This is a genomic window from Rhizobium indicum (assembly GCF_005862305.2).
Taxonomy (GTDB): domain Bacteria; phylum Pseudomonadota; class Alphaproteobacteria; order Rhizobiales; family Rhizobiaceae; genus Rhizobium; species Rhizobium indicum.
Window position 1 is genome coordinate 3,867,453 of record NZ_CP054021.1, and the last position, 57,671, is coordinate 3,925,123.

General features: G+C 57.6%; 48 protein-coding genes, 1 tRNA gene and 3 pseudogenes (1 of these 52 only partly in view). 20 read left to right on the forward strand and 32 right to left on the reverse strand.

Annotated elements, in window-relative coordinates; genetic code table 11:
* Both FFM53_RS18735 and FFM53_RS18740 read left to right on the forward strand, forming a co-directional pair.
* Positions 1 to 627 carry the final stretch of a polysaccharide biosynthesis tyrosine autokinase gene (locus tag FFM53_RS18735; RefSeq protein WP_062943561.1) on the forward strand. It extends 1,650 nt beyond the left edge of the window, so the window shows 627 of its 2,277 coding nt (coding positions 1,651–2,277); its start codon lies beyond the left edge, outside the window; its stop codon occupies positions 625 to 627.
* Positions 627 to 1,331, forward strand: coding sequence for a hypothetical protein (locus tag FFM53_RS18740; protein ID WP_138330264.1), 705 nt, complete (start codon positions 627 to 629; stop codon positions 1,329 to 1,331). Before FFM53_RS18735 ends, FFM53_RS18740 begins: the two co-directional genes overlap by 1 nt.
* A 145-nt stretch (positions 1,332 to 1,476) precedes the next feature.
* Here the strand turns inward: FFM53_RS18740 and rapA2 are convergent, their stop codons facing one another.
* Entirely contained in the window at positions 1,477 to 2,172 is a 696-nt protein-coding gene (rapA2, locus tag FFM53_RS18745; RefSeq protein ID WP_025395616.1) for a calcium-binding lectin RapA2, read from the reverse strand.
* Positions 2,173 to 2,857: 685 nt separating this feature from the next.
* On the opposite strand from rapA2, the gene FFM53_RS18750 reads away from it, so the two are divergent.
* The 4 genes from FFM53_RS18750 (at position 2,858) to FFM53_RS18765 (ending at position 8,879) form a co-directional block, all read left to right on the forward strand.
* Positions 2,858 to 4,468 carry a right-handed parallel beta-helix repeat-containing protein gene (locus FFM53_RS18750; protein WP_246412998.1) on the forward strand — a complete coding sequence of 537 codons (1,611 nt, stop codon included), beginning with the start codon at positions 2,858 to 2,860 and terminating at the stop codon, positions 4,466 to 4,468.
* A gap of 476 nt (positions 4,469 to 4,944) precedes the next feature.
* Positions 4,945 to 6,711 carry a type I secretion system permease/ATPase gene (locus FFM53_RS18755; protein WP_138330266.1) on the forward strand — a complete coding sequence of 589 codons (1,767 nt, stop codon included), beginning with the start codon at positions 4,945 to 4,947 and terminating at the stop codon, positions 6,709 to 6,711.
* A gap of 15 nt (positions 6,712 to 6,726) precedes the next feature.
* On the forward strand, positions 6,727 to 8,034 hold the full coding sequence (locus tag FFM53_RS18760) for an HlyD family type I secretion periplasmic adaptor subunit (RefSeq protein WP_029872369.1): 1,308 nt from the start codon (positions 6,727 to 6,729) through the stop codon (positions 8,032 to 8,034).
* 149 nt (positions 8,035 to 8,183) lie between these two features.
* Positions 8,184 to 8,879 (forward strand): SGNH/GDSL hydrolase family protein, encoded by a 696-nt coding sequence (locus FFM53_RS18765; RefSeq protein WP_138330677.1) that lies wholly within the window; start codon positions 8,184 to 8,186, stop codon positions 8,877 to 8,879.
* 42 nt (positions 8,880 to 8,921) lie between these two features.
* Here the strand turns inward: FFM53_RS18765 and FFM53_RS18770 are convergent, their stop codons facing one another.
* From FFM53_RS18770 to FFM53_RS18835, 14 genes are all read right to left on the reverse strand, one after another.
* The gene (locus FFM53_RS18770; protein ID WP_017961662.1) at positions 8,922 to 9,398 is read right to left on the reverse strand and encodes a glycosyltransferase; all 477 of its coding nucleotides are present in this window, start codon (positions 9,396 to 9,398) and stop codon (positions 8,922 to 8,924) included.
* Entirely contained in the window at positions 9,395 to 9,853 is a 459-nt protein-coding gene (locus FFM53_RS18775; RefSeq protein ID WP_129421574.1) for a glycosyltransferase family protein, read from the reverse strand. The genes FFM53_RS18770 and FFM53_RS18775 overlap by 4 nt, the downstream gene beginning before the upstream one ends.
* 209 nt (positions 9,854 to 10,062) lie before the next feature.
* Entirely contained in the window at positions 10,063 to 11,043 is a 981-nt protein-coding gene (locus FFM53_RS18780) for a glycosyltransferase family A protein (RefSeq protein WP_138386833.1), read from the reverse strand.
* Complete coding sequence (locus FFM53_RS18785) at positions 11,040 to 11,924, reverse strand: glycosyltransferase family 2 protein (protein WP_138386834.1); 885 nt, start codon at positions 11,922 to 11,924, stop codon at positions 11,040 to 11,042. The genes FFM53_RS18780 and FFM53_RS18785 overlap by 4 nt, the downstream gene beginning before the upstream one ends.
* Positions 11,921 to 12,895: a glycosyltransferase family 2 protein gene (locus FFM53_RS18790; RefSeq protein WP_138330269.1), complete on the reverse strand. Its 975-nt coding sequence runs from the start codon at positions 12,893 to 12,895 to the stop codon at positions 11,921 to 11,923. The genes FFM53_RS18785 and FFM53_RS18790 overlap by 4 nt, the downstream gene beginning before the upstream one ends.
* A gap of 91 nt (positions 12,896 to 12,986) precedes the next feature.
* The gene (locus FFM53_RS18795) at positions 12,987 to 13,955 is read right to left on the reverse strand and encodes a glycosyltransferase (protein WP_138386835.1); all 969 of its coding nucleotides are present in this window, start codon (positions 13,953 to 13,955) and stop codon (positions 12,987 to 12,989) included.
* A gap of 171 nt (positions 13,956 to 14,126) precedes the next feature.
* Positions 14,127 to 15,071, reverse strand: coding sequence for a glycosyltransferase family 2 protein (locus tag FFM53_RS18800; RefSeq protein ID WP_017961657.1), 945 nt, complete (start codon positions 15,069 to 15,071; stop codon positions 14,127 to 14,129).
* A gap of 83 nt (positions 15,072 to 15,154) precedes the next feature.
* Positions 15,155 to 15,976 (reverse strand): galactosyl transferase, encoded by an 822-nt coding sequence (locus tag FFM53_RS18805; RefSeq protein ID WP_138386836.1) that lies wholly within the window; start codon positions 15,974 to 15,976, stop codon positions 15,155 to 15,157.
* Between the two features lie 39 nt (positions 15,977 to 16,015).
* The gene (locus tag FFM53_RS18810) at positions 16,016 to 17,020 is read right to left on the reverse strand and encodes a polysaccharide pyruvyl transferase family protein (protein WP_138387475.1); all 1,005 of its coding nucleotides are present in this window, start codon (positions 17,018 to 17,020) and stop codon (positions 16,016 to 16,018) included.
* 32 nt (positions 17,021 to 17,052) lie between these two features.
* Complete coding sequence (locus FFM53_RS18815) at positions 17,053 to 18,555, reverse strand: lipopolysaccharide biosynthesis protein (RefSeq protein ID WP_138386837.1); 1,503 nt, start codon at positions 18,553 to 18,555, stop codon at positions 17,053 to 17,055.
* 151 nt (positions 18,556 to 18,706) lie between these two features.
* Positions 18,707 to 19,609, reverse strand: coding sequence for an exopolysaccharide glucosyl ketal-pyruvate-transferase (pssM, locus tag FFM53_RS18820; protein ID WP_138386838.1), 903 nt, complete (start codon positions 19,607 to 19,609; stop codon positions 18,707 to 18,709).
* Positions 19,606 to 20,112: an acyltransferase gene (locus FFM53_RS18825; RefSeq protein ID WP_003542119.1), complete on the reverse strand. Its 507-nt coding sequence runs from the start codon at positions 20,110 to 20,112 to the stop codon at positions 19,606 to 19,608. The genes pssM and FFM53_RS18825 overlap by 4 nt, the downstream gene beginning before the upstream one ends.
* Positions 20,112 to 21,263 carry a glycosyltransferase gene (locus FFM53_RS18830; RefSeq protein WP_138386839.1) on the reverse strand — a complete coding sequence of 384 codons (1,152 nt, stop codon included), beginning with the start codon at positions 21,261 to 21,263 and terminating at the stop codon, positions 20,112 to 20,114. The genes FFM53_RS18825 and FFM53_RS18830 overlap by 1 nt, the downstream gene beginning before the upstream one ends.
* Positions 21,264 to 21,294: 31 nt before the next feature.
* A complete protein-coding gene (locus FFM53_RS18835) occupies positions 21,295 to 22,368 on the reverse strand; it encodes an endo-1,4-beta-xylanase (protein ID WP_138330274.1) in 1,074 nt (357 codons plus the stop codon).
* Between the two features lie 136 nt (positions 22,369 to 22,504).
* On the opposite strand from FFM53_RS18835, the gene FFM53_RS18840 reads away from it, so the two are divergent.
* Complete coding sequence (locus tag FFM53_RS18840) at positions 22,505 to 22,945, forward strand: hypothetical protein (protein WP_138386840.1); 441 nt, start codon at positions 22,505 to 22,507, stop codon at positions 22,943 to 22,945.
* A 30-nt stretch (positions 22,946 to 22,975) separates the two neighbouring features.
* On the opposite strand, the gene FFM53_RS18845 is transcribed toward FFM53_RS18840, so the two are convergent.
* Entirely contained in the window at positions 22,976 to 23,866 is an 891-nt protein-coding gene (locus FFM53_RS18845) for a DUF6030 family protein (protein ID WP_138387476.1), read from the reverse strand.
* A gap of 124 nt (positions 23,867 to 23,990) precedes the next feature.
* Between FFM53_RS18845 and FFM53_RS18850 the strand changes: the two are divergent.
* The 7 genes and pseudogenes from FFM53_RS18850 to FFM53_RS18880 all read left to right on the forward strand — a co-directional run.
* Positions 23,991 to 24,191 (forward strand): annotated as a pseudogene (locus FFM53_RS18850) (class I SAM-dependent methyltransferase); the annotation flags it as partial.
* A 171-nt stretch (positions 24,192 to 24,362) separates the two neighbouring features.
* Entirely contained in the window at positions 24,363 to 24,788 is a 426-nt protein-coding gene (locus FFM53_RS18855; RefSeq protein WP_011653108.1) for a helix-turn-helix domain-containing protein, read from the forward strand.
* A 9-nt stretch (positions 24,789 to 24,797) separates the two neighbouring features.
* On the forward strand, positions 24,798 to 26,645 hold the full coding sequence (locus tag FFM53_RS18860) for a peptide antibiotic resistance protein (RefSeq protein ID WP_138386842.1): 1,848 nt from the start codon (positions 24,798 to 24,800) through the stop codon (positions 26,643 to 26,645).
* Positions 26,646 to 26,665: 20 nt separating this feature from the next.
* Complete coding sequence (locus FFM53_RS18865; RefSeq protein ID WP_003561841.1) at positions 26,666 to 26,878, forward strand: hypothetical protein; 213 nt, start codon at positions 26,666 to 26,668, stop codon at positions 26,876 to 26,878.
* 42 nt (positions 26,879 to 26,920) lie between these two features.
* The gene (locus FFM53_RS18870) at positions 26,921 to 28,129 is read left to right on the forward strand and encodes a YcaO-like family protein (protein ID WP_138386843.1); all 1,209 of its coding nucleotides are present in this window, start codon (positions 26,921 to 26,923) and stop codon (positions 28,127 to 28,129) included.
* A complete protein-coding gene (locus FFM53_RS18875; RefSeq protein WP_138386844.1) occupies positions 28,126 to 28,833 on the forward strand; it encodes a TfuA-like protein in 708 nt (235 codons plus the stop codon). The genes FFM53_RS18870 and FFM53_RS18875 overlap by 4 nt, the downstream gene beginning before the upstream one ends.
* Before the next feature lie 103 nt (positions 28,834 to 28,936).
* A complete protein-coding gene (locus FFM53_RS18880) occupies positions 28,937 to 29,185 on the forward strand; it encodes a hypothetical protein (protein WP_003542090.1) in 249 nt (82 codons plus the stop codon).
* Between the two features lie 400 nt (positions 29,186 to 29,585).
* Here FFM53_RS18880 and FFM53_RS18885 read toward each other — a convergent pair whose 3' ends face one another.
* The 7 genes from FFM53_RS18885 to FFM53_RS18915 form a co-directional block, all read right to left on the reverse strand.
* A complete protein-coding gene (locus FFM53_RS18885; protein WP_003542083.1) occupies positions 29,586 to 29,792 on the reverse strand; it encodes a hypothetical protein in 207 nt (68 codons plus the stop codon).
* Positions 29,793 to 31,109: 1,317 nt separating this feature from the next.
* Complete coding sequence (locus FFM53_RS18890) at positions 31,110 to 32,234, reverse strand: glycosyltransferase family 2 protein (RefSeq protein WP_138386845.1); 1,125 nt, start codon at positions 32,232 to 32,234, stop codon at positions 31,110 to 31,112.
* Positions 32,231 to 33,985 (reverse strand): ABC transporter ATP-binding protein, encoded by a 1,755-nt coding sequence (locus FFM53_RS18895; RefSeq protein ID WP_138386846.1) that lies wholly within the window; start codon positions 33,983 to 33,985, stop codon positions 32,231 to 32,233. The genes FFM53_RS18890 and FFM53_RS18895 overlap by 4 nt, the downstream gene beginning before the upstream one ends.
* Positions 33,978 to 35,054: a glycosyltransferase family 2 protein gene (locus tag FFM53_RS18900; RefSeq protein ID WP_138387477.1), complete on the reverse strand. Its 1,077-nt coding sequence runs from the start codon at positions 35,052 to 35,054 to the stop codon at positions 33,978 to 33,980. Before FFM53_RS18900 ends, FFM53_RS18895 begins: the two co-directional genes overlap by 8 nt.
* Before the next feature lie 2 nt (positions 35,055 to 35,056).
* A complete protein-coding gene (locus FFM53_RS18905) occupies positions 35,057 to 38,059 on the reverse strand; it encodes a trifunctional glycosyltransferase/class I SAM-dependent methyltransferase/polysaccharide deacetylase (protein WP_138386847.1) in 3,003 nt (1,000 codons plus the stop codon).
* Positions 38,053 to 39,273 (reverse strand): glycosyltransferase family 2 protein, encoded by a 1,221-nt coding sequence (locus FFM53_RS18910; protein ID WP_138330286.1) that lies wholly within the window; start codon positions 39,271 to 39,273, stop codon positions 38,053 to 38,055. Before FFM53_RS18910 ends, FFM53_RS18905 begins: the two co-directional genes overlap by 7 nt.
* A 31-nt stretch (positions 39,274 to 39,304) precedes the next feature.
* The gene (locus FFM53_RS18915; RefSeq protein ID WP_138330287.1) at positions 39,305 to 40,258 is read right to left on the reverse strand and encodes an NAD-dependent epimerase/dehydratase family protein; all 954 of its coding nucleotides are present in this window, start codon (positions 40,256 to 40,258) and stop codon (positions 39,305 to 39,307) included.
* 919 nt (positions 40,259 to 41,177) lie between these two features.
* Here FFM53_RS18915 and FFM53_RS18920 point away from each other — a divergent pair.
* Complete coding sequence (locus FFM53_RS18920) at positions 41,178 to 43,493, forward strand: rhodanese-like domain-containing protein (RefSeq protein ID WP_138330679.1); 2,316 nt, start codon at positions 41,178 to 41,180, stop codon at positions 43,491 to 43,493.
* Between the two features lie 65 nt (positions 43,494 to 43,558).
* Here the strand turns inward: FFM53_RS18920 and FFM53_RS18925 are convergent, their stop codons facing one another.
* The gene (locus FFM53_RS18925) at positions 43,559 to 44,935 is read right to left on the reverse strand and encodes a peptidoglycan L,D-endopeptidase MepK (protein WP_138330288.1); all 1,377 of its coding nucleotides are present in this window, start codon (positions 44,933 to 44,935) and stop codon (positions 43,559 to 43,561) included.
* A gap of 188 nt (positions 44,936 to 45,123) precedes the next feature.
* Between FFM53_RS18925 and FFM53_RS18930 the strand changes: the two are divergent.
* From FFM53_RS18930 to FFM53_RS18940, 3 genes and pseudogenes are all read left to right on the forward strand, one after another.
* Positions 45,124 to 45,351 (forward strand): annotated as a pseudogene (locus FFM53_RS18930) (IS481 family transposase); the annotation flags it as partial.
* 162 nt (positions 45,352 to 45,513) lie between these two features.
* A complete protein-coding gene (locus FFM53_RS18935) occupies positions 45,514 to 45,963 on the forward strand; it encodes a hypothetical protein (protein ID WP_138387479.1) in 450 nt (149 codons plus the stop codon).
* A gap of 65 nt (positions 45,964 to 46,028) precedes the next feature.
* A pseudogene (locus tag FFM53_RS18940) lies at positions 46,029 to 46,183 on the forward strand (transposase domain-containing protein); the annotation flags it as partial.
* Between the two features lie 957 nt (positions 46,184 to 47,140).
* On the opposite strand, the gene FFM53_RS36365 reads toward FFM53_RS18940, so the two are convergent.
* The 6 genes from FFM53_RS36365 to xylF all read right to left on the reverse strand — a co-directional run bounded on the left by FFM53_RS36365 (position 47,141) and on the right by xylF (position 52,831).
* A complete protein-coding gene (locus tag FFM53_RS36365; protein ID WP_246413002.1) occupies positions 47,141 to 48,052 on the reverse strand; it encodes a hypothetical protein in 912 nt (303 codons plus the stop codon).
* Positions 48,015 to 48,827: an adenylate/guanylate cyclase domain-containing protein gene (locus tag FFM53_RS36370; RefSeq protein ID WP_246413004.1), complete on the reverse strand. Its 813-nt coding sequence runs from the start codon at positions 48,825 to 48,827 to the stop codon at positions 48,015 to 48,017. Before FFM53_RS36370 ends, FFM53_RS36365 begins: the two co-directional genes overlap by 38 nt.
* A 302-nt stretch (positions 48,828 to 49,129) precedes the next feature.
* Positions 49,130 to 49,206 (reverse strand) — tRNA-Arg (locus FFM53_RS18950).
* Between the two features lie 207 nt (positions 49,207 to 49,413).
* Positions 49,414 to 50,196 (reverse strand): ATP-binding cassette domain-containing protein, encoded by a 783-nt coding sequence (locus tag FFM53_RS18955; protein WP_138386849.1) that lies wholly within the window; start codon positions 50,194 to 50,196, stop codon positions 49,414 to 49,416.
* Positions 50,197 to 50,210: 14 nt separating this feature from the next.
* Complete coding sequence (locus FFM53_RS18960) at positions 50,211 to 51,524, reverse strand: sugar ABC transporter permease (protein ID WP_012758585.1); 1,314 nt, start codon at positions 51,522 to 51,524, stop codon at positions 50,211 to 50,213.
* A 266-nt stretch (positions 51,525 to 51,790) separates the two neighbouring features.
* A complete protein-coding gene (gene xylF, locus FFM53_RS18965; protein ID WP_011653094.1) occupies positions 51,791 to 52,831 on the reverse strand; it encodes a D-xylose ABC transporter substrate-binding protein in 1,041 nt (346 codons plus the stop codon).
* A 227-nt stretch (positions 52,832 to 53,058) separates the two neighbouring features.
* On the opposite strand from xylF, the gene FFM53_RS18970 reads away from it, so the two are divergent.
* Positions 53,059 to 54,309, forward strand: a complete 1,251-nt coding sequence (locus tag FFM53_RS18970) for an ROK family transcriptional regulator (RefSeq protein WP_138386850.1) — start codon at positions 53,059 to 53,061, stop codon at positions 54,307 to 54,309.
* Positions 54,310 to 54,663: 354 nt separating this feature from the next.
* Here FFM53_RS18970 and iolG read toward each other — a convergent pair whose 3' ends face one another.
* Entirely contained in the window at positions 54,664 to 55,656 is a 993-nt protein-coding gene (gene iolG / locus FFM53_RS18975) for an inositol 2-dehydrogenase (protein ID WP_138386851.1), read from the reverse strand.
* A 281-nt stretch (positions 55,657 to 55,937) separates the two neighbouring features.
* On the opposite strand from iolG, the gene FFM53_RS18980 reads away from it, so the two are divergent.
* Positions 55,938 to 56,219 carry a hypothetical protein gene (locus FFM53_RS18980; RefSeq protein WP_003542043.1) on the forward strand — a complete coding sequence of 94 codons (282 nt, stop codon included), beginning with the start codon at positions 55,938 to 55,940 and terminating at the stop codon, positions 56,217 to 56,219.
* Positions 56,220 to 56,569: 350 nt separating this feature from the next.
* On the opposite strand, the gene FFM53_RS18985 is transcribed toward FFM53_RS18980, so the two are convergent.
* Positions 56,570 to 57,454 carry a Hint domain-containing protein gene (locus tag FFM53_RS18985; protein WP_138330292.1) on the reverse strand — a complete coding sequence of 295 codons (885 nt, stop codon included), beginning with the start codon at positions 57,452 to 57,454 and terminating at the stop codon, positions 56,570 to 56,572.
* Positions 57,455 to 57,671 lie beyond the last annotated feature (217 nt).

Genomic DNA, 57,671 nt, shown 5'->3' on the forward strand with positions numbered 1-57,671 from the left:
GCTGCCGATCAGCGCTGCAAGGTCATTGGCGTCGTGTCGAGCTTGCCCGGCGAGGGGAAGTCGACGACATCCATCAATTTCGCAAAACTCCTGGCAATGCAGGGTGCGCGTTGCCTGCTTATCGACGGCGATATGCGCAATCCCGGTGCCACCCGGGCGATCGGCCGCCATGCCGAGGCCGGCTTGCTCGAGGCGATCGTCGACAGCCGTCCGCTCAAGGATCTGATTCTTCTCGATCCCAAAACCAAGCTCGCATTTTTGCCAACGGTGGCACGGTATCGTGTTCCGCATTCGTCGGAGCTGCTTGCGTCACGCGGCATGGATCAGCTTCTTGAAACGGCACGTCAAAGCTTCGATTATATTATCGTCGACCTGCCACCCTTGGCGCCGGTTGTGGACGCGCGCGCCATCAATTCGAAGCTCGATGCGGTGGTTTTCGTTATCGAGTGGGGAAAGACATCGCGCAAGGTCGTGCAATCGACCCTGCTGTCCGAGCCGGAACTCTATGCGAAATGTGTCGGTACTATCTTGACCAAGGTCGACCCGTCGCAGATGAAACTCTACCGGACATTCGGTTCGAGCGAATATTATTATAAGCGTTATTCGCGATACTATACCGAAAGCTGATGTTCCGCAGTCAGTCCGTTTCGATTACCAGGATCGCCTTCATTATCGTCACCGTCGTCTTGGTGGTGCTGGCCGGTCGAGAGCTCTACGCCTCGATAAGAACGGCCAGCATCTCGATCGTCGCCGAAAGGATCGAGCGTGGCGAGACCGTTGCGGATGATGTCGTGACCAAATATGCGTCGCGCAGTGTCGATGTCGTTGACGGACACTATTGTCGATCCGACATCGTGGCTGCTGGCGTAACCCTCGTTCTGGCGCAACTCGATCGGCAGAGTGTCAATCTCAATTACGACGGCTGGGCCGCTGCGGCCTCGAGTGCGCGCCAGTATCTGCGGCATGCGCTTTCGTGTATGCCGACGAACAGCAATTTTTGGCTTCGTCTTGCGGCCGTGCAGTCGACAATTGCGGAAGAGCCGGTCTCGATCGCGGGAATGATGAAGCGTTCGGTTGCGCTTGCGCCGTACGACCAGGTAATGATCCTGACGCGATTTTATTTCTGGAACGATTTCACCGATGCAACACTCGCCGCGGCAGAGCGCGCGCTCGATAGCGATCTCATGACCATGCTGAAACGGGGCGATCGTTGCAGGGTCAATGCCACGATAAGAGAGATCAGCCCACAGCTTCGCCCGATCTTCGATCGAAGCTGGACGAGCGTCGGAGAGGCCGCGACGGCGCGGTTCCGTCAGCGCTGCAGCAAGTAATCATCGAGGCTGGTTTATAGAAGTTCCAAGCTTTTGGCCGACAGGCTGAGCGGCTACGGCTCTTTCTCTTGGCCGAATTCAACTTGCATAAAACAACGCCCGCAGTCTGCGCGGCGGGCGTTGCTTTTTGATTGGCTACTGATGATCAGACTTCTGCGTCCGCGCCAGTGATGTTGAGTGTCAGAACGCCGGCGTCGGTGTGGCCTTCGCCGTCGGAGATCTTGTAGAACTGGATGGTTTCCGTGACCTGATCCCCCGGAGCGATATCTGCTGTCAGATCATAGGTGAATGATCCATCCGCTTTTACATGGAACGTACCATACGTACCGGCGACGTCGGTTGTTGCGCTCGGGTCGCCGTTTACGGTCGTGGTGCCGAATAGGCGGAGGAAGAGGTGGCCATTGTCGCCAGCAATGTCGTTGTCCAACGCGTTGCCGCTGATGGCGTCGCCTTCGGTGAAGCTGTAGTTGTCGTCGACAGCGATCGGCTTTACCTGGCTTACGCCCTGGATATTCAGGGTGAACAGGCCGACATCGGTGTGACCGGCACCATCAGAGATCTTGTACGAGACCTTCTCCTGGAGCAATTCACCATTGGTGAAGCCGACCTTGGCAGCGTCGCTCAGAACATAGGTGTAACTGCCGTCCGGCTTGACGAAGAAGGTGCCGTAATCGCCCTGGATCTCGGTGACCTGGCTGTTGCCTTGCTTGGAGCCAACGCCCTGCTGATCGAAGAAACGAAGGAACAAGTTCCCATCGGATGTATCGTTGGCCAGAAGATTTCCGGAAATAGCGTCGGTTTCCAGGAATGTTGCACTATCATCTGTTGCATGAATAGCCATTACTGTCTCTCCTCGAATTGTTCTTTGCTAGGTCAATTCTGACCTTTAGCGAGCTGGTCGATTAAGGATATCTTAATACAGAGAGTCAAGGTGCAATTAACAGCAAGTGAACATTTTCGGGTGTATTGTACAATAATGACACACCTGTAACACGCATAAGGCGATGAAACGCATGGTAATTATTACGTTAATAATTAGTGAGAATACCAAATGGTAGATTCGGACACCTGTTTCTTCAGAGGAGAAGAATGTTTATTCAGGGGCAATTTATAAGAATACCCGGAGGTGCTTATTCGCAGATGAGATGTTGATATAATCACTACGGGCTACAGCCTGAAATCTCAGTCTTGCTTCGGTTCCCGCACCGGCGTCTGATTTTCGACGAAACTGATGTCATGATTTGTAACATTTGCTTATCAAGTAATGTTTCTCTCGAAACGCAATTTTCGTAAACTAATATGCGATGCGTGGAGAATAATATTATTTACACCAGAGATATTGGGTAGCATCGCACATAACTGTGCGACGCAATTTTTGTTGCAATGCAAAATATTCGATAAACGAAGATGTTTTGTGAAGAGCGTAAGAATTATCGCGAGATAGAACGCATTTTAGTGTTCCATTTTAGCAGGCAGAGAGAGGTCCGCGGGTAAAAGATTTTCCAGTATCTTTGGGAGATCACGGCGTGACCGTCTACTATGTAAATTCGGCAACAGGATCCAATCAGAACAGTGGGGTGAGCGAGCAGTCGGCTTTCGCGACACTTTCCGCTGTCGAATCCTTGAGGTTAAAGCCGGGTGACAGCGTGCTGCTTGCCGCCGGAAGCGTGTTTAACGAGCAATTCGACCTGAAATACTCCGGCACTGTCAGCTCTCCGATTACAATTGGCAGTTACGGCGTTGGCGATGTGCCAGTTATTCACAGTAGCAATGACGGCATCCACGGCTCGAAGGCTTCAAACATCATCGTGGAGAACATCAAGATTGCTGATACCGGCGGTGCGGCAATATATGCGGGAAATGTCTCCAACTGGACCGTCCGCAACGTCGAGGTCGAAAATACCGGACTTGCCGGCAAACCCGGTTCCGTCAATTTTCAGAGCAGCCAGAACATTACCATCGAGAACAGCAAGATTTCCGGGGTAAATGGAGACGGCATCTGGATGGATAAAGTGATTGGCGTTACCATCGTCAATAATCTGGTCATCAACAGCCAGGGCGCTGCGGCAGACGCCGTTCAGTTGAACGACAGCAGCAATATCCTGATCAAGGGTAACCACCTAGAGCAGACTGAGACCAATAGCGCAAAGGGCGTCCTGGTGCTTGTTCGGGCTGTAAATGCAGCAGTCGAGGACAACACCGTGATCGGCGGCGGTTTCGGGATAGGTGCCAACGCGGGCACGAATATCGCCATCCACGACAACGACATCTCGGGATACGGCGGCTATAGTTGGTCCTACGGTATCGGCCTTGGCGATCAGGGCAATGCGACAAATTACGATATCAGTGGAAACTATATTCATGACGGCGTCTGGGGCGTGTCGATCAGCGCTGCAGGTTACCCAAGTTATACACGCACGGATATCGATATTCATGGTAATGTCTTTGACAACCTGTCGTCCTCGGCGCTGAAGGTCGACAGGCCTGCATCCGGCTCTTTCTATGATAATATCATCGACAGCGTGGTGTCGACCCTGACAATGCCGGTCGCAATTGCTCTCCAGAGCACCTTCTTGATCAACGACAATAAGACCCTGGAGCAAGCGCAGGCCGAACTCGACGCCACGAGTGGCAACACCCCGTCCAACAGTGAGACGCCTACCACGCCGGTTGTGGAGCCGCAGGTCGAACCGTCAACACCGACGCAGACAAGCGCTCCTCCGCCCGCGGCCGAAGCGCAGGTTCCGACCGCACCCACCGTCGCCGTTCCCAGGATTGTCGCAGCCCATGACAGCCTGAAAATCTCCACGGATACGGGCGGCGCCTATCATGGCAACCTCCTCGAAAACGATAGCGCAATCAATGGAACCGTGCTGCTCCGTCGCTTCGGTGACAGTGCAGTGGATAAGCATGGCCTGACGCTGACCGGGAAATACGGCGTCATCCACGTGGAGAGCGATGGTGATTACACCTATACGGTCGATGCGGTGAAAATCGCCGGTCTCAGCGGAAAGGTCAGTGAATCCTTCCAATATAAGATTTCTGACGGCGCTTCTCACATCGATACCGACTCGCTCGGCGTGTATATCAATGTGGACGCGTTCCATAGCAGCCAAGCGTCGCACCTGCTGGTTTGAAATCACGTCAAATTTAGAGAGCGCCGGCCCCGCTGTTCAAGACTTGAAAGCTTTATGTGAAGGGGTGTCGGCGGTCGAAGGCCGGGGAGATGCGGATAAAAAAATATTTCCGCCGTTCAAAGGAAAAATGAACTATAGATTGAATTTATAGTTAACGCCCCAGTAAACGTCGCGAATATGCGCGCAACACGTTCATCCCTCTGCGCCGTTGTTGGGCAATTTGCGATTTTCACTTGCTTAGGTTGGTATATTTAGCGTAGCGTCAAGTCAGAATCCCTGAAGCCGCTCGATATAAATTGGAATTTTGGTCACTTTTTGGTTGGATTCATGTAATAGGTCGTGGGCTTGCAAGCGGGTCCGGCGCCGGTGTCGGGGTCCAAGGCAGTCGTGTCATCGATCGGGCGTGATGGACCCGGAGCTAGAGTGCGCGGCGGCATATTTGCTTTCGTGCGATGCGGTAAGAGAGGGATTACTTCGTGTTTCAGAGTTCAGCAGCTGATGTCAGCGAGCCGTCCAAAGCATTGAGGAAATGCAAGGGGGGGCTTGTTTTCATTGGAATAGCAAGCGCGCTTATCAATATCCTATACCTTACAAGCTCATTTTTTATGCTTGAGGTGTATGACCGGGTCATTCCCAGCAAAAGCATACCTTCGCTGGCTGTCCTGGCAATACTTGCGTTAATGCTTTACGCCTTTCAAGGAGCATTCGAGGTTCTGCGAAGCAGGATGCTGGTGCGTGTTGCCGGAGCGCTTGACGAGATGGTGAACGGGCGCGTGTTCCGGGCGCTGATCAAGGCTCCGTTGAAGGTCAAAATCGGCGGCGACGGGCTTCAGCCGTTGCGCGACTTCGACCAGATCCGAACCTTCCTGTCCGGCATGGGCCCTACAGCGATGTTCGATCTGCCCTGGCTGCCGTTCTATATCGTGATCTGCTTTCTCTTTCATCCGGCGATCGGATATATCGCGATCGGTGGATCGCTGGTTCTCGCCATCCTGACGTTCCTGACAAATCAGGGAACGCGTACGCTCTCAAAAAAGCAGTCTGACTCCGCCAATATGCGAAATGCCTTCGCGCAGACCTCGATCCGCAACTCCGAGGTTATTCACGCCATGGGCATGGCGGGCACGATGGCCGAAATCTGGGACCGCAAGAACAGTGAATACCGGACCATCACCCGGCAGGCATCGGATGTCGGCAATGGATATGCGACCTTGTCGAAGATTTTCCGTATTGCTTTGCAATCGGGAACGCTCGCGACCGGCGCAATCCTGGTCATTCAAGGGCAGGCCTCTTCGGGGATTATCATCGCCGGCTCGATATTGACCTCTCGCGCCCTGGCGCCTGTCGAAGCGGCGATCGGAAATTGGCGTGGTTTCGTTTCTGCTCAGCAGAGCTGGGCGCGGCTTTCGAGCCTGCTGAAAACCATTCCTGAGATTCCAGCACCCCTTGCCCTCGCGGCTCCTACCAAGCAAGTCACCGTCGAAGGACTGGCGAGCGGGCCGCCGGCGGGTCAGCGCTTGGTCATTTCCGATGTCAGCTTCGGCCTGAGGGCGGGGAGCGCGCTTGGGGTCATTGGTTACAGTGCCTCGGGTAAGTCGTCCTTGGCACGGGCGATGATGGGCATCTGGCCGACCGTCAGAGGATCCATTCGCCTCGATGGCGCAGCACTCGACCAGTGGGACGGTGACGCACTTGGCCGGCATATCGGTTATCTGCCGCAGGATGTGGAGCTTTTCTCGGGGACTGTTGCCCAGAATATCTGCCGTTTCGCGAAGGAGATGTCGCCTGAGGCGGTGGTTGCCGCGGCGAGGGCGGCGCGTGTCCACGATCTGATTCTTCGTCTGCCGAACGGTTACGAAACCGAAATCGGCGAAGGCGGTGCTGCGCTTTCGGCTGGCCAGAGACAGCGTATCGCGCTTGCAAGAGCGCTTTACGGCGAACCATTCCTCGTCGTGCTCGATGAACCGAACTCCAATCTCGATGAAGAAGGCGAGCGGGCGCTGAGTGCTGCGATCATGAGCGTGCGGGCGCGGGGCGGCATTGTCGTTGTCATCGCGCATCGGTCCGGCGTTCTGGCGGTCTGCGACTTCGTGCTGATGATGCAGGACGGCCGCATGATCGCGTTCGGTCCCAAAGAGGAAGTTCTGGCGAGAGTCAGCAGGCCGGAAGCGGCGCGCACGCCGATCGCCGAGCGCGTGGCTCAGCTTAAAGTCGTGGTCGACGGCATGAATGCGGCCGAATAGGCCAGAGGGAAGATTGTGAGCAAGGTTATCAGTGAATCGAAACGCTCCCTCAATCGGCATGTTGCCGTTGTCGGTGTATTGTCGATAGCCCTCGTTTGCGGCATTGGCGGTTGGGCGGCGACGACAGAGCTTTCGAGCGCCGTCATCGGCGAGGGCGTGATCGTCGTCGACGGCGATGTCAAGAAGGTGCAGCACCTGACAGGTGGTATCGTGTCGGAATTGCTGGTTTCCGAAAACGACCATGTGACGGCAGGGCAGGTGCTGATACGGCTCGATGGGACGACGACAAGAGCGAATCTCTCGATTGTGGAAAGCACGCTCGCCCAGCTTTATGCGCGCCGCGCCCGTCTGAAGGCGGAACGAATCGGGGCAGATTCGTTCGAGGTCGAGGAAAACATCAGGGATCTGACATCCAGCACCTCCGCAGAGAAGCTTCTCGATGGCGAGCAGAAGCTGTTCGACAGTCGCAGGACGGCGCTTATCGGAATGAAGAGCCAGTTGGCATCGCGCAAGGACCAACTGGGCGAGCAGGTAAAGGGGTTGGTCGTTCAGATCAATGCCACCAACGATGCCTTGGGCTTGATCGAACAGGAGCTTGAGGGCATTGATACGCTCTACAAGAAGGGCCTCGTCACGCTTCAGCGTTTGAATACGCTCAAGCGCGCCCGCGCCGATCTCCAGGGCAACAGCGGCCAAGAAATCGCAGCTAAGGCGGAGGCCGAGGGTAAGGCAATCGAGATCGATCGCCAGTCGATTCAGCTGGATGAGGATCGCCGTTCGGAGATCGCAAAGGACCTGACCGACGTCGAGGCGCAGATCGCCGAATATGAAGAGCGGCGCGGAACCGCAGTCGATCAGCTGCACCGTCTCGACATTACCGCACCGTTGACTGGGCGAGTTCACGAACTTTCGGTTCACACCGTCAACGGTGTCATCGATCCCGGTCAGACGTTGATGCTCGTCGTTCCAGAAAATAACGAGCTTACGGTCGAGGCGAAAGTCGCCACCCGCGATATTGACCAGGTTCACGTCGGCCAGTCCGTCGATGTGCGTTTCAGCGCTTTCGATCAACGCACGACGCCTGATGTGAGCGGTGAGATTACCTCGATCGCGCCCGATATCGTCAAGGATGAGCGCACGGGCATCAGCTACTATCCCCTGCGCGTCAAGCCGAAAGCTGAAAGCATTGCCAGGATGAAGACGATAAAGCTCTATCCCGGCATGCCGGCGGAGGTCTTCATCAAGATCGGCGATCGGACCGTGATATCCTATCTGACGAAGCCGCTGACCGATCAGATGCAGCACGTATTTCGCCAGGAGTGATTGGCGGCTGTTTCGCGTCGTTAATAGCCCGACGTTTCAAAGCAGCCGTTGTCATCCGCCAGGATGGGGATTGGATGGTTTCGCATTGCTCGAACAGGCATGCGCGGCCATTTCACGAAATTGTCTCAAGCCTGCTGCAAGGTCTCCTCATGATATGTTTGCAGTTTTGGCGAGCGGTGCCGACTGAGAGGCGACCGGCGTATGGACTGGTTCTGTTTCTGGCGTGTCTGGTAATGCTTTCGGCGGTCAGGAACGGCTATGCCGATAGTCCCGTGCCGCTGAAAATAGTGGCCTTCGGAACATCCTTGACGGCGCGGGGGGGATGGCAGCCTGCCCTTGAGACAGAGCTTGCAGCCTGCCTGCAGAAGCCGGTGAAGGTCGAGAGCGTTGCAAAAAGCGGTGAAACGTCACTATGGGCTCTGACCCAGATTGATCGCGTCGTTGCCGAGCAGCCGGATATCATCCTGATTGAGCTCTACGCCAATGATGCGACATTGCATCGGTTCGTGTCGCTTGCACAAAGCCGAAAGAATATCGGCGACATCCTCGACCAGCTTCAGAAGCGCCTGCCGCAAGCGCGGATCATCGTCATGGCCATGAATCCGTTTTCAGGATTGCGTGGGCTGATCCGTCCCTTTGTCGACAGTTACGTCTCTGCACATCAGGCGGAGGCGCAAAAACGTGGTCTGGAGTTTGTCGACCACCGGCCCAATTGGGAGCGTCTGACGCCGGATGATCTGGCCACGGCAATTCCTGATGGCGCGCATCCTCTGCCCGACATAGCCTCCAAAATCATTGCGCCTGAGCTTGTCAAACGTATCGCCGGCAACAATTGCGGAGAATGAAAATTCGCTGGTAAGCGTCAAAGGCTATGACGGCTCTCGGGGTCAGACTGCCGTAATATAGTTTTTCAGGTAGGTGACCAGTGAAGCCCGACCGGCTTCCGACGAATCTTCGTGAGATGGGCTATCCAGCTCTTCAAGCAGATAGTTCCGGAGATCGTCATCGGTGTGTGCGACATAGATGCCCGGCCGGCCCACGAGCTGGCTCACCGTGGCGAGCTGATGATCGTTTCGGTGCTCGCCGAGAGCCGCCTGTCGGGGAACGAGAATGATCGGCTTTCCAAAACGCTTGGCCGTAAGCACGGTGCCAATTCCCGCATGAGAGACGATGACACTTGCATCGCGAAAGACGTTGTCAAAGTCCTTGGGCTCGATATTCTTGATCCATTTCATATTCTGTGGCGTGTAGGTGCCCTTGCCGATCTGCGCCAGAACCGGTTTCGACAGTTCGTTTGCGAAGGTGTCGACAGCCTTGACGAGGCGATCAAACGGCAGCTGCGTTCCGACGGTGACAAGGATCAAAGGACAGCTCCTGCGTAGTGGGGGCCATCCGGCCTCGACAGATGTTGCCATTGCGTGAGCCAGAGCGTCGCAATATGGCCGGCCAATTTACCCGATAGGGACAGCTTCTCGACATTGGCGACGCTATCGATCCAGATCGTCCGCTTGCCCGTCAATTTGCCGGCCAGCAGGCAAAAAAGGCCGGGTGCGGCACCGGTCGAGATGATGACGTCGGGCCTGTGTTTGATGACGATGGAGAAGGCGGTGAAAAAGCACCGGATCGACATGGTAATCGAGTCGCGGCTGCAATCGGGAAGGACTAGTCCGCCCCGAATGTCGTATTTTGCAAGCAGTCCCGGGATGGTCGTTGCAAAGACGATATCGCAGCCATCGAATGCGCCGCGCATGGCCATCAGCTGTTCCCAGTGGCCGCCTCCCGACGAGGCAGCGAGAACCTTCAATTTTTTCTCAGTCATAAACAGGCATCTCCTATATTTGACCGATGGATAAGGGCGAAAACCGTTCTGTTCGAACAGCGATTGGGTCACGATAGTTCAGTAGAAGTGTACCATTTTTGGCCCGGTTGATTGAAGCCTTGATGTTCATGGACAGCCAATCTTTGTGATGTTTCAGCTCGAACATAATAACGCTCAGAACTCTTCCAAGGGCGCCTGCGTAAACAATATCAGAGAGCGGCATTGGGCTTGTATTCCTGGTATGCATGTCCGAGAATCCCATTAACCATGCCCGCGCCGCGTAAAACGTGGGTAAGGGCTCGCATGCCCCAATAGGGTGAAATCAAGATCGCCGGCAGCATGACCAGCCCAAGCACGACTCTCGTGGCGCCATAGGCCGCGCGATAGATCCGGCGCTTGAGGTTGCCATGCAGGACCTCGCTGACGGCGAAGGTATTGCCGAGCCGATATTGTCTTTGCAATACCCATTTCCAGGTCATCCGGCTGGCCGGAACGATATCATGGACAAGCGCCTTGTCAGCCCAGAAGATCTGCATGCCACGGCGGATGGCTTGGTTGAAGAAAAGGTAATCCGTGCCCCCGGTGAAGCGCATCTTCTCTTCGAAACGCAGATTCCATGAACGGATCAGGGGATAGTCGAACATGACGTTGTTCGATGCCGCATAAGCAATGCGTTGACCGTCCTTGTTCTTCTTGCGCTCGAACACCCTTGCCTTGATGAAATATTCCGGCGGGTTTTCGGGATAGACCGGTTGGACGGGGCCATAGACGCAATCGGCGCGGTTTTTCTCCCGTGTCTCCAGCATCGCATCCAGCCAGCCGTCGACCGGCCATTCGTCATCGTCGAGAAAGCAGAAGAGGTCAGTGCCTGGAGGTGCCGAATCCAGTGCGCGATTGCGGGCAAAGGGTATGCCCTGGTTTTGTTCGATGACGTAGATCAGGTCGTAGGCACCTGTTTGGCCAAAGCTCTCTACCGTGGCCCTTGCGCTGCCGGCCGCATCATTATCCACGACCACCATGGTGAGATGATAAGGGCGAGCCGGGTGCCTGACCTGGCGCGTCATGACGTCAAGCAGCTTGGCAATCCCGTCGAGGCGCCGATAGGTCAGCACACCAACGGCGATCTTCAGTGGTGCGACGCCTGCTTCTGTGCCGACGGATGAATGCGGAAAAGTCTCTTGCTGATTCATGACTGTCCTCTCCGCAGCATATTTCCCAAACGCTTGCGCGCCGCCATCAAGGCCACTTCGGTCGCTGCAGCATCGCCGAACGGACCGCCGGCCACCGTGTTGCGAGCTTCGCCCCGGAGCTTCAGAAGCGATGTCGTTTCGGCAATTCCACCGGCCACCAGGCTCTTACCGAGTGCCTGCAACCCGTCATAGCGGCGTGCCAGTTCCAGCCCAGTCGCGATCATGATCCGCGGGCGCAGTGTCTTTGCCCTGCTCGTGCCCGTGTAGCGGTTCGACTCATGAATGCGCTGAAACGTCAGCGGTGTTTCGACTATGGCGCCGCGACCCAGATAGGCGGCTGCAAACTTGATGTAATTGTCGCTGAGGACGACGTCTGTCGCGACGGACATCGGCAGTATCTGGGACAGCAGATTGCGGCGGAAGCTCAAGCCCGATGTCGGAACCGGAAGTGAGGGAAAGCCGCCCCTGCGAAGCGTGTCCCGCTTGTCGAACAGTGTCACTTGCAACTCTGCAGGAGGCTGGTCGCTTTCCTCGGTCGTCACCCGGTCGAAGCACCAGTCGATCTCGTTGCGATCGTAGATCTCGGCGATACGAGCAAGTTTGCCGGGCAGAAACGCATCATCGGCATCGAGGAGAAAGAGGATATCGCCGCTTGCGGCCGCAAAACCCGCATTGAAGCTCGATGCCTGGCCGCCATTTTCCTTCAATACGGTCAGGATCCGCTCGCCATAGGAAGCAAGAATCTCTTGGGAATCATCGGTGGAGCCATCGTCGACCACAATCACTTCGAAGTCGGGATAGACCTGCGAAAGAACACTGTCGATGCATGGGCGCAAATACCGGCCGTAATTGAAATTGTTGATAAGCACCGATATTTTCAATGCACGACCTCCTGCGCTAGTCGACCAGAATGATTTACCGCCGGTGCGTATCGGCGAAGTCCGGCGCGGTAGCCACGCATGTAATAGTACTTCCAGATGGCCCAGAACCGCTTCTTTGATCGCGGCAACGGATAAAGGAGGGCTGCCCGAACCGCCCAGTTGGCGCTCTCGATCCAGGTTCTTAAGGGGATTCCCCCGATCCTTATACCTTTTGGAATGTCCTCGGCGAAGAGCGCTGGCATTCCATAGCCAAGACGTTCCCCACGCTTCTGTACCCAAGCCTCTGTCACGCTAGAGGCTGGAATCCAATGATGAACAATGGCCTCGGCGCACCGATAGGTTTTCACGCCGCTTCGGGATAGGCGGCTGACAATTTCCGTATCCTCTCCCATTGCGAAAAGACCTCCTGGAAGCGGCCCGATATCTTCGCGGAATCGAACGTTGCTGCCAAGCAATTCGCGACGCACGGTCGTGTTCGGACCCCAAATTTTTGTCGGGTCGCATGGGCCACTGGATTCCTGGTCGGATATGGCGAAGGTTGACCCCATGGGAATCCAGTCCAACAGCGGATCCCCATGGGGATAATGCTCCCAATTTGGAAGAATTCGGCCGCCGATAACGCCGAAATCCGGGTTCGCCTCCGCGCATGCAGCGATCGAACTCAACCAGTTCGCATCTGCCTCGACGTCGTCGTCCGTAAAAACGATCAGCGCTCCTCGAGCTATCGCCAGAGCTGCGTTCATAGCTCCTGATTTGCCTGGGCGGGTATGATTAACAACAACAATTGGAAGCTTCTTTGCATATTGGTCGAGAAGCTCCTGTGTTTCGTCTTTACTGTTGTTGTTGACGGCAATCAGTTCCCATTGTTCGACTGGAAGGTTTTGCCCCAACATCGAATCCAGCATCTGTTGAAGCCGTCTGCTGGCGCCGTTGAAGGACGAAAAGATGACACTAATTCTCGGATCCGTCATCAAACCCACTCGCCTCCTGACGTGCGAAAATCCTGCCCGCTGCCTCCGCAGCTGGAGCACTTCCTGTCGATGCCGCGGTTTAGTGCTTTTGTCATTTGGCACCGACCTGAGAGTAGATCGTTTTATTCATCGTAGATCGCTGCTTGAGAAATTGGCGCAGGATCCCCTGTCTCACCGACTGCGCCCAGAGCAATTTGAAGCGAACGCCGCTTGGCGGAAATCTCTTGACGACGAAGCTGGCCGGCACCATCAGAAGCCATCTCAAGGCGCTAGCGATGGGCAGACCGCCAATTTTCGTTTTTCTGTCGAAGAGGTCCGGCCGAACGATAACCAAGCCCATGCCATAACGCTCGCCGCGCCGCAAAACCCAGCCTTCGTTCACATAGCCCTTCCTGACAATGTGCCGAACCCCGGGATGCCGCGAGTGAAAAGCCTTGGCTCCATTCTTCTCCAACCTGAGAGCGAAAGCAGTATCCTCACCCATGGGGAACTGAGCGACAGTGGCATCGGGGCCGAGGCCGTCGTGAACGATATAGCTGGATCCTAAAATGGAACGACGGAAGGCCGAATTCGGCCCCGATATCAATGCCGCTGAAATCGGCCCCTCGGGTAGACCGCCATTTAGCGCATAAAGAATCCCCAGATGCCCATACTTGACTAACCACGGTGCAGGCCTTTCCTCCCATTCGGGCGTGATTAAGCCGCCGAATATGGCAAACTGTGGCTGCTCATCTGCCAAGGTGAGAAACTGCTCGATCCAATCCGGCGCGGGAATGACGTCGTCATCGGTTAAAATGACGAGTTCGCCCTCCAGATGGCGGAAGCCCAAAGTCAATGCGTACTGCTTACCTTGTTTTGGCTCAAAATAAACTTCCAGCGGAAGCCGCTCCTTATAGGAATTCAAGACTGCTGCAGTGTCATCGCTGCTGTTGTTGTCGACCGCAACGATTTTCCATTCTTCCTTCGGTAAGGTTGAAGCGCACAGTGCGTCAAGCATCGTTGGCAGAGTCTTCTCGCCGTTATAAGTTGAGAACAGTATTGTAACCTTGACTTTGCTCATGTGATGCTCCGGACCTCATTTCGGTCGGGTCGCTTCCCTGTGCGATTCGGGTCACGCCTTTACCGATGTCTTGGGCCTGCGATAGAACGCTGTCGATGCGTGGGCGCAAATACTGCCATATATTTTTGATGAGCACCGAGAGTTTCAAATTACTGCCTCCTATGCAATCGATTACTGCGTCATCGTCTGAGAAACGTATCGGCGAATGCCGGCGCGATAGCCACGCATGTAATAATATTTCCAGATCGCCCAGAAACGTTTCTTCGATCGCGGCAGGAGATAAAGCATTGCTGCCCGGAAGGCCCATTGTGCGCTTTCGATCCAGGTCGGAAGCGGAACTCCGCTTAACCTCACCCCTCCAGGCACCTCGTCGGGAAAGAGCGCGGGCATGCCGTAGCCAAGCCGCTCACCTCTTTTCTGTACCCAATCCTCCGTCACGCTCGATGCCGGAATCCAATGATGGACCACGGCCTCGGCGCATCGATAGGACTTGGCGCCATTGGCCGCCAGGCGAATGATGATTTCCGCATCTTCACCCATGGCGAAAATCTTTCCGGGAAGAGGACCGATATCTTCGCGGTAGCGCACGCTTGTTCCGAGCAGCTCTCGCCGGACGATCGTGTTCGGGCCCCAGACTTTCGTCGGGTCACACGGTCCGCTTTGGGTGTCATCGACTATCGCAAAGGTGGATCCCATCGGAATCCATTCGATAAACCTGTCTTTTGGTTCTTTCTCCCATTCAGGGACGATTCTGCCGCCGAAGACGCCATAACTCGGATGGGCTGCGGCGCAGTCGACGATCGCTTTCAGCCAGTTCGGTTCGGCACGAACATCGTCGTCCGTAAAGACGACGAGATCCCCCTTCACCCGATCCAAGGCCATATTCAGCGCGCCGGACTTTCCCGGCTTGCGCTGCTGCAGGATGGTGATGGGAAGCTTGTCGCTATAGGTTTCCAAAAGATCAAACGTGCCGTCATTGCTATTGTTGTCGACGGCTATCAGTTCCCACCGATCATGGGGAAGCTCTTGGCGCACCAAGGAATCCAAAGTATGGCGCAGCCGGCGGCTGGCGCCATTGTAGGATGAAAAAAGCACGCTGACCAATAGATCCGACATCAGTTATCAACCCTCTTGGTGAAGTCGAAAGAGAAAAGCTTCATATTTTGACTGCCTGTGCGATGTTCGAGAGGGATCGGCGCCTACGCGGGGTTCGACCGCGTCTTACCGAAAAACTCGCGCCTGTGACCCTCGCCGACCATCCTCAGCTTACGAAGATTGCGCCACCACCGCCGCGGTTTGGTGAGTACGCCGCGGTTCAGGAAATACTGTCGCAGCAGGCTCGGTGCCTGACTATGCGATCCCCCGTGGGCGACCCGATAGACCGCCCCGCGAAAGGGAAGCTTCGTGAGCGGCGCTCCCCGTTGCGCAAGAATATCCGCTATGCGGACATGGCTGCCCAGCATCGACTTGATCCAGTCGAGCGAAGCATCCTCAAAGCGTTGCGGCAGTTCGTAGAGATCGGCACGAATAATCAATGAGGTACCGCAGAGATGGCTGAAGTCGTCGTGGCCAAACAGGAAGTTGCCGCCATCGTCCCAGATATAACCATGGTCGATCGTCCATCCGTTGGCGTCCCGATTTTCGGACACGTGCTGAACGATTCGCGAACTGACGAAATCGTCGTCATCGACAATCATGAAGAAGCGACTGTCGGTGGCGTTCAACATGCCACTGAGAACACGACGGCCTTTGTCTGCCCGGAAGGCATCGAGGAAGTCTTCCTTGCTGCCCTTTCCAAGCTCATGCAGGTCGTTCGGCGGAAAGGTGACACGCACGGCGGAGAATTTTTCCGGCAGGTCAGGCAGATCGGCGCCTTCGTTTGCCACGATAATGCCGCGCCAGTCCCCATTGGTCTGGTTGGAAATGGAAGCCACGGTCTGGGTCAGATTTGCCTTCAGCCTGCTCCAGTCGCGGGCATTGTCCTGATGTCGGACCGGGATAATGAAGGTGACAAGTGTCATCGGATTACCTCCTGATCCTGCAAGCGCGCAGCGTCTCCGTCATCCGCGCGCTCCTTGCCCGGCCTGGTGACGCGCCCACTCGATTCCATCTTCAAGCGATGTTGCCTTGTATGAAAGGTCGGTCCCGCCGGAGAACGCATTCATGAAGCGGCGGATCTTTCCGTAGCTGTTGTCCAATACGGCATGCGGCCGGCCAAGCAGCAGCGAGCAGATATGGACATGCAGGCGATCGGTAACGATGGCGCGGGCGCGCGAAATCTGGCTGATGCCGCGCTCGAAGCGGTTGTGCGCTGCGGCGTCCAGCTTGCGCAATGCCACTTCGCTCGGCTTCAGTGCCAGGAAAGCCGAAGCTGCCCCTAACTTCTTGGCGATATCAACCTTGCGTTTCGACTCGGTGATCCAATCTTCCACGGGAATATCGGAAGGGATCTTGCGATCGGTGCCGCCAACCCTTTCCGCATCCTCTCGCAGCATAGCGAGGACGGAAATTTGCGTTGCCCTGTCCGGCAGCGGCCCGATGGCGAAGGCCATGTCGGGGCATAGCCGGACGGCGCAGTCGAAGTGCTTCTCGGAAAATTCCTTCGATTCTTCATCGCGCACCAGCAGGACGAAATTCTTGTGACGCGCGATTGCGCGTGCGGATTGCTCGATGCGCTCAGGTGAACTGTAGTGGATAGACTGCGGGAACTGGACGATCTGCCGATCCGGGAAACGCTCCATGATGGCTTCGCGAAAATCCTGATGGGAAACCCAGATGTCGCCGAAATTGCCGCCGCCATGAATGAAAATCGGACCGGTCGGTACGCGTTTTTTTAGTTCATCTGCGGAGAAGTCCGCCGTTCTCGAAACATAGTCCGGGCGTTTGCCGAAGCGATCCTTCAGATAGGCCATTTCACCCAGCCAGATTGCGGAGTCGCCGCAATTGCGGATGTCGGGGAAATCGAGGATTGCAAGCGGTTCATCGCGTGAGACATAGTCTTTCAGGCAATCATGGATCATACCATTAAGTTTTGCGATCAGCTCCGTTCTGGATTGGCTGGTCATTCTGCCTCTCTTGTTGATGTTCGTTTTAGCTTTTAGGCCGACTTGGGTAAGGCCATACGTTTGGCTTTTGACAGGAACTTGACAAAGATACGCTGAACTTCGGTTTCCGGGCCATTTGGCTTCTTCATCGCGAGCCAAAGGACAAAGCTGGAACCGACATAGAGAATACCGCCGGTGATGACCAGTATGGCCAGATGGAGAGCCAGGCCCAGCTTATCGGTCGGCATGTTCATGACATGCGACAGTCCCCAGACGCCGGCGGCCATCAATGCGACGCTGGCAAGCGCGCGGAAGTTGGCCCCGAGTTGCTGGAAGAACGGCAGGCCGATCAGTCGCTTGACGAGAAGCATATTGACCGCGGTGGAAATCAAACCCGTCAACACACGCGCATAGACGACGCCTGGAAGTCCGGCAATCATCAGGCCGACGATGATGATGGGAACGCGGACCACCAGCATCTGGGCGTCGCGGATGAACAGCAACTTGGTATGACCCTTTGCCATGCCCAACGGCTGGACGAGGGAACCGAGCGTCTGCAGAGCAAAGACCGATGCGAGCGCCTGGACGATAAAGATGGCGGGAATCCATTTCTCTCCCAAGGCGAGCCGCATCATCGGATCAGCCACGACCGCCATGCCGATTCCAGCCGGAAGCGCCACCGCAGCCAAAAGCGCCTGCGCGCGCTGATAGGCGGCGATAAGCCGGACCGGGTCGTTGCGTACTCTGGAAAAGCCCGGATAAATCGTCTGGTTCAACGGTGCCGTCGCCTCACGGGTCGGCAGCGTCGATAGGGTGTTGCCGACGGTATAGTGGCCTAGCTGCGTGGCACCCAACATCTTGCCGATCAGCAGATACTCGATCCGCCAGTTCAGCGTATTGACGATCTGTCCTGCGGTCAGCCAAAGCGAGAACGAAAACAATTCCCGCGCATGCCGGAAGGTTATGCGCGGCCAGAACGGCAAGACGGTATAGGAAACGATGATATTGGTAACCTGATAGGCGAGGGTGCCGAGAACAAGAGCCCAATAGCTCTGGTAGATCGCAGCGATTGCCACCGTCACGACGAAGCCGACCAGCTTTTGCGATACGTTGAGAACGAATTCCTGCCAGAAGATCAGATCACGCTGGAGCATGACGCGACGTGGATTGGCCAGGCCGCTCAGAAGCAAGCTGAAACTCAAAGCCAGCATGACGCTTGTCAGCCGGGGCTCGTTATAAAATTCGGCAATTGGAAAGGCACTGGCGGCAAACAGCAAAGCCAGGATCGCGCTTCTTGTCACGCTCAGCGTCCAAACCGCGCTGAAATGAACTTCGCTCGGGTCCTCGTGGCGGATGAGCGCCTGATTGAGCGAGAGTTCGGTGACGGAACTCAGGATGATCTGGATCGTCGTTGCAATGGCAACGAGACCGAAATCGGACGGTGCGAGGTACCAGGCGAGAACGAAGGTGCTGAGCGCCGAAAGCCCGTTGACGATGGCGCGGGACAGGCTCAGCCACATGCTGCCCTGGATCAGCCGGTCGGTAACACTGCTCATGGTCGAACGGCTCCGCACGTCAAGGACACTGACCGTTCAAGCGGGCCAAGCGCCCATCCAAAGTACTTCTCCCCCTTGCGGGAAGAGAGGGTGTCGATGAGTTTAGAAAGGATCATGCCTTATCGCCTCGTCACGAATCGGGTTTGCAGGGTCAAAGGACGCTTGCCGTTTTCTTGGAAAAATCCTGCTTCAGCCGATCCAGTTCCAGCAGCATTCTGTTGTGCGCATTTACCATGGACTCGTCGGAACTTAATTGTCCCGGCTTCTCTGCTACCCGCTGCAGCGTCTTGACCGTTGACCCGAAGACATAATTGCCGGTGAGCTGCCGGATGCGGCGGTGGCGGAACGTTATGTTCTTCAAAAGATAGGTGTTATTCCGTGCCAGTGACGCGCCTGCTTCGACGACGTTTGACGGGCCGATCGGGTCGAAGTCGATCTCCAGATCAAGCGCACTTGCCCAATCGTACCACTTGGCTCGGTTCCCCGGCGCGATCGGCCGGATCGCCCGCCAGGGAACGCGTAGCGCGTCTGAGATAATGCAGCCGTGCATCGCCTCGGAGACCACTTTATGCGATGCGCTGATTTCGGTTAGAACCTTTTCCACCGGCCAGCGCGGATCGATATAGTGGATGCCGGCGAGATCGCAGACTTTATCCCAGCTGCCGTACATGGCGCTTTCGTAGTGCGGCATGAAGGACACGGGATAACGTTTTTCGATGCTTTTCGCATCCCAGCAGCTGCGCGTGAGGATGCCCGAATCGCCGATGGCGTAGCTCGGATCAATGCCGAGGACCTCGGCGGTCTTCTTTCCGCGCACGAAATAGAAGGTCCAGTTGCCGTCGACTTTCGGCGGGTTGGTGTAGCCGCCATAACCCGAGCCGAAGACGATCTTCTGCATGTTCGGGTCGAAATTGTCGTAGAGAATCGAGCCGATGCCGAGAAAGAGCTGGCTTTCGTCCTCATCGAAGAAGCCGGGCAGCAGACGCTCCCAGAGCCAATGGTTCAGTTCGTCGCCAAAATTCTCGTGTTTCCCCCGGTAGGCAAACATCTTCATCGTGCTTCTCCAGTCGGCAAGTGCGTCACGATCTGCGAGACCGTCTCGTCTTCGCGTGCCATGCGTCCGTAACGCGAAATGATCTTGATATCGCTGCGGATAATCTTTGCCGGATTGCCTGCCACGAGCGAGCGCGGCGGCACGTTCTTGGTCACCACCGAGCCCGAGCCGATGACACATTCGTCGCCGATTTCGACGCCGGGCAGAATGATGCTGCGGGCGCCGATGAAGCAGCGCTTGCCGATCCTCGTGTGGAGGTAGAGCCCGCGTGTGAGATCGTGGGTGAGAATCGCAGCCTCAAAGGCGACGTACGTTTCCGCGCCGATATGCAATCCCTTCGGGTTGGTCTTGTCGAAACGAACGCTCAAGGAAAAGCTTGCCGTCGGATCGATGTCCATTCCCCAGAATTTCGTATAGTAGAGCCATTTGGCCGTCACAATGCTGTTCCGCAGCGGCCGAAATACATTCAGTCCCCACTTCGGCTTTTTTCCTGTCTGCACCATCAAGTCCGACCCCGGCTGGAAAATTCATCTAGCACGGAACTGTAATAGTCCTCGAGCATCCCCGTTTGGCGACGTAAGTCGAAACGCTCGGCCACCAGAAGCGGTGCCCGCGCGCTAAAGGCTGTCCACAGAGCCTGGTCGTTGAGCAGCCTTCCGACTGCCTCGGCCATTCCCGCGACATCCCGCTCCTCCACGAGATAACCAGTTTTCCCCTCTTCGATCGCTTCGCCCACGCCTCCCGAGCGAAATGCGACAACCGGGGTGCCGACGGCTTCCGCCTCAAGATTGGCGAGGCCGAAAGCTTCGGCGTGACCATTGTCGAGGGTCACGCTTCCATGAAGATAAAGCTCCGCACTGGCGAGCAGGTCTCTTATCTCAGTCTGCGACAGATTTTCATGGATCGTGACGCTTGGCAAGGAACGACGCGCCAGTGCTTCCATTTCCTCCTTCAAGGGACCCTGGCCGACCATGACGAATTCGACAGGGGTGCCGGCAGCAGCCACACGCGAAAGCGCATCGATCATGAAACGATGGCCCTTATAGTCGACGAAGCGGGCAATTGAAACCACGAGCCCTTTTTTTCGCGGACGGGGCTCCATTTTGAAGAGATCGAGATCGATACCGATGTGATGGCGATAGACACGTTCGGCACGAAAGCCGAGCGCCAGCAGCCGATCGCGGATGAAATCGGAAACGGCGATGTTCCAGCTGTTCCAGCCGGCCATCTCGCTCCGGCCCTTTGCAAAGAAACGCACCTGATTGAAGCCGCCCGGCTTTTTCGGGTCACCGCGATAGGTGGCGTCGAAGCCGTGGAACGTCGTGACCAGCGGCTTGCCGGCGGCGCGCGCCAATGGACCGATGACATACCCGTTCTTGCCAAAATGGGCGTGAACGAGATCGGCTTTGCCGATCGCGGGAAAGAGGAAAGGAAGGCCAATCTGCGGGATTTTCAGAAGCAGTTCACCGGCCCGTGCAACGGGCGACCGACGGATGTCATGAACCGGAACAGTGGATTTTTTTGTATGGGCCGAAGAAATTCGCGAGCCAGCAAGGATTTCAGCTTCGAAAGAACGAAACGCTACCGCCTGGTTGAGAACAAATGCCTGGCTGGCAGGCAAAAATTTTTCCACATAAATAACGGCTTTTTTCATGAATCTGTTTGCGTCTCCGTTGTCTTGCGCATCACATCGCCTCTATTGCCCGCCGGATACCGTCAACCGCACTTCTTGGCGCATTGTTTTCGTCGTAAAGATTAACGCGCTTCGTGCAAGCCGCAGCGGGATCGGTCGCTTTCTCATCGGGCTCGCCGTATTTTTCCGACATGCCCCATACCGTCACGCCTTTCAAGTCACCATGTTCGGCGGCAACGGTAATCACGTCACCGAAAATATCGGCGTAGGATGCCGGCGTGAAGGCTTTGTCGCGGTTCAGGAAGTGGCAAGACGCATCCAGCTCGGTGATGAAAACGCCGACACCCATGTCCTTCAGCGCCGCGCAAAAGCGCCCCATTCCTTCCGGATCGATCCGGTCGAGGCCGGGGCGGAAATGCGCCTGCAGCCCCACCGCATTGATCGGCGTTTTTTTGGCGACGAGGTCCTCGACGATTTTCAGGATGCGCGCGCGCTTCTGTTCGAACACGTCGGATTTTTTCTCCAGATGCGTTTCGTTGAGCACCAGCGTCGCGCCCGGATTGGCCTGGTGCGCCATGTCGAAACTCATACGGATATAATCGTCGCCAAGAAGGCGTCGGAAAACACAATCCCGCAGATCCGGTGCATCATACTCCAACGGTTCGTTCACTACATCCCATGCATCGATCGAGTTCTTATAGCGAGTGACAACCTGTTTTATATGACGGTTCATCGCCGCCTGAATGGTCTTTGCGTCGGTGATGTCCGAGACCCAGCCCGGGACGCGATACCAGATCAGCGTGTGGCCATAAACCCTCATGTTGTTTTTGCGTGCAAATGCAACCATGCGGTCGGCGCTGCCGAAGCTGAAAACACCGGGTCTCTTTTCCGTCGAATTCCACTTCAGCTCGTTTCGTGGCGTTATTGAATTGACGTTGTCGATGTAGATCTCGGCAGCAATTGGATCGTTGATGTTTTGCAGGTCGATTGCCGATCCGAATCGGAACGACTTCCTGTCGGCAAGGACGCGCAGCCCTGCAGCGGCAGGCACCTGTGCCAGGGCCTGGCCCGTACGGACGTACAACAGAGCGAGCGGAACCGAGGCGAGGAAACGTCTTCTATTCATTCTATCTCTCACTGTTAGCTTTTTTCATGTCCGCGGTGGAATTTGAAAGGCCGGACTCGTCGGCACCGACCCATGAGATTCGCGTTCAATTCAGCAGAGTAATACAACCTAAAATATACTTTCCCCGCAGGGGATATTGTTGGTGTCTGCTAGACTTTTCAGCATATTCCAAGATATAAACCGCTCGGGGAGGGCGCTCGTGATGGAAGATTGGTCCAGCTATCTGATGAGCTATTTTCATATGGCATTTCAAAATGCCGTTTTTTTTATGGCGACCGTTCGAAGCGGTCTGTCTCTTCTCGATGACTGGCAGTTCTCGGTCCTTGCTCTCGGCATCATCGGCATCATTTTCCTCCCGTTCGCAGCGCTGGTCAGAATGTCGTGGCGGTTGCGCCGATCGGAGGTCGTCATTCGCTCGCTGAACGAAGACCTTGCTCAAGTCACGCAGGACCTCAATGTCGAGCGTGTCTGGCGTCTGGCGGGTGGGGACAGCACCGAACGGCCGAGTGCGGACAGTTTGAAAGAGCTCTACAAGATAATGGCCAGACATCACGACGATGCGAGTCACATGGCGTGATCAGTCCGTGCATGGCATGAAGCCGAAGACCTAATGCCGATGTTCCTGACTTTCAGCCGGCGTTTCGGTATGGGGAGGTTTGGAGACTGATTCCGGTTGCGCGCTGTCGATCTCGACTGCGGGGTCCGGCAACGGCAGCCATCTTCTGCCGGAAAAATAATTTCTGGTACTTTTCTGAGGTCCTGAAGTCGCATCCAGCGAGAGCGTGAAGTTGTAATTCCCGGGATTGAGTACCTCGCGGGTGAAGCCGATACTGGCTCCGAAGCCGTCTTCCTTGATGTCCTTCAGATTCTTGATCGCGTTCAGGGTCTCGTGAAAATCGAGCCATTGCGGTTGCTGCAGCATGATTTCGAAAATTCGCAGAATGCCGGGATCGAGCTGGCCATTTTCATCGGTCTCGGGATTGATGATTTTCACGCGCATATTGTTGATCGTGCCGGCGGCGTTGCCGCGAACGATGACGAAGATAGAGCTCGGGAGCTGATCCTTCTCCCGCTTGCCGCTCTGCTCGAAAAAGCATTCAAATGTATCGGCGTTGAAACTTGCCGCCGCCCAGTCGCTGGTTTCGATGCCGGCATTGCGCAGCGCCGCACACATTGCGGCGCCGGATATCCGCCATGTCCGCAGGAAAGTCGACGCGGTCTGTACCATCGGCGGTTCGATGATATGCAATGGAAGCGTGAAGGTGGCCGGTGGTGTGGGGCGGGGAAGGGCTTTGGGGGGAGGCGGTCTGACCTCCTGGGGAAAGAGATCGAAGCCAAAATAATGTCCAACCGTCTTTAGGTGTTTCATGTTGTTGGAAAGCAGCACCGTTCCCATGACCAGCGAGAGGGAAATCGTCAGCAGCAACCAGAAGACCACGGGAACCCGCGGTTTCCCCACCGGCTGTTTCGCATATGCGGACGACGAATTATCGGGCAAGCTTGTCTTCTCCGGCGCGCGAGAAGGGGTTTCGATCGAGCTGTCTAAATCCAGCAGTATACATTTATCCGTTAAATATCTTTGGCTTCTTGTCGGCAATTGGGCACCTTTGTGCCTCGTCATTGGGCATATCAAGTTCTGGTGGAAAAACACGCTGAGCACGCTGCTGCTGGATGCCGGCTTCGACAATGTTCGTTTTGAGTATGTCGGAAGAATTCCCGTTTTCGCCAAGTCGATGATCGCCGTTGCGCAAAAACCTCTCAGAGAGGGTGTTGCAGCGGCAGTGATTTCGGATAGCATTCGCTGGCTGCGAGGTGCGCGATAGAGAACGCAGGTGCACCCGCGCCAAATGGCGCTGCTGCGATAATCCACAGGTTGTTTTTACTGTGTGCGCTGCTGAAAAAAATCCTTACGAAATATTTACTTTTAGTTGCATTCTTGCTTAAACTCTCCATTATACAGCCGGGCGTGCTGATAAAGCGGGAGACTTATTCACATGAAGGCTAAATCGCCGAATTCGATTGACGTCTATGTTGGCAACCGCGTGCGCGTTCGGCGAAAGACGCTCGGGATGACTCAGAACGGCTTGGCCGAACTTCTGGGTATTACCTTCCAGCAGATCCAGAAATACGAAAAGGGAACGAATAGAATAGGCGCCAGCCGTCTTCAGCGCATATCCGAGATTCTTCGTGTGCCCGTCGGCTTTTTCTTCGAGAACGGCGGCTCCGGACCGATCGACGGCGCGACGAATGAATTGAACAGCTTTTTGTCCTCGAAGGAGGGGCTGGCGCTTAACAAGGCATTCATCGCCATCGAAGACCCGAATATCAGGCAAAAGCTGGTGGCGTTGGCCAAAAGCCTGGCAGTCGCGGGATTGCCTGACAGCGACAGTGAGCTGCAGGATTCGGTTGTGAACAGCTGAGGACGGATCGTGCTCCACCTGCAGACATTCGGCGATCTGCGGTTGATCGAGACGACTGGCGACCCGGTTCGCTATCCGATCAAGGGCCTGTTGATGATGGCCCATCTCTATGCCGGCGCGAGCCATGAACTCAGCCGCTATGAATTGGCTCAGTTTCTATGGAATGACGTCGAACCCGAGCTGGCGCGGCTCAATCTGCGCAAGCTGCTTTCCCGCATCCGCGAGACAGACGGCGGACGCGCCGAAATTCCCTTCGATTTCACCGCCACCACGGTTCGCCTCAACACGCAGGCGGTTTCCAGCGATCTGGATATTTTTCGCGCCGGCGGTTCGCCGCTGGAGCGGCTGAACGCGATCGCCGAACTGACCCAGCGTGGGTTCATCGGAAATATCAAACCAGCGACAAAGCTGATAGACGCCTGGATCAGAGCGCAACGGGACGCCCAGGCGCTGCAATTGCGGCAGGCATTGCTGGATGCGTTGCCGGATGCGCAAAAGCCCGGCGCTGCGCGCTCCATTTCCGGCGCCGCCCTGCAGATCCTCGAACGGGATCCGAATGACGAGCAGGTGAGGGCCTTGCTGCACCGGCTATCCGGCGGTTCGTCCCTCAGCGAGAGATTGCCGAACGGCGACGGCCATGCCAGGGTGCAGGTTAAGCGTTCCGAGGCCGGCGGTGAGACAACTGCGGACATCGAACGCGTATCGCAGGCGCCGCTGATCCTACCTCGGCTGGTGCTGCTTCCCCCGACATCGAAACATGCCGATGCCGGGCTTGCGCTTGCCAACGCCCTGATCGAAGACGTGACGATCGAACTCTGCGCGCTCCGAAACATTTCCATCGTAGCGCCCCATACGGCCGGCCAGATCCGCCGCGACTCCGAGAAGGCTGCCGTGGTCGCCCGTCACTCGATCGCCTATCTTCTGGATACACGGCTTTCCGAAGAGGGATTGTTCGCGCAGCTGGTTTATTTTCCCACGGACGAGATCATCTGGGCCAATCGCTTTACGATGACGCCCGATATATTGCCGCGTCAGAGACGGCTGATCGCGCAGCAATTGACCATGTCGGTGGCCCGCGAGCTGGCTGAAAACGAGGAAGAGCGCTTACGCTTCGAAGCCAATCCTGAGGCCTATCACGCCTATCTGGTCGGCTCGAGCCTGATGAGCAAATTGACATTGCCGCATATCCGCCGGGCCCGAAAAGCTTTCAAGCAGTCGCTGTCGCATAAGGCGGATTTCTCTCCGTCATTTACCGGGCTGGCGAGAACTTTCACCAGCGAGTGGCTCGTGACGGCGCAGGGAAACAATGAGCTGCTGCATCTGGCGGAGGAGAACGCGCTTCGGGCCATCGAGCGGGACCCGGCATCGGCGGCGGGCCATCGCGAGCTTGGCGTCACCAAACTCTATCTCGGCGATGTCGATGCCAGTGTCGCAGCACTTGATCTGGCGGAACAACTCAGCCCGCATTTTGCCGATGTCATCTACAGCCATGCCGACACGCTCGTGCATGCGTCCCGCCCCGGCGACGCGCTCGCCAAGATCAGAAGAGCGATTTCGCTCAATCCGATCGCGCCTGACGCCTACCTCTGGTGCGCTGCGGGAGCGAGCTTCTTCCTGGAACAGTACGAGGATGCCATCGCCTATGTTGAGGCGATGAAAGACAAAGCGCCGGCCCATCGCATCGCCGCGGCCAGTTGCGCAATGATCGGCGATCGAAAACGGGCGCTATTCCATCGGCAACGAGCCGAAAGCATCAACCCGGTCTTCGACGTCGAGAAGTGGCTCGCCATCGTTCCCTTCAAGGAAGATTGGCAAAAAGAGCTTTATCGAGAGGGCCTGCTGAAGGCCGGTTTTTAACAATAGCTGAGGGGCATTACATGGCGAAAGCTGTCATTATAGGTATACCTGGTGAGGCGGGTCTCTGGCTTGCCGATCTCGACGCGGGTACGGTCAAGCCTCTCAATCCGACGGGGGAATTGGCGACTGCAAACGGCCTGCGCAAGGCCGGCGGCACATTCGTGAAGGGCGTCGACCTCGCCGTCGCGGTTTCCTCGGCGCAGGTTGCCCTTTCCGGTCACGTCGACGGCTGAGCCGGCATTCTGACGCATCGATCCATATATTCAGACAGGGTCATGTCGCCGCGGGAAACCCTTTCCCGCGTCGAACCTCTTTTGGCCGGGTTCGGCATCACCAGGGTTGCGCGACATACCGGACTGGACGATATCGGAATCCCCGTCTGGTGCGCATACGCCCCGAATTCCCGCTCGATCGTGATTGCCCAGGGAAAGGGCCTGACCGATCTCGATGCCAAAGTATCCACCGTCATGGAAGCCCTTGAACGGGCGGTCGCCGGCGAACCCTCCGTCGATCTCGTCCAGGGCAGCTCTTCCCATCTGCAGGCAATGGGGCACAAGACCGACGCGCTGAACTGCCTGACCGCTCTTCATAAACCCGATCTCGGACCGGACGAAGAGGCGGAATGGGTTGCCGGCGTCAATATCCTCACCGGCGAGGAGGTCTATATCCCCTTTGAAGCGGTGGTGCTCGACCGCACACGTGACGCGCGATACTGGATGTCGTCGGATGGCCTGGCCTCGGGAAACAATGTCGAGGAGGCGATCTTGCACGGCGTCCTGGAGCGTATCGAGCGTGACGCCCATGTGTTGTGGCAGGTGGGCGCGGAAGCGGATCGTTATGCCGGCTGCACCGATCCCCGCGGCTTTCAGGACGGCGCCCTGGACGGGTTGATCGACAAGATCGAAACCTCGGGATTGGCGCTCAGGCTCTTCGATATCACCAGCGACATCGGGATCCCCTGTTTCACCGCCATGCTGGGTCCTGGGGACCTCCTTCTGGGTTCCCGGGATCTTCACGGCACCGGGGATATTAGGCTTGGGGACATTCGCCTCGTCGAAGTGACCGGCGGTACCGGGGCTCATCCGTCTCCCGTCCGTGCGGCCATTCGGGCGGTGACGGAAGCCGTGCAATCCCGGCTGACCTATATCAGCGGAGCCAGGGACGATATTTCTCCTGTAACTTTCTCAAGACGCCTGCCGCCGCTGATGCGGCAGGCCTTCGCTGTGGTTGCCGCACCACCCGCTGCCACCATCGGCAGTGACGGGGTGGCAGGACATCGGCAACAGGATCTGGCGCAGTTGCTGCAGCATGTGCTCGACGCGCTCAGAAACAGGCGGATCGTTTCGGTCATCGCCGTGCGCCTCAGCGAGGACACGCTTCCGTTCAGTGTTGTCAAGATTGTCATTCCTGAGCTCGAAAATCCGGAGGGGGAGCGCGCCCGGCGGTTTGGAACGAGGGCGCTTGCCAGGGCAATAGGGTTTTGAAGCTCATTTTCGCAGGTCCCAGTCTTCCCGATGCGGCGTCGCTTGCCGGCGAGCGGATACGCGTCTTGCCGCCTGCCACGCAAGGCGATGTCCTGGCGGCGGTGGAGCAGGGTGCCAATGTCATCGGCCTGATCGACGGCGGCTTCGAATATGCCGCACCGGTCTGGCACAAGGAAATTCTCCATGCTCTGTCGCTCGGCGTCGCGGTTCTCGGGGCGGCAAGCATGGGCGCGTTGCGCGCTGCCGAATGCCATCCATTCGGTATGATCGGGATCGGGCGCATTTTCGAAGACTATCGCACCGGCCGGCTGGTCGACGATGCCGCCGTCGCGCTCACGCACGCGCCGAGCGCGCTGGGCAGCAAGCCGCTGACTGTACCGCTCGTCAATGTCAGCGCAACGCTTGATGCGATGGAGCATCACGGACTGCTGGAAAGTCGGTTGCGCCAGCAGCTCGAAGATGCCGCAAGCGCGATCTTCTTCAAGAAGCGAACGTGGCGGGCGGTCGTCGAGCAATGTGCAGGGCTGGCCGAACCGGATCGTGCGGAACTGCTGTCGGCACTTCTGTCGAATGCCGTCGATCAAAAACGCATCGATGCCTTGGAATTATTGAAAGTGGTGCAGGACGTCCGCGACATTCGCTCGACTGCCGATCTGCCCTGGAAACTGAACGACACCTCATTCCCCACGCGCCCTGCATTGTGAACCGAAACCGGCAATAGTCACCGAGGGTTGTGTCACGCTTTTTTCACGGGCTGGATCACCTCCACACGCGTATCTTCTCTTCAATTCATTGGAGAAATGGGGCATGGGCGTGACATCGGTTGTCAAGATAGATGCAGACCAAGGGGCGGAAGACGGTCTGGAAGAGCTCGTCGCGTTGGCGCGGATGATCGCCTATGCGCGGCAGGTCGCTCAGGATGTCAAACTGCCGTTCGCGACGAATTGCCTCGACCTTGCGCTTGAGGCAGTGAAGCAGGAGGTTGGGGAAGGCTTGACCAGGGAACTGGCCGAATTGAGCTCCCCGGTTCCGCAAGTGAGTGTGAGAAGTCATTAGTACGGCGCGTCCGATAGGGCGCGCCGAGAACGCTCCATCACTTCAAACTCGCGATAACCCTGAAAATCAGCTTCGATTTTCGGGGTTATTCGTGTGGTTGCGCGCAGCCGAGCAGTCATCAATCGAACGGGGCCGTTTATTTCAATCGCGGTGAGATAACACGCTGAAACGCACGCTTGGTATGTGCCGATGCTTCGGCGCGTCGGGTCAATTGTTAGGGAAGCCCGGCTTGTTCCCGGCCGCTGGCGCTTCATTCAGAAGCTGTTCGAAATCCGTCTCACGAATGGTTTCAAGCGAGGGGTAAGCGGCTTCGCTGACGTTGCCTCCGGGCAGGGAGGCGGCGCGATTTCGCACTCAATGTCTTCTGCACGACCAGCCGATTAGCGACCGACTCTTCATCTCAATGGGTCAGGTTGCGCTTCTGGGCCAGCAACAGAATGTAATCGTCGGCAATGTCTGCGATGGCCATTGCGACTTCCGCCGGATCGCATCCCTCGACCTTCGTATTTGCAATGAACTGATAGACCGCCTTCTCGATCTGCTTCCGGCAGATCATCACGCGCTCATCGTAACCAAATTCCGGAATCTGCGATGCTATATCACTCATCAGGTCGGCTCCCTCACTACTTACAGTGACCATGACACAAATTATAAGTTGAGCAAGCGAATGCTTTATGAAGGGTTAATTCGCTGCCGAGGTGCGACCATTTCGACACAGGTCAGCCATCTCACTGGCCTCCGCGTGTTGAATCAGGACAGGTCAACTGCGCCCCGAGCAATCGCTTGTATCGTATCGGGAGGCTCGTCAAAGAGAACAGGCATGTCTTACATCGTTGAGTTTTGTGTCGGCATTTCAATTGGCGAGCCCAGGCTTATATGCCGACTTTTGAAAAGACGGGCCGAATGCTATCGGCCGAATTGGGTCGGTGCAGGTCGCAGCAAATTAATAAATATCCTTTTTTATCAATACTTTATGCTTTAATCCAGCAGTCTTGTTTGACGCCGGCAACCTTTCTCCTTGCCACCGTCTCAGGATTGTTGGGGGTCATCGGCTGTGACAATCATCACCGATGATGCAGGCATTTGCCGGGTCGTTGAGAACTCGGTGTGGGAGGTAGCTTTCCGTAGATCTTCTGTTCCCGTGTCGAAGGTACTGCCGATGCTTTTGAAAGTGTATGCACAATAAGTTGGGATCGATAATTGAGTGCAGCAAGTAAAAATTTATCAAAAGGTAAAACTATGAATTTCAGACAATGGTTGTATTTAAAAATAAATTATAAGACGATTAAATCTTAATATGATAGCGATCATTGGCTTTGTTATTCTGCACCGCTGCAGAGATACTAATGGAGTTCTATCTGATAATAATCTCGACTTGATGACGATCTTTCTGTCTCCGCAATTTCATTGCCGATCCGAAAGCATCCCCGAGATGAATTGAGGCGATGGTCGGAAATATTGACAGAAGAGAACCCGAATTTTGCTCTTCACTTGCCGATGATGGGGGATTTTCTGATCAAACCGAACTCAACAGCATAGTATCACCATCCGAAGTAAAATCTATTTATGCCGATGCAGCGATAACGGCTGTCGCATTTGGCAACCAGCCAAAAAAAAGCAAAGTCGAGGACCCGTCGGGGTGGGTGACGGGTCCTCCGGTAGGAATGCTTGCACGTGCGTAAGCATGATTACAGTAAAACTCGGTATTGTCACAGATCATTATTGGGGCGATTGCTTTTTTCATAACTCGTTCGCTTTTTTACTAGTTGCTATTCTGCTTAAATATCAAAGTTTGTAATAGAAGTAGCGGAGTAATCGCCACGCCGATTGGGGTGATGGGTTGTTAAACCTTTAGCGGTTTCACCGGCCGAGCGAAAACTGCCATCAGCGCTGGCGCCACCGACAGACGTGTAGCCGGCAGGCATCAAGCCTCCTGCGACGAGGTCGCCGCAGAGCATTCGCCGGACCGATCGATCTCCGACAAGCGCCTGAACAATGCCTTCGTCCTGAAGCGTGACCAACCGCCAACCAATGGGACAAGGGGGTCTATCTCTTCGAATTTCTTGAAATTCTTTCTCTTTTGTTCCCTGACCGGCCAGGCTTTGGACAATGTCCTGCGTGCGGCTCTGTCGGCTTTTGAAAGGATCAATTTGTATAGGACGTCGGAAGCAAGCATTGGGCTATGATGATAAATGTGCTTGAGCGAGGTCGCGGCGCGGCGCCAATCTTTCAAAGCGGCAAATTTTGAAAATGCATAAAGATGCGCCGACGCGCGGGCGCAATTGGCGACAAAAGTCGGAAGCTGTGGATTGCGGGCGATACATTGCTCGGTCACAGCCAGAAGCGATAGCGCCATTTGCGACCTGTCGGAAGACATGGCTGCTGAGTGAATACGATATCCCACTAGACCCAACGGCACCGTCTCGATCTTGAAATGCTCGGCTGTACGAAGTTCGAAGTCGAAATCCTCGCATCCTCCGATACCCTGCCTGGCGTAACTTGAATCGTAGCCACCGATCTTCTCAATGACAGCGCGGCGAACCATGAAGCCGCTGCCATTGCCGACGAAGCGGAATACGAGATGACGGTTGAAAATGGTGTCCCTGGCGTTCAGTGACGAACCGGATCTCGTGCAATATCCCTCGGGATCGATGTGACGGTGAAGGGCATAGACCGCGCCCCAGGTATTCGGCAGGGGATGGAGAGCCGAAAGCATTCTTTCGATATAGGTCCGATGCCATAGGTCGTCGGCATCGAGGAAGGCGATATAGTCGGATTTCGATGCTTCAATCCCGGTGTTGCGGGCCGCGGCGACGCCACGGTTTTCAGTCGAGACAATCCGGATCCTTGGATCACTCGCGGCAAAATGGCGGCAGATCGAGGCAGTGTCGTCCGTCGAGCCGTCGTCGACGATGACGATCTCCAGCGCCCTGTGGGTCTGGTCGATGGCGGACTGGAGCGTCTGGGCAAGGTAGTTTCTGGCGTTATAGGCGGGGATCACGACGGCCACCCGAATCCCGGACATCGTTGACATATCCATCTCCGTCACCCGAGCTTCGACGTGGGAGCGGGAGGGCGGAGATCGATCCGATTCTTCATCAGCCTGGCCACAGCGGGTCGATGGCTAACGACGATGAGCGTTCTGCCGGCGTCTTCTTTCATCGCCGAAAACACCCGCATCTCGGTCTCTTCGTCGAGCGCGCTTGTCGCTTCGTCCAACAGCAGGATTTGAGGCCGGCTGGCGAGCGCGCGCGCCAAACCTATGCGCTGCCTTTGCCCGCCCGAAAGCCGGATCGCCTCGTCGCCCAGCCATTCATCGAAGCCGTACGGCAGATCGTTGATGAACTCCGTTGCGCAGGCCACATCGGCCGCCCAGCGGATATCCTGCTCCGAGATATCGCGGCGAAACCGGATGTTGTCGAGGACCGTGCCCTCCATCAGTTCAACGTCCTGGCCCGACACGGAGAGCAGTTGCAGCCAGCTGGAACGGTCGATGGTTGTCAGATCCTTGCCGTCGACCGTGATCCGGCCCTGGGTCGGCGGATTGAGATCGAGAATCATGTTGAGGATTGTGGTTTTGCCGGAGCCGCTTGGCCCCGTCACAGCCGTCGTCTCGCCTGCTCTGATTGCGAAGCTGAGATCGTGAACTGCCGGCGCGTTCGATCGCTCATAGGCGAACGAGACGTTGTGGAAGACAATTGCTTCCGCCAGGCGGCTTACCTTCTCCCCTTGCGAGGCCTGCTTGATGTCATCCTTCTCCGAAAGCAGCGCCAGTACGTTTTGCAGGGACGCTTCCATCTCGTAAAGGCTGAGAATCTGGGAATCAAATCCCTTGATATGCGGCTGAAGCCTGTAAAGAAGGATCGTGGCCGAGAGCGCTGCCTTGAAATCCACCGGCAGGAATTCCGAGGACAGAATGATCGTCAGGATGACCCCGAAGGTCAGTATTTCGCTGAGAAGCGAGGTTATCGCTCCCATCCAGTCCGACCGGCGCCAGGTCTGGCCGACGTCGTTGGAAAGCGCCTCGAAGAGTTGTTGATGGCGCTTTTCCATGCCGAAGCTTTTGACGGCCTTCAAAGTCTGTAGCGTTGTCCAGCTCAACTGTGTCAAGGCTTCGACGGCAGCCAGTGCAGAGGCACCGAGACGGCGGTAGGCACCGGCAAAGAAACCCAATACAAAATTATGGATGAAGCCGAAGGCGAGCGCGAGCAAGGCGATCGGCCAGGCCATGACCAGCATGCCGACGCCGAAAATCACAATCGTACCGAAATTGACCCCCAGACGTACGAGGCTGGCATGCGCCGACGACACCGCATAGGATTCGGTCGCGATGACGTTGATCAGGTCGCTGCGCTCATAGTCCTGAAAACGCTGGAAGGGCATGGTCAAGACCTTGGCGTAGAGGCGGTCTCGCATGCGGTCGCTAATCCGGTGGTTGACTGCGCTTGCAATGAGCGAATTGGCGCATCCCAAAAAAATCCGGAACAGGATGGAGCCGATAAGAATGCCGATCAGGACAGGCTTCGAAAGACTGAGGTCGATGCCGCCAAAAAACGCCGGAAGCCATGCCACGGCGGAGCCGGAAACGGGACCTTGCTGCCCGAGAAGAAAGACGAGGCTGACCAGAAAGGTGATGCCGACCATTTCGGAGAACCCTGTGAGAATTCCCAGGATGATCATCACCGTCATCTTGAGCCGCAGCGCCGGTACGAGTTGCCGAAGCTCGCGAAACCGAGACGCAACGACCAGGTTGTAGGCTCTTGCGGGCATAGCGGAAGGCGGCTTTCGAAACCTATTCATTGTCGACCATCCGCGAAGAGGTCAGGCTTATTGCCTCCCTGGCAGGCGTGGCCACGAAACGATCGCTGAATGCTGTTCCGGGTTGCGGCAGGGGCGCGCCCCCGAGGCGGGCTTTCGGCCGCGCCGAAGATTTGCCGAGGACGCGCTTTGCCGTCCGCAAGACGCGTTTTGCTTGGCGCCAGCCCTGCTGCACCGCATGGACCACGAGGCGCGAGGAATATTTTCTGACCATCATCGGCGCCAGCTGTTTGACCTGGGCAAAGTCCTTGCCGAGAAACGCCTTTTTGAAATACCAGCGTGCGGTGTTGAATTCGGCTGTCTGGATGTCGCGCGTAAAATGCGGGTAACGCGTGATGATTGGGGCCATGACCAGAGCGTGGGACTTGAGCATCCTGTAGGCGTTGCTGGACATATTTCCCTTGGTAAAGCGATAACCGGTCAGGAAATCGGGAACCAGCGCAAAGGGCAAGGTTTCGGCCAAGGCCAGATAAAGTTTCAGATCCTCACATCCCTCGGCGCCGTTGTCGCGCAGGCTGGCGTCATAGCCGCCGCAGCGAAGAATGTCCGCCCGCGGCATCAAGGGTGTGCTGCCATTGCCGATGAAATTTTCCCGCAACAGAGGTTCGAAGATAGTCCCTTGATGCAGGACTGGTCGCGAATTACCGAAAATGATGCCGTTTTCGTCGATCGCCGCATACCAATTGTAGGCGACCCCACGTCCGTCCGGAAATTTCCCTAGTGCCTCGAGCTGGAGTTCGATTTTGCGAGGGTGCCATAAATCATCGGCATCGACGGGGGCTATATAAAGGCCGCGTGCGTCCTCGATGCCGTGGTTGCGCGCGCGCGCAACCCCACCATTCTCCTGGCGGAGAACACGGACACGGCGATCGGTCAGGCTGTAGTCGCTCGCAAGATCGAAGGTATTATCCCGCGACCCGTCGTCGACCACAAGGATTTCGAGCTTGTCATAGGACTGGCTAGAGACGCTTTGCAATGTTTCGGCAAGCGTCTTCTCGGCATTGTAGGCCGGTATGACGACGGTGATGAGAGGGGCCGCTGCGCCTGATATCGTCATCCGATAAAGGCTCCCGGCAGGCCCATAAGTTCAGGGAAGGCTTCAATCGGACGATCGCCGCGGACCTCGAGGCGTGGCAGACCGAAGAAATTGTCGGAAAAGGTGGCTTTCTCCGACCGTGTCGTGAAGCCGACACCGTAACCGGCAAGCGCCAGAATGCCCGGGACCCTGAAGTCCGTCGCGCCATAGGGGAGTGCGATGGATTCCACGAAGGCGCCCAGCCGGCTCTGCAGCGCATTGCGCGATCGCATGGCTTCGGCCAGCAGGGCTTCGTTATCAATCGCACTGGCTGGTGTGTGGGATGCGAGATGGGAGCCGAAGCAGATGCCCTTTTTGTGCAACCCCTGAATATCCGACCACGACATCAGCGGCGCAGGCTCTCCATAGGCCGAATCCCAGTCCGACCGGCCGCCGACTTTATCGGTCACCACGAACACCTCGGCGCTGAAACCATTTTCGGCAAGGATCGGGAAGGCATCCGTCAGGAAATCCAGATAGGCGTCGTCGAAGGTCAGCATGACAGGCCGGCCCTGGATCGGCTTGCCGCTGCGCAGCAGATCCGCGAGCGTCTGCGCCGTCACGGCGTAATAACCCTGGCGCCGAAGGAACTGCATCTGCTTTCGGAAGATCTCAGGCGGCGTGCGGAAGCGCCGGAGTGGCGCGGGTCCTTCGTTTGCGATCCTGTGATACATGAGGATCGGAACCGAGGTCGTGACCTCCGTCGTCCATGCTACCTCGCGGTTGGCGCCAGCCGGCCCCCAGATGATGTGTTTCGCCACATCCGCGTCCAGCGGGGTTCCATGACCCTCGATGCGCAAGACGGGATCGGCCACGGGGCCTTTTCGGAACCGGTGGATGGCGTAGAGTTCGGTCTCGATCGTCTCTTCAAGGGCCAGACCAGTTTGTGCTGCGAGAACCTGTTTGATCGTCCCAACACCGAAGGGATTGCCCCAGTCGAAGCCCGTCCGAGCGGGTTCGTCCTCACGGATATGCGCATGGGCGGTAATCAGACAGCCGTTCGGCTTCAATGCCGCCGCCATCTTCCGGCACGCGGCTGCCAGCATCTCCTCATCCTTCATGTAATAAAGGACTTCGGAGCAGACGACCAGATCCTGTTCTGGCGGGAGATCTTGTCTGACGAAATCGAGAACGTGAAGCTCGACGTTGCTATGGTCGCGGCACCGCTCGACCGCCCTGTCGATGGCCCGTTGGGAAATATCCGTGGCCGTCAGCCGGCCGACCTTTCGGGCCAGCTTTTCGGTGAAAATCCCTTCGGCGCAGGCGAGTTCCAGGGCATTCTTGATCCCTTCCGGGATCAGGCTCAACGTCTGCGCATATTTGACCTGCTCGTAGACCGAGACGTAATTCCATGGATCGGGGCGTTCGAAGATATGTTCCCAGTACTCTTCTTCCGACCGAATGGGGGCAGCCGCCTTTCCCTCCTCCGGCTGCGGCCCGGAGGAATTTGAAAAGCGCGGAGCCGGATCGCGCTGGAGATCCCGCATTATGTCGGACAGGCGGGCGTCGTTGTCTTGTTTGTCGCTAGGCACAGTGGCAAGGAGGGCCTTGCGCCCGACACGCACCAAAAGCCGTTCGAGGCGCCCTCGCCGCCGGCCATTTCGTATGATGAGGCCGCCGAAAGCCCGGTATCCCCGCAGCGCCTCCCTCGTCCAGGAACTGATATAGGCGAACGTGGGCGGCGTCTGCAGATGCGCGTCTGCCTGCATCTCATGCATGATCAGCCTGATCTGCGCCCGGATCGAAAGATCGCCCCAGAGCGGCCCGACAAAGGTGCCGACATGCTGACCGCCTGATAAAGCGTGCATGACGAGCGTATCGGCTTTCCCGGCCTTGGGGATCCTGGAAAGCGCACCGAGCTCGACGCTGACCACCTGGATATTACCGAGCGTGAAGGAGCGCAAAGGGTTCGCGGCAGTGAGCCGCCAACTGACGTTCTCCGTGATCTTCCGCCCGGTGCCGGGGAAGGAATGCCGGTCGATCAGCTTGATGAGCGAAAGGAAAGTCGGCTGCCACTTGTCGAGCGCATCGATGATATCGTCGGGTCGATCGGTGAACAGTCCCGTCTGCAATCCATGCATGATCACGTCGACAAGAAAGCCTTCGTAGCCTGTGGCGTCAGGCATTTCCGGCAGGAGCGCCGCAAGGGCCGCAACATCCGTTGCCGGATCGAGCTTGACCGAGACGACCCAGGCAAGCATGCGCAGCTGGCTGAGGGCGGGCGTAAACCAGCCGGTCTCCGGCCCTTCGGCCGACAGGCATTGCCGCATCCACAGGGTCTGCGCCTTCGTCGTCACGCGAACGGCGTCACGCACCATTTTGACAGGATCGCCGGAGAGCGAGCCGGCTTTCATCCGATAGAAAGCCAGGCACTTGTCGACACGGCGAAATTCGGCACCTGCAAAGGCCATGCGCTGCCAGAGATCCCAGTCCTCGCCGGTCTGCAAGGTCTCATCCATGCCTCCCAAAAGCTCGAAAAGGCTCCTGGGAAACACAACCGTATGGATGGCGAGTGCGCAAAAGGAGGAGAATTCGCGCTTGGCGGCGTCTCCCGTCAGCATGGGCGCCTGTTCTACCTGCATCAGCCTGCCGTCTGGGGCGACGCGGCGGTAGGCGCAATAGGCGATCACGGCTGGAGATGCATCTCCAGCCGCCGGCTGCATGCTTTCGATGAAGGTCGGATCCAGCCAGTCGTCGGCATCCAGCATGCAGAGCAGGGGTGCGGCTGCCAGTCTTGCGGCGTGGTTTCGCGCCGCCGCTGCGCCGGCATTCGGCTGACGGGCAGGGAGAATGCGGCTGTCCGTTTTTGCGATGCCCTCAAGCACCTCCCAGGTGCGGTCGGTCGAACCGTCATCGACCACGACGGCCTGCCAGTTCGATCGCGTCTGCTGCTGCAGGCTGGCAAGACATTCAGCCAGCGTATCGGCTGCGTTATAGGCAGGGACGAGGAATGAAATGTCAGGCGTTGCCGCGATCACCATGCAGGCCTCTTCCATCGCCGCAGAACGTATAGAGCGCCGTTTACGCTTCCGAGCATCTCCTGCTTCAGAAAGAAGTCGTGCGACGTCGCGCCTTTGCGTAGGCGTTTGCGGAGCCGTCCGGCATAATATTTCGGAAAGGAGATGAGGATGCGCCTGAGGTTGCCGCCGTTTCCGGTATTCTGATACTGGACGAGCAGCGCCGCGATATGGCCGCTCATATATTGGTAGATCTGTTTGGCGAGCCCTTTCATATCCTTGCGATGAAAGTGCCAGGATACGGCTGTCGGCTCGTAGCGGCAGACATGTCCATGATGGAGGAGCCGGTTCCAGTATTCGGAATCGCCCGAGCATCCGGCAGCGCCCATATCCAGGCGGACATCGAACAGGCCGACCTCGTCGAAGACCTTGCGGCGGAAGGCCTGACTTGCGCCGGCTCCGATCGTCCAGACTGGAGCGCCATAACGCCTGTGCAGACGATAGAAGTCCTGATCGAAATCCTGCCGCAGATAGCCTCTGCCGAAACTCCAATGCTTTTCGAAGATAAACTGTGCGGGCGTTGCGAGTTCTCCGGGAAGGACCAAGCCGGTTACGCAGGCGATCTCCGGCAGGTCGAACCCCTTCATCAGGTTTTCCAGCCACCGCTCATGGAGGACGACGTCATCGTCCGTAAACGCGACGAATTCGGTTCTCGCCGCACGAACCGCAGCGTTGCGCGCATAATCCAGCCCAACCCGATCTTCACGCACATAGGTTGCGCCCGATTCCTCCACCACACGACGTGTCGCATCACCGGCGGAGGCATTATCCACCACGATGATCTCGATGGGGCCGAGCGACTGTTTGGGGATCGAGGCCAGGCACCGACGTAGCTCCTCCGGCCGGTCCTTGGTGCAAATCAGAATGCTGACGTCGCGGTTGCGCACCGGCGTTTGCGCGACATGACGCGCATGCTCGAGGGTCTCCGGCCGCACATTACGCTCGGCGAGTGCGACAGCCGTCTCGGGCCTTTCGATATAGGTCTGTCCGACGGGAAGACCATCCGACAGAAAGACCACGAGCCCATCGGAGATCGGGGGCGAAACGGCATCGAGACGAGAGGAGGCGAGATCGAGATAGTGAATCGGTACGGGAAAACTCATATCCTTCAGATCGGACGGAATTGGTTCTCGCATCATCACTCTCTCAATCGCACCGTGAACATACGCCGCGCGCATCCAAGACGCGAGTCTCGAAAGCCGACATGGTTTATTCCGCGGCGTGCCTCATTTGTTCCCTGAACCAGTCGAGAGTCATTGCCACGCCCTGTTCGTAGGTGATTTTGCACGACCATTCGGGCATGACATAGTGGGCATTGGTCAAGTCCGGCCGTCTGTTCGTGGGGTCCTGCGGCGGTGACGGCTCGAAGACGATCGGCAGGCCGCCAACGAGCCTGGAGACATATTGCGCGACCTCGAGAACCGAAATCTCCCGATCATTGCCGACGTTCAGAGGCCCCTTATAGTCGGTTTCATTCATCCAGAAATACCGCGCGAAACCATCGACAACGTCATCGACATAGCCCCAGCTGCGAGACTGAAGGCCGTCGCCGAACACGGTAATCGGGCGGCCCGAGAGCGCCTGGGTGATGAAGTTGGAGACCGCGCGACCATCGTCGGAACGTGTCCGCGGGCCATAGATGTTGAAGGGACGAACGATCTTGACGTCGAGCCCCTGGGTGCGCTGCATCTCGAACAGCAGTGACTCCGTGCACCTTTTGCTCTCGTCGTAGGATGAGCGCGGTCCGGTGCAGTCGACCTGGCCTTTGTAGGATTCCGGCTGCGGCGACACCAGAGGGTCGCCATAGACTTCGGATGAGGAGGTAAAACAGAAACGTCCGCCCTTCTTCAGCACATCGAGAAGCCGGAACGCCCCGAGAAGGTTCGCGGAAATCGTCCTCTTCGGCTCCTTCATGTACCACGGCGGCGATGCGGGGGACGCAAGGTGATAGATTTCGTCGAATTTATCCGAGGTCTGCAGCGTCTCGACATCAGATTTCACGAAGTGGAAACGGGGGTCCCGGATGTGCGCGATATTTTCGAAAAGCCCGGTCCAGAGGTTGTCAACAACGACCAGCTTCTGAATGTCCGTCCTCAGCAAAAGTCGATCACACAAGTGCGATCCGATGAACCCAGCCCCGCCAGAAATCAATACGCTTTTCATTGCTTCGTGCCTCGTGACTTGAGATTAAGCTACTTGCTTATTAGCATCGCCTGTAATGCATGACAATTATTTAGAAGAGTTCTAAGAAATACTCGCTTGTTGATGTTAATTGTTAAAAGTACCTACTTTAAGGTGTTTCTGCCGATGCCGCGCTCGATAACGAGCAGCCGGGCCGGACCGGATGCTACAGCCGATCGTCGCGCGATCATCACGACCTGCACGATCTCGACCATCCGTTCCATGAGACGGTCACCATTTGCGGTTCGATCGAAGGAATCGGCATGGTATCGAGAACCTCTCCGACGAGTTCGGGATCCAGAGAGCTGAGGTTGCCTGTGAGAACGGGCATCCCGAATGTGCGCAATATTTTCGAAAGGTCCGGCGCAAAGATTTTCAACAACAACCAGTTTCTGGATATCATTTTCTAAGTAGAAGGCGTTACATAAATGCGATCCAATGAAGTCGATCCAGTTTCTCACATCTTCTCGCCTCGTTACTTGAGAATATATTATTGTTATTACAGTGATCGAAGGTTTTGTATGGGCACGAAGTCCGGGGTGGGTCGGACTTTGGTCTGAGTTTGCGCGCGGAAACGGGCGGCATCGTAGTTCGACCATCCAAACCACGGCGCCCGCGCGCCTTTTCAGGCGGGCAAAGGATAGCGTAACATTTTGCCGGGTTTAGCGTCCGGAAGTGTCTTCGCCTGTTCCAACGGAAGTACCAACTCATTGGCGTACACGTCGACATGCTTTTCGCAGGCGGTGATATGACCAGCGCGAACGGAATAAGCCATATTTCGAAAGAGTTTATTCGTCGGGAGAAGGAAACTGGAGTAAAATAGCGAAGGCCGGAGGAGTGTTCCCGTCGACCGAAGGATCCGCTAAGCGTGGCTTTCGTCACCTCGCTGGAGAGGATGACCATGGGAGACGATCATGCCGAGCGGCGGCTGGTTGCAATTCTCGCCGTCGATATCGTTGGTTATTCAAGACTTATCGAGGATGACGAGGCCGGTACGCTGGCCGCGATGAGGGCATTGCGCTCCGAAGTCTTCGACCCACTGCTCGCGGAATATCACGGACGCACAGTGAAGCTCATGGGCGATGGCGCGATCGTGGAATTTGGCTCCGTCGTGGATGCTGTCCTATGTGCCGTTGCCCTGCAAAAGCAGGTTGCAGCACGCCAGGCGGATATCCTGCCCCAACACCGGCTTCTCTTCCGCATGGGCGTCAATCTAGGCGACGTCGTCGTAGAGGGCGATGATTTGCTGGGCGATGGGGTAAACGTCGCTGCTCGCCTGGAGCAGATATGTGAGTCCGGAGGGCTTTTTGTATCCGGCACTGCTTTCGATCATTTGCAAGGCAAGCTCGAACTGCCGCTTGAATTTATTGGCGAGCAGCATGTCAAAAACATCGCGCGCCCCGTACGCACCTATCGCGTGCTGTTCGATGGAAACGCTCCTCGTTGGCAGTTCAAAATCCGGCGTCTTCGCAGTTGGGGACCGCTCGCGGCGGTGGCTCTGGTTCTGGTGGCTGCTTTCGTTGCAATATGGCTAAGTCCGTGGACGACCAGTGCGGAAACGGCATCGATCGCTCGCATGGCACTCCCGCTGCCTGACAAGCCGTCAATTGCCGTCCTGCCGTTCGACAACCTAAGTTCCGATCCAGAACAGGCCTATTTCGCCGACGGCATGACGGAAGATTTGATCACAGACCTTTCGAAGCTGTCCAGCATCTTTGTTATCGCTCGAAACTCCACCTTCGCCTACAAGGGCAAGCCCATCAAAGTTCAGCAGGTGGCCGAGGAACTCGGGGTCCGTTATATCCTGGAAGGCAGCGTGCGCCGCCAGGGGAACCAGGTCCGCATCAACGCACAGCTCATAGACGCGCTCGGCGGCCATCATCTATGGGCTGACCGCTATAACGGCGCGATGAGCGACATTTTTACGCTTCAGGATAAGGTCATCGGCGAGATCGTGTCTGCGCTCACCGTCAAGTTCACAATGGCGGAGCGATCTCAGTCCGAGCAGGCGGAGACGAATAGCCCGCAGGCTTACGATGCTTTGCTGCAAGGCTGGGATCACCTGCGCCACGACGGCGAGGATGAAACCCTCAAGGCAATTCCCTTTTTCGAAAGGGCGATCGAGCTCGACCCCGGTTACAGCCGCGCTCATGCGGCGCTCGCTTCAGCGAATTGGAGGATTGCCGTTTCCAATTGGGAGGCCGCCAACCTTGGCTTCGAGAGGGCGATGGAACGTGTGGATCGGCACCTGGCTCTTGCGATTCGAAAGCCCAATTCGCTTGCCTATGCGATCTCCGCTGAGGTGCTGGCAAGGCAGGGCCGGTATGCTGACGCCTTCGCCAAAATCAGTCGTGCCATGGAACTCGATTCCAATGATCCCGAAAATCACCTCAGCAAAGCACGAATTTTGAACGCAACGGCCCAGGCTCCGGAAGCCGAACGCGAAGTGCAACGAGCCATGCGTGTCGATCCGCAATATCCGCCGAGCTATCTCAGGGTTCTTGCGATTTCACAGTTCCACCAGGAGAAATATGAGGAGGCGGTGAAGAACCTCGAACTGCTGGTGATCCGGCAATCAGACGTCAGTGAAGACTACGCCACGCTGGTGTCGAGCTTCGGCCACCTCGGGCGGACGGACGGCGTTCAGGAAAACATCGAAAAATACAACGCGCTCGCGGTTCCCGCCGGCTACTCGCCGCTGACGGTGCAGGAACTGGGATGGTACTGGTACGGCGACATTTTCAACTACGATACGACCTATCGCGAGCGCCTGAAGGAGGGCTTGCGCAAAGCCGGAGTGCCGGAGGGAGCGGGCACAGATATTTCCTATGACGAATACGCTCGCCTGATCGGCAAAAGCAACGGGGAATACAATATCAAGGGAGCCACTGAAATAGACGCCGCGACGGCCAAGCGGCTGCACGACCGCGGCGTCAAGCTCGTCGATGTGCGCACCGCTCTGAGCTTTGGTCGCGGGCATGCGCCTGGAGCCATCAACCTATCGGTCGTAGAGGTTTTGGCAAAGGACACGCTGTCGAAGGCCGTGAGCAGGGAGGAGGAAGTGATTTTCTCATGCCACGGCAAATATTGCGGCGATTCCGCCTACGCATCGGCGAAAGCCTTGGTATGGGGGTTTAAGAATGTCTACCACTTTGCCGGTGGTTTTCCCGCGTGGGAGGATGCTCACTACCCCATAGAGACCGCTCCGGGACAATAAGCGGATACCGTGCCTGAAGTCGCATGTCGTAAGAGGTGCTGCGCATCAAGCTCTGATGATTGATGTCAGCCCTCCGGGGGCGACGCAAGCCGGCTCGCATCGAACAGGCCTGTGGCGGCGAGCGGAATGATATCCTCACCTGATGTTGCGACATTCGCCTCCCGATGAACCGTGCGGGGGGAAACGCGAGGCGCGTTCAATCCCATCACCTCGCCGGGAGAATGCAGCGCCCATTTCATCAGCGCCGCGTCGGACGTCGATCCGAAGAAACTTGCTTCTTCCCAGGAAGCGGTCATCGGCAGGGAGGCGATCATATCGGCGCCCTGCCTGGAGGCCTGGTGTGCAACACGGAGGGGTTCGAAGCGCGCGTAGCCCGGCAATGCAGGCGCCGGTTTATCCGGAAGCACATCAATTGGGCCGATCGACGCAGTCTCCAGTTTGTCATCCACATCAGCGTCGTGCTTAAGGGCGGGAGGCCGCATCGCCGGTATCGGAATCGGCAAAGATGAAACATCCCCAGCGGACCGCTTGTCATCCCGCTCGACCGCGCCGGTCTGCAGCGCGAGCGCATTCACCGCTCGGCTTCGGGGCGTGGGTAGCAGCGCCGTCACGAGTTTATTGTCTGTGGTATCGCCGCTCGACCTGGTCGATGCGCCCACCTCTTCGTCTTCTCCAGCGGTGCTGGCGATCTGGATCGAGGTGGGGCCGCCGCGCTTCTTGTAGTTCGCAATCGCCTGATTGTATCCCGGCAGCGGCCGGCCATCGGCCGGGAGATGCATCGTCTGCCCATTCGGGAATATTCGAGCGAGTTCTTGCCGGGACATGCGGGGCCATGCCCTAACGTTACCGACGTCGAGATGCACGAAGGGCGATCCCGAGGTCGGATAATATCCAACACCGCCGCCCTGCATCTGCATTGCAAGCGCCCGCAGCGTCGAAAGCTTCACGCCGGGAACATAGAAATCCATCGCCTTGCCCAGCATGTGCTGGCTCTTCTTGGCGACGCCCGTGCTGCGCGAGCGGTTGCGGAGCATGTTGTTGGTGGTGGGCGAACGATAGGCGGAGACGATGTGGATGTAGTCCTTGCCGCCGCTGCGCTTGTACACCTCCCAGACCAGGTCGAGCAGCCTGGGGTCCATCCGGGTCGGCTCGTTCCTTCGCCAATCGCGCAGAAACCGATTGATCTGGGCGAGGCCCTTTGGATCGAACTTTCCGTCCCGCTTGTAGGTAATCGTGGCCCTCTCGCCCGTATGGGTAAAGAACAGCTTCAGGGCGCGATCTTCCGCCGAGGCAAATGATGCAGAACCGACAAGTGCCGGCAGCGCAAACAGAGCCGGCAGAATAGTCTTCGCGACGAACCGTTCCGCACGCGACAGGAGCGTGGCAATTCGGCCCAAGGCTCCGCCCGATAATCCTTGCACTGGATACTTCAACACGAACAATTCCGTCCTACACCAAACACTCGACGGTGTGCGGGGATCTCCGCATCCATCACGCTCAGTAAAGCCAGCTTATGGTCAATAAATTCCTAACGAGGGGATGCGGAAGGTTGGTGAGTTGAGGATGCGGGCCACCACCCGAGGCGAATTGCGCCCCTGCGCCCATTCATCGGAGCCAAGCACAAATCCGCTTCCACGAGCGTGACGTACTGGTGACCAATCGCGGCCGCATCTGCATGTACCGCAAGAAGATCAATATCTTCACAGTCATGGCCGGCCAGAGGCTCGACATCGAGGAGGTCGATGACGGCGTTTGGCTCGTCAGCTTCATGCGCTATGATCTCGGATATATCGATCTGGAGCAGAGGACTTTGCAAACCATCGACAACCCGTTCGGCACAAGGTTGTCACCCATGTCTTGGGGACGTTCTGTTACCTATGTCTCCGGTATGTACAGGCAGATTTCCGGAACGATGCGGCGGACTCGGATACCCGACAATTAAGTCACCATTGCTCGCCCATGCGACGCCCTGTAGTCTCGTCGTCTCACCGACAGGTCGTTAGTGAAACGCATCGATTCCATGGCAATTCTCTTCAAAACCACAATCAGCGAAAACTCCGCATTCGAGATGATCGAACGGTCACTGTCAGGCGTTTACCAATGTGACGGTTACCTCAATGTAGTTAGCGATGCGGGCGAGACGGCATTGTCTTGGGGTCCGGCAATGCATGCCGAAGAGTTCAAGGCAGAGGTCAGCCAAATCCTACGGCAGACTTGGGATGCTGCCCGCTTCTGGGTCATCTATGAGCGCCGCGAAGACCGGAAGGATCCAGAAGGGACTGACATCCGCAACGCCGCTTTCCGCCTGACGCGCGGATACAGCGGCGTTATCGTTGTCACGCTCAGTCTCCTTGGGAAGCGTGACAGCGCCAATGACCTGGAACTCGTCTTCGTCTGCTTCGAGCAGGATTTTCACAGGAGGAATTTTCGCGTGCGCTACGAGGGTAAGCCGTTACCAAACCAGGATTGATCTTGCTCGAAGACGTGTTGCTCGCGCGCGCGACCGTTCTAAGTTCGATTTGAAGGCGAGGGCAGGGGCAGGAGAACTGGGCGACCATCGCTTCTCTCATGGAGACCTGCAAACTCAATGCCGTCGATCCGCCGACCTATCTGACCGCCACGCTCACTGCCATCGTCAATGGTCACAAGCAGAGCCGTATCGATGAGCTATGCCGTGGAACTGTCCGGTTGAAGAGCCGACCACGGGCTGGTCAAATCCTGGCGGTCTGGGCGTTCAAATTCGCGAGGAAGCCGAGGAAATGACAGACTTCGACTTTGACGACGGCCTGCTTAAGATGCGATGGAACTGGCAACACCATCGCACGCAAGATGCTCCGACAGATTACCTATGCCCATGATCAATCGGGAGATTGGCCGCCCGCGAACCGTCGGTGCCGAGGGTTAAGGGGGATTCCCGAAAAAGAGTTTGAAAAGGGTGCTCCGGATCAGGGGCAGACACCCTTTTCGTGCTGAGTTTTGCAGTCTCAGCGGAACGGAAATTAGCAGAGAGATTGCTGTCTACCATCGGACCGAAGTCCGACTCACTCGCAATAATTCGTCGATGTCAGTGCCAAGGTGACACCATCAATCAATCCGTCCCTCGATCCGTTTGCATGCCCTGCTGACGATCGTCCAAGAGTAGAGCCGGAAGAGCCATTGAACAATTGGCCGGGAGCTTCGCGCTGATAGACAGGCAACAAAAAAGGCCGGGGCGAAACCGCACCGACCTTCTCGACATCGCTCTCCACACCAGTGCCAGTACATCCGTGGTCAAAAGCAGATAAGCGACTTCGGCAGTCGCGAACACTCACGTGGAGCGCTCACCAGCAACGCCGATAAATTGTAGATAGCCGATGATAGTGTCGATTTCAAGAGCGGGAAGAGGACGCGACGATCTTCTAGCCGGCATCACCCGAAACGACGCCGGGGAAAGGCGGTGCGAAGCGCGTTTGCCAGATCAAGTCATCGTGCGACGTTCGCGTGGCCCCGAGCACGGTAGGCGCCACCCAAGCTCATTCGCGGAAAAGTCGATCTGGACTGGAACAGCTCTAATGCAGCACTGCAAGCTTCGCCTGCCTCTTCACAAGGCCTTCGACGGTACCAACAAGCCTCGCGGCCCGCCGCTGGACGTGGCCATCGACGTCCTATCACTCCGGCAATCCCGTTCCCAACAGGCCCTGTTTGAATTTCTCAGTCTGTTCGGCAGTTTCGACAACGATCCCTCGCGCCAAAAACTCCCCGATCGTCAGATCTGGATGATTTTCGCGAACGCTTTTGGCAAGTGCGGCAGCTTCCTGGGAGCGGCCCGCCATAGACAAGCAGGCGATCATTCGGGTGCTGGTATACTTTCCGGGGTTCGGTAGCTGCTTTAGCGCCGCTAGGGCCTGCTCGTAGTCGCCCTTAAAATAGAGAAGATTACCCAAAACTGCGTGATACCAGTGAGGCGGGTAGGGGTTGAGCCGCATCCCTTCTTCGACCAAGGGAAGCGCTTCGTCCATACGGTTTCGCCTTGCCAGAAGTCCGCCGAGCTGGACCAATGCATGGGCGTCACTGGAATTGAGCTTATATGCCAGGCGGAATTCTCTCTCGGAGTTGTCAAAATCCTTCAAGTAAAGGTGAGCGAGCCCGAGTACACGATGGGCGCCAGCCTCTCCCTCGTCTAACTTTACGGCATGACGAGCGAGGGCGATCCCGTCGCGAAGTACAGCCGCCGGCGCGTTGGAATAGCCGCCGACCGCTATCCTCGCCAATGCAAGATGAGAGTGTGCCAGTGCAAAGCCTCCGTCGCCCGCAACCGCTGCTTCGAACATCTCCACTGCCTTGACGTTGTCATCCGGCTCGTAGCCTCTGAGATGCACGAGCCCTCGCAGATAATATTCGTAAGCAGCGAGGCTGGTCGGCGGTCGCCGGATGGACTCTCGATAATCACAGCTTTCGATTTGGCCCGCGAGATTTGCGACAATCATTTTCACGATCTCGTCCTGGATGCTGAAGATATCTGCCGCTTGCCGCTGATATTTCTCAGACCAGACCAACCGCTCCGTGTCGGCTTGGATCATCCGTACCGTGATCCGAACCTCGTCTCCCGACCGGACGCATGTTGCCTGTTACGAGATAGTTGGCGGCGAGCTTGCGCCCAACTTCCTTTAAACCCTCCGAGCGATCACGGAACGCAAACGCTGAGGACACCGCAATCACCGACAGGCTCCTGAATCTTGCCAGACCGGAGATGATGTCCTCAGTAAAGCCGTCGACGAGGAACTCGTTCGCTGCTTCATCTGCGCTTTGGAAGGGAAGGACGGCGACGACGGTTCGAATTGACTGCTCTATTGTGGGAGTGCGAGGCCAATGCCATGCACGCACCGGCCTGGAAATATTTTTCAGATGTAGCAGTCCTCCATCTACAAACAGCCGCTGCAATTCCTCTGGAAGGATGTCGTGCGTTGTTTCTGAGATGCAGATGCCATCCGGTAACGCGTGTTGTTCGAGGCGCGCCGCAACATTCACGCCGTCGCCGAACACATCGTCCTGAGTGATCATGACCTCGGCGTAGTTTATACCAATTCGAATTCGAAGAGGATCGGTGCCACTGGCAGCTACAGCCTCGCTGGCCAGCAGATGCTGTACCTGCAACGCCGTCGAGATGGCGACGGCCGGGCTTTCGAATATCGAGAGTAGGCCATCACCCATAACTTTGATTGTCCGACCGCCACTCTTGAGGATTCGAGGCTTGAGGATCTCTTCTTGCAAGCGACTCACGCTTGCCAGGGCTCCTTCTTCGTCGGCTTCCATCATGCGCGAATAACCGACAACGTCCGCCGTCAGGATGGCCATCAGTCGTCTGGTGGTGGGCGAAGAGGACATCTGTGACAAATCCCGAGTAAACGGCAAGTGCTTCGAATGGAATGTACAGTCTTACGGCACTGATGTCATGCAGCGGGAGGGATAACGCTCCGCAACCCAGCATTGGTTGACCTGCCATTTACGCCGCCTTGGGGGGAAGATGTTGCTCTGCTGCCCTTAAAAGGCTCAGGCGCTGAGCTATCGCGGAAAAAATACCAAACCTCTGCCCGTAGGCGCAAACCTACGCGGGCTTACTAGGCGCATTTTATGGCTAGGGGCAGTCTTCAAAACGGTGGCGCACCCGACAGGATTCGAACCTGTGACCTTTGGAATCGGAATCCAACACTCTATCCAGCTGAGCTACGGGTGCATGCCGAAGGCGGTTTGAATCGCCTGTCCGATGGGTGGTTCTTAGCCTAGCTTGCGGCTGGCTTCAATCGCGAAATTCTCAGAAATACGGGTGCTTGTAGTTTCCAGGGTCTTTTTATCCGTCAGCCTGGGGAACGCTACATAAAAAAACTCCGCCGGCCTTGCGGGCGGCGGAGTGTTGTTGTCGCGGGCTGTTGCCTTGCGGCGGTCAGATCTGCATGGCGCCTGGGCCGGGGATTGCCTTTGGCGGCACCTTGCCGAGGATGATCATGCCGAGGACTTCGTCCTTGGTCACATCCTCGGTGCGGGCGTGGCCCACCACCTGGCCGTTCTTCATGACCGAGACGCGGTCGGCGAGGTCGAAGACGTCGTGGATGTCGTGGCTGATGAGGAAGATGCCGATGCCTTCCTTCTTCAGCTGCTTGATCAGCTCGCCGACCTGCGCCGTCTCCTGGGGGCCGAGGGCTGCCGTCGGCTCGTCCATGATCAGGATGCGGGCGTTGAAGAGGATCGCACGGGCGATCGCCACCGATTGCCGCTGGCCGCCCGAAAGCGCCTTCACCGGCTCCTTGAAGCGCTTGAAGTTGGGGTTGAGGCGCCCCATCACCTCGCGGGCCGAGGCCTCCATCGCGACGTCGTCGAGCGTGCCCCAGCGGGTCTTCAGCTCGCGGCCGAGATAGAGATTGGCGGCGGCGTCGACATTGTCGGCGACGGCGAGCGTCTGGTAGATCGTCTCGATGCCGTATTTCTTGGCATCGCGCGGATTGCGGATGTCGGCAGGCTCGCCGTTGATCATGATCTCGCCGCCATCGCGCTTGTAGGCGCCGGAGAGGATCTTGATGAGCGTCGACTTGCCGGCGCCGTTGTGGCCGAGCAAGGCCACGACTTCGCCCGGGTAGAGATCGACCGAGGCATTGTCCACGGCGTGAATGCCGCCGAAGGAGATCGAGATGTTTTTCAGTTCCACGAGGGGAGTGCGTTGATCAGCCATGTCTGGGGCTCCTCTCACTTGGCACGGGCGCGGTAGACGGTGTCGAGCCAGACCGCCACGACAAGGACGGTGCCGACGACGACGCTCTGCAGCGGCGTATCGACATGCGCGAGCACCATGCCCGACTGCAGCGACTGCATGACGAGCGCGCCGAGCATGGCGCCGGCGATGGTGCCGGTGCCGCCTGCCAGCGACGTTCCGCCAATGACGGCGGCGGCGATGGTATAGAGCTCGTCGAGCGTACCCTGCGAGTTCGTCGCGGCGTTGAGGCGCGCGGTGGAAATCGCGGCCGCGATAGCGGCCAAAATACCCATCAGCGCGAAGATGCGCACGGTGACCCAGCGGGTCTTGATACCGGCGAGCTCGGCCGCTTCGGGGTTGCCGCCGATTGCGAAGACGTAGCGGCCGAAGCGCAGCCTTGTCGCGATGAAGGTCATGATGATGCCGACGACGATGGCGATCAGCACCGGCACGGCGATACCGTAGGGGATATCCAGGCCGGTCTCGGGCCAGGGAATATTGTTGGTCTCGGCATATTTCTTGGCGATGTTGATCGGCCAGTAATAGCTGTTGGCGATCCAGACCGCGCCGAGGATAAGCACGCAGCTCAGGATGGCGAGGAAATATTCAGCCCACATCGGCCGGCGCGGAAAACCGAAGCGGCGGCGCTGCCGGCGTGAGCCGACGATGCTTGCGATGACGAAGAGGCAGGCACAGATGCCAACGATCCAGCTCCAGGTGGCGCCGATCGAGCCCTCAGCCCCGCCGCCCATGATGCGGAAGGTCTGGTCCATCGGGGCAACCGTCTGGCCGCTGGTGACGAGCCAGGTCGCGCCGCGCCAGACGAGCAGGCCGCCGAGCGTGACGATGAAGGAGGGAACGTTGAGGAAGGCGATGATGATGCCCTGGAAGGCGCCGATCAGGCAACCTGCCGCCAATCCGACCAGCAGCGTGATCGCCCAGGTGAAGGGGCTGTCGAAGCCGATATATTCCGGCAGGATCTTGGCCTGCGTCACGCCCATGATCATGCCGCAGAGGCCGAGCACGGAACCGACCGAGAGGTCGATGTTGCGGGTGACGATAATCAGCACCATGCCCGTCGTCATGACGGCGATGTCGGTCGTCTGGACCGAGAGGTTCCAGAGATTGCGCGGAGTCAGAAAGAGGCCGCCGGTGATGATGTGGAAACCGATCCAGATGATGATCAGCGCGCCGATCATGCCGAGCAGGCGCGTGTCGATCTCGGTGGCGCGGAAGAAGCGGGTCACCGGACTGGCTTCCGCCGCTCGCGGTCCGCTTGATGTTGTGGATTTTACCATTTCGGCCATGGGTTTGCCGTTCCCCCACTTTGTTTGGACGGACGCGCCGGCATGCTAGAGGCTGCCATCGGCGTCATGCGTCTGTTCTTCAACTCACCATCGCGATGCTTCCGGAAACCGGTCGCGTGGCGTCGCGACACCCTTCCGGCAGGGAATGAAAACCCGCGATGGTGCGGCGAGGCGGAGAAAACTTCGTCGTTGGAATTCTCATCCGCATCCGGCGCCGCAGCGGTGTTCCGCTGCGGCGCCGGCAATTTCAGTTCACAGCCCTTGGCTTACTTGCAGGCAGCGACGCTGTCGGCCTTGACGCCCTGGCACGCTTCCGCCTTGGAGATCCAGCCGGCGTCGATGACGACGTTCAGGTTTTCCTTGGTGATCGCAAGCGGCTTCAGGAAGACCGACTGCATTTCGACGCCCTTGGGGCCGCCCTTGAAAGCCTGGGCGCCGTCGATCTTGCTCATGTCCTTGCCGCCGGCGAGGTCGAGAGCGATTTCAGCGGCGCGCTGGCCGAGTTCGCGGCTGTCCTTCCAGACGGAAACCGTCTGCGTGCCGAGAGCGATGCGGTTGAGGGCTGCCTTGTCACCGTCCTGGCCGGAAACCGGAACGGAGCCGGCCAGACCCTGCGCGTCGAGCGCCGCGATGGCGCCGCCGGCAGTGCCGTCGTTGGAAGCGACGACGGCGTCAACCTTGTTGTTGTTGGCGGTCAGGAACTGCTCCATGTTGCGCTGAGCGTTCTCCGGCAGCCAGCCGTCGGTATAGGCTTCGCCGACGTTCTTGATCTTGCCGGCGTCGATAGCGGCCTTCAGCACTTCCTGCTGGCCCGAGAACAGGAAGTCTGCGTTCGGATCGGAAGACGAGCCCTTGATGAAGACGTAATTGCCTTCCGGCTTGGCCTTGAAAACGCCTTCAGCCTGCAGGCGGCCGACTTCCTTGTTGTCGAAGGTGATGTAGAAGGCAGCCGGGTTTTCGATCAGGCGGTCATAGCCGACGACGGGGATGCCTTCAGCGGCGGCCTTTTCGATGGCCGGGCCGATCGCATCGGAGTCCTGGGCGAGAATGATCAGCGCGTTGGCGCCCTGCGAGATCAGCGATTCGACGTCGGTCAGCTGCTTTGCGGCAGAAGACTGCGCGTCAGCGGAAATATACTTGGCGCCCTTGGCTTCGAGAGCCTTCTTGATGGCGGCTTCGTCCGTCTTCCAGCGTTCTTCCTGGAAATTCGACCAGGAAACACCGACGACGAGATCGGCAGCCATGGCAGCGGTATGCACGGAAACGAGGATGGCAGCACCCGCCATCAATTTCAAAATAGACTTCATAATGTCCTCCCGAGTGGATTGCGACCGGCCCAGCCCATGCTTCCTCCGGCCACCGCGAATAGCTGTCGAGAAAGGTTCGGATTTTTTTCTCGACAGTCGAGAAATTTAGTGTCAGAGATTTTTTCAACTGTCAACACTGCACTGCCGGCTTAATTTCCTTGCGAAACAGCGGCTGGAGATGCAGTGGAAACCACGGGAAGAGCAAGCAGGAGGAGAGGGCGGCATTCATGCTGACCAAGTCGAGCACGGAGCTGGTCCGGCAGAGAAACAGCGTGCTCGTGCTGTCCGTGCTGCGTCGCCACGGTGCGCTCGCGCATACCGAAATATCCGATTCCACCGGGCTGTCATCGGCCACCATCTCGGCGATCACCACTGAGCTGGAAAAAGCCCAGGTCATAGAAAAATCGGAACAGCAGCCGGCAAGCGGCCGCGGCCGGCCGCGCGTGCTGCTGCGCCAGCGGCGCGATTGCGGCTATCTCATCGTCGTCATCATCTCCTCGGATGCGGTGCAATATTCGCTGGTCGATTATGCCGGCAAGCTGATCGACCGCTTCAGCGAGGAACGTTCCCATGATCCTGCGGGTGCCGTCCGCTTTGTCGCGGCGGTGCGGGCCGGGCTTTTGCGGATTCTCGATCGCTCGAAGATCAGCCAAGAAAAGGTGCTGCTGATCTCGATCAGCAGCAAGGGGCTGGTCAATTCCACCGAGCCGGTTCTCGTCTGGTCGCCGATCTTCGGCAGCGAGCAGATCGATTTCGAATCAGCACTCCGGCCGGAATGGCAGGCCAAGGTGATCCTCGACAACGAGACGCTGCTGGTCGCGGCAGCGCTCGGCGCGCGTGAGGAGATCTTGAAGGGCGCCGATTTCCGCTCGCTCGCCGCCCTTTCGCTCGGCCATAGCGTCGGGCTCGGCATCGTCAGGCGCGGGAACCAGACGGGCCAGGAAATATCGGCACCCAATTTCGGGCACATGCTGCACATGGCCAATGGCGGGCTCTGCCGCTGCGGCACACGTGGCTGCATCGAGGCCTATGCCGGTTTCTACGCGATCCTGCGCAGTGCCTTCGAAGTGCCGCTCGATACGATCCCGGCAAAGTTCGTGCCGGTGGCGGAACTGGACAAGATCGCCGCAAAGGCGCGCCAGGGCCACCGCGTCCCCGCCTTTGCCTTCCGCCAGGCGGGGCTGGCGCTCGGCAACGGGCTGTCGCGCATGCTGAGCCTGACGGAGCGCATGCCGATCGCCATCACCGGGCCGGGCACGCGTTATTACGACCTGCTTCGGCAAGGGATCGAAGAGGGTCTCGGCCAATCGCATATCGTGCGCATGGAGGGCATGCCCGAGATCAGGGTGGTGGCCGACGAGCAGATTCTCGTCTTCGAAGGACATCTGAACCGGGCGCTGTCGGTGATCGACGAGGATATCGTTCTGTCGGGCGTTCAGGGAATCCAGGCATCGGCGATTATTCAGGAATCGGGGTGAGGGTTTCTTTCAACCGACGTGTGGTGATTGCAGCAGCAACGGGCCAGTCGGTAGTATGCGGTAGTATGCGACTTTGAGGGGTGTGCCGTGCCAGCCCCCTCTGGCCTGCCGGCCATCTCCCCCACAGGTGGGGAGATCACAAGTGGCTAAACCTTGCCGCCCGTCTAGCGTTTCGTCGTGCTGTGATGCCTGTTGTCGGGCGAGCGCGCGCCCACTCCCCACCTGTGGGGGAGATGGCCGGCAGGCCAGAGGGGGGCGTCGCAGCACGCCGTTCACCAAAAGATCTCTGAAACGCGAAATGGCCGGGCAAGCGCCCGGCCATCTCATGCATGGCTTCCGGTCCGGAGAGGGCCGTCAGCCGATCTTGATGAGCTTGCCTTCCTTGACGGACTGGACCGCGGCATCGGCGAGTGCCAGCGCTGCGAGACCATCGGCGCCTGATGGAGAGATCTTAGAGCCCTTCTCGATCGCCGAAATGAAGCTGGCGATCTCGTTGGCATAGGCTTCGGTGTAGCGGGTCATGAAGAAATCATGCAGCGGCGGGCGGGTATAGCCGTCGCCGTTGGCGACTTCGATCGAAACAGGACGCTGGTTCTCGGCCGAGACGAGGCCCTTGGAGCCGTGTGCCTCGATACGCTGGTCATAGCCATAGGTGGCGCGGCGGGAGTTGGAGATGATCGCCTGCTTGCCGGATGCGGTCTGCAGGATCACCGAAACGCTGTCGTAGTCGCCAGCTTCGCCAATCGCCTTGTCGACGAGAACAGCAGCGGTCGCGAAAACCGACACCGGTTCTTCGCCGAGCAGGAAGCGGGCCATGTCGAAATCGTGAATCGTCATGTCGCGGAAGATACCGCCCGACCGCTTGATATAGTCGACCGGCGGGGCGCCGGGATCGCGCGAGGTGATCGTCACCATCTCGACATCGCCGATCTTGCCTTCGTCGATGACCTTGCGGACAGCCATGAAATGCGGGTCGAAGCGGCGGTTGAAGCCGACCATCAGCTTGGCGCCGGTCTCTTCCACCACCTTGATGCAGGCCTTGACGCGGGCGACGTCGAGATCGATCGGCTTTTCGCAGAAGATCGCCTTGCCGGCGCGGGCGAAGCGCTCGATCAGGTCGGCATGGGTATCCGTCGGCGTGCAGATGACGACGGCGTCGATATCCTTGGTGGCTTCGATCGCCTCGATGGTGCGGACCTCGCAGCCATAGGCGGAGGCGATGGCTTCAGCTGCCTGCGGAAAGGCGTCGGCGACCGCGACGAGCTTTGCATTGGCGTCGCTGCTGACAGCCTTCGCATGAACCTTGCCGATGCGGCCGGCGCCAAGAAGACCAAATCTCACTGTCATTCCAACCTCCCTTGAATTCGGAACAAATAAACCGAATTGTCAAATTTCTGGAATTTTCATTCCACCTTCTCTGCGTCGCGTCAAGGCCTCGGATCTTTCACATTTGCAAGATTCGAACCAGAGCATTTCCGGCTCGGATTGAAGCGTTCTGCTGGAGCCGGCTTCTCGAACATTCGATACCGTTTGAGCCAACAGAATACTTTAATCTGGCCAGGAAAGGCTTTAGAGACAAGCGCGGCACAGGCCGAGGGCAGTGCGACATATCCGACCGCGGGGTAAAGATGCAGCTGATCGATCCGAACCATCCGGCATACCGGCGCCTTTGGGTGCGAGTTGCCATCGTTGCCGTCTGCTTCGGCTGGGCCGTGGTCGAGTTCGTCACCGGCGATCCGTTCTGGGGCGTGCTCGCGGGCGGGGCGGGCGCCTATTCCTTCTATATATTGTTCTGGACCTTCAAGCCGCAGCCACCAGCCACCGAGCCGGCCGCGCAGCCTGACGCCGAGGAAGAAGAAGGGCCTGCGGCGACCGCTGAAAAGCCTTCCAAGGACGGGCAGGCGGAATAATCAGCAGGCGATTCGCCGCAGCGCTTCGTCGATCAGCAGATTGGCGAGCATCATCCGCTTCGTCGCGTTGTCGAGGAAGGGCAGAGGCAATACCGTCGGGGGTGCTGGCCGGCGGTGTGGGTGTCTCTATATGCTGATCTGGGCCTTCACCGGACACGGCGGCAGTAGTCACACCCGATGACGCGGGCGGGGACGAGCGGCAGTAGTCGAAGAGAAGAGGGCCGAATAATCGAAGCGTGGCGCGATCTTTCCGATGCGCGCCACGCTTGACGTTTTTGTTTGATACGATCGCAAAACCGACGCACGGCTTCGCGTGCAGCCAGCCCGATCTCCGGCGCATTCCCGTCCTGTCAGAGTGACAGTTCCTTGGCTTTCGCGTCGATCTTTTCGCAGGCATCCCCGAATGGATCGTGCATCGGGACCAGCGGCGAAACGCCGAGCAGGAGAAGCGCTTTCAAATGTGACCAGCCACCTCCCAGCAACGGCGCAAAGGATGTCATCACGATGCGTTCCTTGCCATAGAGGCGCTCGTACTCTGGAAAATTGCAGAAGTTCTCGTGATTGCTGTTCTTCAGATGGAAGGACTCGGCCTCAGCACCTTCGGCAAGGATAGCTTCGTGCGTATCGAGCATGACGGCATAGTACTCGATCGATACGTCGGCGGCGGGAGTGACCGATGCAATCGTCTTGCCGTTCACGAGGTCCTTCACCTGGATCAGAATGCCGTTCAGGTGCAGCGCATGGCCAGGCGACAGATAGAGATCCGAATGAGGTGTGTGCCCGTCCAGTGCGTGGCGGGAAACCCGGATCGGCACGACGTCCTTCTGCCAGCGCGCGCCGCTCTTCTTGAAACTTTGGCGGCCGACCCACTTTACCGGACGGGTGCTACCGTCAGGAAGGGCAATGCGATCGCCGATGCGCAGATCCTCGACAGGCTTCTCACCGCAATCCGTGAGGATCGCCGTTCCCCGCAGGAAACATTGTGGGCCGCTCCCGCTGCCGCCACCGCCACTGGAGCCACCACTTCCGCCTGAGCCACCGCCCCCGCCAGAGCCGCCGTTTCCACCGGTGCCGCCCCGTCCCCAAAGCCGCCCCAGCGCGTTGGCCGGAGAGGTGGTAATTGCTGTGGCCAAGGCGGCCACGCCGGCAAGACGAGCTCCGGCGGCTGCGGCTACACCTAGAAAATGTCTGCGCGCAGTATTGCGTGGTAGCTTCGGATCTTCCGTAGATGACATGTCGGCGCTCTCCTGAAAACATTTACACCGCCCTATGTTACACTGGGTTGTATCGCATTCAATTTCGCTAAATTGCGCTAGGTCCTACCGACAAGGGCGTAGGCATGGTCTACGGGGGTCCCGAAATACGCTATTGCCGGTAGTAAAAAGCAGCATATTTCTCTGCTACCCGAGCGCGAAAGAATCAGACTGAGCACCATGAGCACCGGTTGAAGCG

Bases quoted from the DNA above. Each gene is read 5' to 3' on its own strand.
- FFM53_RS18740 (WP_138330264.1), top strand. From the start codon at position 627: ATGTTCCGCAGTCAGTCCGTTTCGATTACCAGGATCGCCTTCATTATC.
- rapA2 (WP_025395616.1), bottom strand. From the start codon at position 2,172: ATGGCTATTCATGCAACAGATGATAGTGCAACATTCCTGGAAACCGAC.
- FFM53_RS18765 (WP_138330677.1), top strand. From the start codon at position 8,184: ATGATATGTTTGCAGTTTTGGCGAGCGGTGCCGACTGAGAGGCGACCG.
- FFM53_RS18775 (WP_129421574.1), bottom strand. From the start codon at position 9,853: ATGACTGAGAAAAAATTGAAGGTTCTCGCTGCCTCGTCGGGAGGCGGC.
- FFM53_RS18780 (WP_138386833.1), bottom strand. From the start codon at position 11,043: ATGAATCAGCAAGAGACTTTTCCGCATTCATCCGTCGGCACAGAAGCA.
- FFM53_RS18790 (WP_138330269.1), bottom strand. From the start codon at position 12,895: ATGACGGATCCGAGAATTAGTGTCATCTTTTCGTCCTTCAACGGCGCC.
- FFM53_RS18795 (WP_138386835.1), bottom strand. From the start codon at position 13,955: ATGAGCAAAGTCAAGGTTACAATACTGTTCTCAACTTATAACGGCGAG.
- FFM53_RS18800 (WP_017961657.1), bottom strand. From the start codon at position 15,071: ATGTCGGATCTATTGGTCAGCGTGCTTTTTTCATCCTACAATGGCGCC.
- FFM53_RS18805 (WP_138386836.1), bottom strand. From the start codon at position 15,976: ATGACACTTGTCACCTTCATTATCCCGGTCCGACATCAGGACAATGCC.
- FFM53_RS18810 (WP_138387475.1), bottom strand. From the start codon at position 17,020: ATGACCAGCCAATCCAGAACGGAGCTGATCGCAAAACTTAATGGTATG.
- FFM53_RS18815 (WP_138386837.1), bottom strand. From the start codon at position 18,555: ATGAGCAGTGTTACCGACCGGCTGATCCAGGGCAGCATGTGGCTGAGC.
- pssM (WP_138386838.1), bottom strand. From the start codon at position 19,609: ATGAAGATGTTTGCCTACCGGGGGAAACACGAGAATTTTGGCGACGAA.
- FFM53_RS18825 (WP_003542119.1), bottom strand. From the start codon at position 20,112: ATGGTGCAGACAGGAAAAAAGCCGAAGTGGGGACTGAATGTATTTCGG.
- FFM53_RS18830 (WP_138386839.1), bottom strand. From the start codon at position 21,263: ATGAAAAAAGCCGTTATTTATGTGGAAAAATTTTTGCCTGCCAGCCAG.
- FFM53_RS18835 (WP_138330274.1), bottom strand. From the start codon at position 22,368: ATGAATAGAAGACGTTTCCTCGCCTCGGTTCCGCTCGCTCTGTTGTAC.
- FFM53_RS18855 (WP_011653108.1), top strand. From the start codon at position 24,363: ATGAAGGCTAAATCGCCGAATTCGATTGACGTCTATGTTGGCAACCGC.
- FFM53_RS18865 (WP_003561841.1), top strand. From the start codon at position 26,666: ATGGCGAAAGCTGTCATTATAGGTATACCTGGTGAGGCGGGTCTCTGG.
- FFM53_RS18870 (WP_138386843.1), top strand. From the start codon at position 26,921: ATGTCGCCGCGGGAAACCCTTTCCCGCGTCGAACCTCTTTTGGCCGGG.
- FFM53_RS18880 (WP_003542090.1), top strand. From the start codon at position 28,937: ATGGGCGTGACATCGGTTGTCAAGATAGATGCAGACCAAGGGGCGGAA.
- FFM53_RS18885 (WP_003542083.1), bottom strand. From the start codon at position 29,792: ATGAGTGATATAGCATCGCAGATTCCGGAATTTGGTTACGATGAGCGC.
- FFM53_RS18895 (WP_138386846.1), bottom strand. From the start codon at position 33,985: ATGAATAGGTTTCGAAAGCCGCCTTCCGCTATGCCCGCAAGAGCCTAC.
- FFM53_RS18905 (WP_138386847.1), bottom strand. From the start codon at position 38,059: ATGGTGATCGCGGCAACGCCTGACATTTCATTCCTCGTCCCTGCCTAT.
- FFM53_RS18910 (WP_138330286.1), bottom strand. From the start codon at position 39,273: ATGCGCGCGGCGTATGTTCACGGTGCGATTGAGAGAGTGATGATGCGA.
- FFM53_RS18915 (WP_138330287.1), bottom strand. From the start codon at position 40,258: ATGAAAAGCGTATTGATTTCTGGCGGGGCTGGGTTCATCGGATCGCAC.
- FFM53_RS18920 (WP_138330679.1), top strand. From the start codon at position 41,178: ATGGGAGACGATCATGCCGAGCGGCGGCTGGTTGCAATTCTCGCCGTC.
- FFM53_RS18935 (WP_138387479.1), top strand. From the start codon at position 45,514: ATGGCAATTCTCTTCAAAACCACAATCAGCGAAAACTCCGCATTCGAG.
- FFM53_RS36365 (WP_246413002.1), bottom strand. From the start codon at position 48,052: ATGATCCAAGCCGACACGGAGCGGTTGGTCTGGTCTGAGAAATATCAG.
- FFM53_RS36370 (WP_246413004.1), bottom strand. From the start codon at position 48,827: ATGGCCATCCTGACGGCGGACGTTGTCGGTTATTCGCGCATGATGGAA.
- FFM53_RS18955 (WP_138386849.1), bottom strand. From the start codon at position 50,196: ATGGCTGATCAACGCACTCCCCTCGTGGAACTGAAAAACATCTCGATC.
- FFM53_RS18960 (WP_012758585.1), bottom strand. From the start codon at position 51,524: ATGGCCGAAATGGTAAAATCCACAACATCAAGCGGACCGCGAGCGGCG.
- xylF (WP_011653094.1), bottom strand. From the start codon at position 52,831: ATGAAGTCTATTTTGAAATTGATGGCGGGTGCTGCCATCCTCGTTTCC.
- FFM53_RS18970 (WP_138386850.1), top strand. From the start codon at position 53,059: ATGCTGACCAAGTCGAGCACGGAGCTGGTCCGGCAGAGAAACAGCGTG.
- iolG (WP_138386851.1), bottom strand. From the start codon at position 55,656: ATGACAGTGAGATTTGGTCTTCTTGGCGCCGGCCGCATCGGCAAGGTT.
- FFM53_RS18980 (WP_003542043.1), top strand. From the start codon at position 55,938: ATGCAGCTGATCGATCCGAACCATCCGGCATACCGGCGCCTTTGGGTG.
- FFM53_RS18985 (WP_138330292.1), bottom strand. From the start codon at position 57,454: ATGTCATCTACGGAAGATCCGAAGCTACCACGCAATACTGCGCGCAGA.